At 70.6% G+C, this 56,638-nt stretch carries 52 protein-coding genes, 5 tRNA genes and 3 pseudogenes (2 of these 60 cut by a window edge); 13 read left to right on the forward strand and 47 right to left on the reverse strand.

Features of this window, described 5'->3' with window-relative positions; translation table 11 throughout:
* The 10 genes and pseudogenes from lepB (ACIRJP_RS23165) to proS all read right to left on the reverse strand — a co-directional run.
* Positions 1–280 carry the 5' end (the start) of a signal peptidase I gene (lepB, locus tag ACIRJP_RS23165; RefSeq protein WP_404177476.1) on the reverse strand. The gene continues 602 nt to the left of window position 1, outside the view, so the window shows 280 of its 882 coding nt (coding positions 1–280); it begins with the start codon at positions 278–280; its stop codon lies beyond the left edge, outside the window.
* Positions 180–1,237: pseudogene (gene lepB / locus ACIRJP_RS23170) on the reverse strand (signal peptidase I). Before lepB (ACIRJP_RS23170) ends, lepB (ACIRJP_RS23165) begins: the two are co-directional and overlap by 101 nt.
* Complete coding sequence (lepB, locus tag ACIRJP_RS23175) at positions 1,230–1,994, reverse strand: signal peptidase I (RefSeq protein ID WP_404177230.1); 765 nt, start codon at positions 1,992–1,994, stop codon at positions 1,230–1,232. The pseudogene lepB (ACIRJP_RS23170) and the gene lepB (ACIRJP_RS23175) overlap by 8 nt, the downstream one beginning before the upstream one ends.
* A gap of 45 nt (positions 1,995–2,039) precedes the next feature.
* Positions 2,040–2,390 carry a 50S ribosomal protein L19 gene (gene rplS, locus ACIRJP_RS23180; RefSeq protein WP_124716129.1) on the reverse strand — a complete coding sequence of 117 codons (351 nt, stop codon included), beginning with the start codon at positions 2,388–2,390 and terminating at the stop codon, positions 2,040–2,042.
* Between the two features lie 127 nt (positions 2,391–2,517).
* Positions 2,518–3,339 carry a tRNA (guanosine(37)-N1)-methyltransferase TrmD gene (trmD, locus tag ACIRJP_RS23185; RefSeq protein ID WP_404177233.1) on the reverse strand — a complete coding sequence of 274 codons (822 nt, stop codon included), beginning with the start codon at positions 3,337–3,339 and terminating at the stop codon, positions 2,518–2,520.
* Positions 3,339–3,956, reverse strand: coding sequence for a ribosome maturation factor RimM (rimM, locus tag ACIRJP_RS23190; RefSeq protein ID WP_404177236.1), 618 nt, complete (start codon positions 3,954–3,956; stop codon positions 3,339–3,341). Before rimM ends, trmD begins: the two co-directional genes overlap by 1 nt.
* 79 nt (positions 3,957–4,035) lie before the next feature.
* Positions 4,036–4,275 (reverse strand): RNA-binding protein, encoded by a 240-nt coding sequence (locus tag ACIRJP_RS23195; protein ID WP_005311361.1) that lies wholly within the window; start codon positions 4,273–4,275, stop codon positions 4,036–4,038.
* 2 nt (positions 4,276–4,277) lie between these two features.
* Entirely contained in the window at positions 4,278–4,721 is a 444-nt protein-coding gene (rpsP, locus tag ACIRJP_RS23200) for a 30S ribosomal protein S16 (RefSeq protein ID WP_072487234.1), read from the reverse strand.
* A gap of 157 nt (positions 4,722–4,878) precedes the next feature.
* Positions 4,879–5,472, reverse strand: a complete 594-nt coding sequence (locus tag ACIRJP_RS23205; RefSeq protein WP_072487235.1) for a hypothetical protein — start codon at positions 5,470–5,472, stop codon at positions 4,879–4,881.
* Positions 5,473–5,703: 231 nt separating this feature from the next.
* Positions 5,704–7,119: a proline--tRNA ligase gene (gene proS, locus ACIRJP_RS23210; RefSeq protein WP_404177241.1), complete on the reverse strand. Its 1,416-nt coding sequence runs from the start codon at positions 7,117–7,119 to the stop codon at positions 5,704–5,706.
* Positions 7,120–7,376: 257 nt separating this feature from the next.
* Between proS and ACIRJP_RS23215 the strand changes: the two genes are divergently transcribed.
* Positions 7,377–8,237 (forward strand): class I SAM-dependent methyltransferase, encoded by an 861-nt coding sequence (locus ACIRJP_RS23215; protein ID WP_404177244.1) that lies wholly within the window; start codon positions 7,377–7,379, stop codon positions 8,235–8,237.
* A gap of 69 nt (positions 8,238–8,306) precedes the next feature.
* Here the strand turns inward: ACIRJP_RS23215 and ftsH are convergent, their stop codons facing one another.
* The 6 genes from ftsH to ACIRJP_RS23245 all read right to left on the reverse strand — a co-directional run bounded on the left by ftsH (position 8,307) and on the right by ACIRJP_RS23245 (position 18,145).
* Positions 8,307–10,220, reverse strand: coding sequence for an ATP-dependent zinc metalloprotease FtsH (ftsH, locus tag ACIRJP_RS23220; protein ID WP_404177247.1), 1,914 nt, complete (start codon positions 10,218–10,220; stop codon positions 8,307–8,309).
* Positions 10,221–10,371: 151 nt separating this feature from the next.
* Positions 10,372–11,919 carry a signal recognition particle protein gene (ffh, locus tag ACIRJP_RS23225; protein ID WP_404177250.1) on the reverse strand — a complete coding sequence of 516 codons (1,548 nt, stop codon included), beginning with the start codon at positions 11,917–11,919 and terminating at the stop codon, positions 10,372–10,374.
* Positions 11,920–12,044: 125 nt separating this feature from the next.
* On the reverse strand, positions 12,045–14,501 hold the full coding sequence (locus ACIRJP_RS23230; protein ID WP_404177253.1) for a [protein-PII] uridylyltransferase: 2,457 nt from the start codon (positions 14,499–14,501) through the stop codon (positions 12,045–12,047).
* 117 nt (positions 14,502–14,618) lie between these two features.
* Positions 14,619–14,957, reverse strand: a complete 339-nt coding sequence (locus tag ACIRJP_RS23235) for a P-II family nitrogen regulator (protein WP_266729436.1) — start codon at positions 14,955–14,957, stop codon at positions 14,619–14,621.
* On the reverse strand, positions 14,954–16,303 hold the full coding sequence (locus ACIRJP_RS23240; RefSeq protein WP_404177256.1) for an ammonium transporter: 1,350 nt from the start codon (positions 16,301–16,303) through the stop codon (positions 14,954–14,956). Before ACIRJP_RS23240 ends, ACIRJP_RS23235 begins: the two co-directional genes overlap by 4 nt.
* A 369-nt stretch (positions 16,304–16,672) precedes the next feature.
* Entirely contained in the window at positions 16,673–18,145 is a 1,473-nt protein-coding gene (locus tag ACIRJP_RS23245; RefSeq protein WP_404177259.1) for a hypothetical protein, read from the reverse strand.
* Positions 18,146–18,558: 413 nt separating this feature from the next.
* Between ACIRJP_RS23245 and ACIRJP_RS23250 the strand changes: the two genes are divergently transcribed.
* Positions 18,559–19,218 (forward strand): bifunctional DNA primase/polymerase, encoded by a 660-nt coding sequence (locus ACIRJP_RS23250; RefSeq protein WP_404177262.1) that lies wholly within the window; start codon positions 18,559–18,561, stop codon positions 19,216–19,218.
* A gap of 143 nt (positions 19,219–19,361) precedes the next feature.
* Here the strand turns inward: ACIRJP_RS23250 and ftsY are convergent, their stop codons facing one another.
* Positions 19,362–20,573 carry a signal recognition particle-docking protein FtsY gene (gene ftsY / locus ACIRJP_RS23255; protein WP_404177265.1) on the reverse strand — a complete coding sequence of 404 codons (1,212 nt, stop codon included), beginning with the start codon at positions 20,571–20,573 and terminating at the stop codon, positions 19,362–19,364.
* Between the two features lie 109 nt (positions 20,574–20,682).
* On the opposite strand from ftsY, the gene ACIRJP_RS23260 reads away from it, so the two are divergent.
* Both ACIRJP_RS23260 and ACIRJP_RS23265 read left to right on the forward strand, forming a co-directional pair.
* Positions 20,683–22,098: a purine-cytosine permease family protein gene (locus ACIRJP_RS23260; protein ID WP_404177268.1), complete on the forward strand. Its 1,416-nt coding sequence runs from the start codon at positions 20,683–20,685 to the stop codon at positions 22,096–22,098.
* Between the two features lie 58 nt (positions 22,099–22,156).
* Complete coding sequence (locus tag ACIRJP_RS23265; protein WP_404177271.1) at positions 22,157–23,137, forward strand: LLM class flavin-dependent oxidoreductase; 981 nt, start codon at positions 22,157–22,159, stop codon at positions 23,135–23,137.
* A 20-nt stretch (positions 23,138–23,157) separates the two neighbouring features.
* Here ACIRJP_RS23265 and ACIRJP_RS23270 read toward each other — a convergent pair whose 3' ends face one another.
* From ACIRJP_RS23270 to ACIRJP_RS23285, 4 genes are all read right to left on the reverse strand, one after another.
* Positions 23,158–24,576 carry a sugar porter family MFS transporter gene (locus ACIRJP_RS23270; RefSeq protein WP_404177274.1) on the reverse strand — a complete coding sequence of 473 codons (1,419 nt, stop codon included), beginning with the start codon at positions 24,574–24,576 and terminating at the stop codon, positions 23,158–23,160.
* Between the two features lie 122 nt (positions 24,577–24,698).
* Positions 24,699–28,283, reverse strand: coding sequence for a chromosome segregation protein SMC (gene smc / locus ACIRJP_RS23275; protein WP_404177277.1), 3,585 nt, complete (start codon positions 28,281–28,283; stop codon positions 24,699–24,701).
* 336 nt (positions 28,284–28,619) lie between these two features.
* Positions 28,620–28,832 (reverse strand): hypothetical protein, encoded by a 213-nt coding sequence (locus ACIRJP_RS23280; protein WP_018551753.1) that lies wholly within the window; start codon positions 28,830–28,832, stop codon positions 28,620–28,622.
* 439 nt (positions 28,833–29,271) lie between these two features.
* A complete protein-coding gene (locus ACIRJP_RS23285; RefSeq protein WP_030928628.1) occupies positions 29,272–29,553 on the reverse strand; it encodes an acylphosphatase in 282 nt (93 codons plus the stop codon).
* Between the two features lie 120 nt (positions 29,554–29,673).
* On the opposite strand from ACIRJP_RS23285, the gene ACIRJP_RS23290 reads away from it, so the two are divergent.
* Complete coding sequence (locus tag ACIRJP_RS23290; protein ID WP_404177281.1) at positions 29,674–30,591, forward strand: CAP domain-containing protein; 918 nt, start codon at positions 29,674–29,676, stop codon at positions 30,589–30,591.
* A gap of 238 nt (positions 30,592–30,829) precedes the next feature.
* Entirely contained in the window at positions 30,830–31,234 is a 405-nt protein-coding gene (locus ACIRJP_RS23295) for a winged helix-turn-helix transcriptional regulator (protein WP_404177479.1), read from the forward strand.
* Here the strand turns inward: ACIRJP_RS23295 and mutM are convergent.
* From mutM to recG, 8 genes are all read right to left on the reverse strand, one after another.
* Positions 31,207–32,067: a bifunctional DNA-formamidopyrimidine glycosylase/DNA-(apurinic or apyrimidinic site) lyase gene (gene mutM, locus ACIRJP_RS23300; protein ID WP_404177284.1), complete on the reverse strand. Its 861-nt coding sequence runs from the start codon at positions 32,065–32,067 to the stop codon at positions 31,207–31,209. The genes ACIRJP_RS23295 and mutM overlap by 28 nt on opposite strands.
* A 124-nt stretch (positions 32,068–32,191) precedes the next feature.
* Positions 32,192–33,016, reverse strand: coding sequence for a ribonuclease III (rnc, locus tag ACIRJP_RS23305; protein WP_404177287.1), 825 nt, complete (start codon positions 33,014–33,016; stop codon positions 32,192–32,194).
* 19 nt (positions 33,017–33,035) lie between these two features.
* Entirely contained in the window at positions 33,036–33,209 is a 174-nt protein-coding gene (gene rpmF / locus ACIRJP_RS23310; RefSeq protein WP_003965982.1) for a 50S ribosomal protein L32, read from the reverse strand.
* Between the two features lie 2 nt (positions 33,210–33,211).
* Positions 33,212–33,829 carry a YceD family protein gene (locus ACIRJP_RS23315; RefSeq protein ID WP_404177290.1) on the reverse strand — a complete coding sequence of 206 codons (618 nt, stop codon included), beginning with the start codon at positions 33,827–33,829 and terminating at the stop codon, positions 33,212–33,214.
* A gap of 231 nt (positions 33,830–34,060) precedes the next feature.
* Positions 34,061–35,140, reverse strand: coding sequence for a cell division initiation protein (locus ACIRJP_RS23320; protein ID WP_404177293.1), 1,080 nt, complete (start codon positions 35,138–35,140; stop codon positions 34,061–34,063).
* Positions 35,141–35,238: 98 nt separating this feature from the next.
* On the reverse strand, positions 35,239–35,718 hold the full coding sequence (gene coaD / locus ACIRJP_RS23325) for a pantetheine-phosphate adenylyltransferase (protein ID WP_404177482.1): 480 nt from the start codon (positions 35,716–35,718) through the stop codon (positions 35,239–35,241).
* A gap of 26 nt (positions 35,719–35,744) precedes the next feature.
* Positions 35,745–36,329 carry a 16S rRNA (guanine(966)-N(2))-methyltransferase RsmD gene (gene rsmD / locus ACIRJP_RS23330; protein WP_404177296.1) on the reverse strand — a complete coding sequence of 195 codons (585 nt, stop codon included), beginning with the start codon at positions 36,327–36,329 and terminating at the stop codon, positions 35,745–35,747.
* 116 nt (positions 36,330–36,445) lie between these two features.
* Positions 36,446–38,659 carry an ATP-dependent DNA helicase RecG gene (recG, locus tag ACIRJP_RS23335; RefSeq protein WP_404177299.1) on the reverse strand — a complete coding sequence of 738 codons (2,214 nt, stop codon included), beginning with the start codon at positions 38,657–38,659 and terminating at the stop codon, positions 36,446–36,448.
* Positions 38,660–38,854: 195 nt separating this feature from the next.
* Here recG and ACIRJP_RS23340 point away from each other — a divergent pair.
* Positions 38,855–39,412: pseudogene (locus ACIRJP_RS23340) on the forward strand (HSP90 family protein); the annotation flags it as partial.
* Positions 39,413–39,610: 198 nt separating this feature from the next.
* Here the strand turns inward: ACIRJP_RS23340 and ACIRJP_RS23345 are convergent.
* Positions 39,611–41,230, reverse strand: a complete 1,620-nt coding sequence (locus ACIRJP_RS23345; RefSeq protein WP_404177301.1) for a DAK2 domain-containing protein — start codon at positions 41,228–41,230, stop codon at positions 39,611–39,613.
* A gap of 259 nt (positions 41,231–41,489) precedes the next feature.
* On the opposite strand from ACIRJP_RS23345, the gene rpmB reads away from it, so the two are divergent.
* Positions 41,490–41,675 carry a 50S ribosomal protein L28 gene (gene rpmB / locus ACIRJP_RS23350; RefSeq protein ID WP_030928661.1) on the forward strand — a complete coding sequence of 62 codons (186 nt, stop codon included), beginning with the start codon at positions 41,490–41,492 and terminating at the stop codon, positions 41,673–41,675.
* 105 nt (positions 41,676–41,780) lie between these two features.
* Here the strand turns inward: rpmB and thiD are convergent, their stop codons facing one another.
* Entirely contained in the window at positions 41,781–42,587 is an 807-nt protein-coding gene (thiD, locus tag ACIRJP_RS23355) for a bifunctional hydroxymethylpyrimidine kinase/phosphomethylpyrimidine kinase (RefSeq protein ID WP_404177304.1), read from the reverse strand.
* 124 nt (positions 42,588–42,711) lie between these two features.
* Entirely contained in the window at positions 42,712–43,680 is a 969-nt protein-coding gene (locus ACIRJP_RS23360) for a thiamine-phosphate kinase (RefSeq protein ID WP_358949535.1), read from the reverse strand.
* A 324-nt stretch (positions 43,681–44,004) separates the two neighbouring features.
* Here ACIRJP_RS23360 and ACIRJP_RS23365 point away from each other — a divergent pair, with 324 nt between their 5' ends.
* Positions 44,005–44,238, forward strand: a complete 234-nt coding sequence (locus ACIRJP_RS23365; protein ID WP_072487263.1) for an Lrp/AsnC family transcriptional regulator — start codon at positions 44,005–44,007, stop codon at positions 44,236–44,238.
* Between the two features lie 20 nt (positions 44,239–44,258).
* Positions 44,259–44,741, forward strand: a complete 483-nt coding sequence (locus ACIRJP_RS23370) for a DUF3515 domain-containing protein (protein ID WP_404177308.1) — start codon at positions 44,259–44,261, stop codon at positions 44,739–44,741.
* Positions 44,742–44,790: 49 nt separating this feature from the next.
* On the opposite strand, the gene ACIRJP_RS23375 is transcribed toward ACIRJP_RS23370, so the two are convergent.
* The 3 genes from ACIRJP_RS23375 to ACIRJP_RS23385 form a co-directional block, all read right to left on the reverse strand.
* Positions 44,791–45,948 (reverse strand): D-alanine--D-alanine ligase family protein, encoded by a 1,158-nt coding sequence (locus ACIRJP_RS23375; protein WP_356086599.1) that lies wholly within the window; start codon positions 45,946–45,948, stop codon positions 44,791–44,793.
* Between the two features lie 100 nt (positions 45,949–46,048).
* Complete coding sequence (locus ACIRJP_RS23380) at positions 46,049–47,059, reverse strand: NAD(P)H-dependent glycerol-3-phosphate dehydrogenase (RefSeq protein WP_404177311.1); 1,011 nt, start codon at positions 47,057–47,059, stop codon at positions 46,049–46,051.
* A complete protein-coding gene (locus ACIRJP_RS23385) occupies positions 47,056–47,808 on the reverse strand; it encodes a lysophospholipid acyltransferase family protein (protein ID WP_404177314.1) in 753 nt (250 codons plus the stop codon). The genes ACIRJP_RS23380 and ACIRJP_RS23385 overlap by 4 nt, the downstream gene beginning before the upstream one ends.
* Before the next feature lie 149 nt (positions 47,809–47,957).
* Between ACIRJP_RS23385 and cofC the strand changes: the two are divergent.
* Positions 47,958–48,623: pseudogene (gene cofC, locus ACIRJP_RS23390) on the forward strand (2-phospho-L-lactate guanylyltransferase); the annotation flags it as partial.
* Positions 48,624–49,003: 380 nt separating this feature from the next.
* On the opposite strand, the gene ACIRJP_RS23395 reads toward cofC, so the two are convergent.
* From ACIRJP_RS23395 to leuC, 4 genes are all read right to left on the reverse strand, one after another.
* Entirely contained in the window at positions 49,004–49,666 is a 663-nt protein-coding gene (locus ACIRJP_RS23395; protein ID WP_404177317.1) for an HU family DNA-binding protein, read from the reverse strand.
* A 143-nt stretch (positions 49,667–49,809) separates the two neighbouring features.
* Positions 49,810–50,037 (reverse strand): hypothetical protein, encoded by a 228-nt coding sequence (locus tag ACIRJP_RS23400; RefSeq protein WP_072487271.1) that lies wholly within the window; start codon positions 50,035–50,037, stop codon positions 49,810–49,812.
* Between the two features lie 104 nt (positions 50,038–50,141).
* Complete coding sequence (gene leuD, locus ACIRJP_RS23405; RefSeq protein ID WP_404177320.1) at positions 50,142–50,735, reverse strand: 3-isopropylmalate dehydratase small subunit; 594 nt, start codon at positions 50,733–50,735, stop codon at positions 50,142–50,144.
* Between the two features lie 5 nt (positions 50,736–50,740).
* Positions 50,741–52,165, reverse strand: a complete 1,425-nt coding sequence (gene leuC, locus ACIRJP_RS23410) for a 3-isopropylmalate dehydratase large subunit (protein ID WP_358949521.1) — start codon at positions 52,163–52,165, stop codon at positions 50,741–50,743.
* A gap of 174 nt (positions 52,166–52,339) precedes the next feature.
* On the opposite strand from leuC, the gene ndgR reads away from it, so the two are divergent.
* On the forward strand, positions 52,340–53,056 hold the full coding sequence (gene ndgR / locus ACIRJP_RS23415) for an IclR family transcriptional regulator NdgR (protein ID WP_266729464.1): 717 nt from the start codon (positions 52,340–52,342) through the stop codon (positions 53,054–53,056).
* 57 nt (positions 53,057–53,113) lie between these two features.
* Here ndgR and ACIRJP_RS23420 read toward each other — a convergent pair whose 3' ends face one another.
* A complete protein-coding gene (locus ACIRJP_RS23420; protein ID WP_404177325.1) occupies positions 53,114–53,611 on the reverse strand; it encodes a DUF4188 domain-containing protein in 498 nt (165 codons plus the stop codon).
* 89 nt (positions 53,612–53,700) lie between these two features.
* Here ACIRJP_RS23420 and ACIRJP_RS23425 point away from each other — a divergent pair, with 89 nt between their 5' ends.
* Positions 53,701–54,342 (forward strand): MerR family transcriptional regulator, encoded by a 642-nt coding sequence (locus ACIRJP_RS23425; protein ID WP_404177328.1) that lies wholly within the window; start codon positions 53,701–53,703, stop codon positions 54,340–54,342.
* 84 nt (positions 54,343–54,426) lie between these two features.
* Here ACIRJP_RS23425 and ACIRJP_RS23430 read toward each other — a convergent pair.
* From ACIRJP_RS23430 to gltX, 7 genes are all read right to left on the reverse strand, one after another.
* Positions 54,427–54,499 (reverse strand) — tRNA-Glu (locus ACIRJP_RS23430).
* 26 nt (positions 54,500–54,525) lie between these two features.
* A tRNA-Gln gene (locus ACIRJP_RS23435) sits at positions 54,526–54,597 on the reverse strand.
* Positions 54,598–54,609: 12 nt separating this feature from the next.
* Positions 54,610–54,682: transfer RNA gene (locus tag ACIRJP_RS23440), tRNA-Glu, on the reverse strand.
* Positions 54,683–54,742: 60 nt separating this feature from the next.
* A tRNA-Glu gene (locus ACIRJP_RS23445) sits at positions 54,743–54,815 on the reverse strand.
* Positions 54,816–54,840: 25 nt separating this feature from the next.
* Positions 54,841–54,912, reverse strand: a tRNA-Gln gene (locus ACIRJP_RS23450).
* Between the two features lie 87 nt (positions 54,913–54,999).
* Entirely contained in the window at positions 55,000–55,719 is a 720-nt protein-coding gene (locus ACIRJP_RS23455) for an HAD family hydrolase (protein WP_404177331.1), read from the reverse strand.
* A 118-nt stretch (positions 55,720–55,837) separates the two neighbouring features.
* Positions 55,838–56,638, reverse strand: partial view of a glutamate--tRNA ligase gene (gene gltX / locus ACIRJP_RS23460; protein ID WP_404177334.1) — the 3' portion only. 672 nt of this gene lie beyond the right edge of the window; only the last 801 of its 1,473 coding nucleotides appear in the window; the start codon falls outside the window, past its right edge; it ends in the stop codon at positions 55,838–55,840.

Genomic DNA, 56,638 nt, shown 5'->3' on the forward strand with positions numbered 1-56,638 from the left:
CCCGGTCGCCCCGCTGGAGCGTGTTCTGCATCGAGTCCGACGGGATCGAGAACGCCTGCACCAGGAAAGTCTTGATCAGCAGCGCGAGAACCAGGGCGATGACGATCAGCAGGGGCAGCTCCTTCCAGAAGGAGCGCGGCTTCTTCATGGCCTTGCCGCCGCCGTCCGGAGTGTCGCCGTCACTCCCGGCGTGGCTCGCGTTCCCGGCGGACTCGGCACGGCCCGAACGGTCCGGCCGGTCCTCGGGTTCCTCGTGTCCGGATCGTGCGCCGACGGCCAAATCCCCCACATCCACTCCTTATTCCGTGCCACGCCTGCACCCCAGCCGGTGCAGGCCCACCACTCCCATAACGAGCGGGAGTTCTGCAGGGGTCGGGAGAGGGATCATTCCGTTGAGATCCTCGGACGCCACACTATTCGACGGACCCGACGCACCGGCCGCCCCGGCGCGCGCGTCAGGGACCGAGCCGAAAGTCGCCGGCTCCTCCAGCTTCCGCCAGTGGCCGACGGGCCAGGCGATCACCACGGCCCGGCCCACGACCTCCTCCTCGGACACCGTGCCGTGTCCCGGCTCGTCCAGGTGATAGCGCGAGTCGGCCGAATCCGACCGGTGGTCGCCCATGACGAAGATCCGGCCCTGCGGAACCTCTACCTCGAATTTGATGAGGGAGGGAGGGTTCCCGGGATACAGGTACGGCTCGTCGAGCGGTACGCCGTTGACGGTGACCCGGCCGTCCTTGCCGCAGCACTTCACCGTGTCCCCGCCGACCGCGATCACCCGTTTGATCAGGTCCTGCTCGTCGTCGGAGGGCAGCAGTCCGATGAAGGTCAGCACCTCCTTCACCTGCTTGACGACGACGGGCGATTCCTTCTTGCCGGCCTTCTCCTGCTGGAGCCAGCCCCCCGGATCCTTGAAGACGACGACGTCGCCGCGCTGCGGCCGGGATCCGAACCAGGGCGTCAGCTTGTCCACGAGCACCCGGTCACCGATCCGGATGGTCTGCTCCATCGACCCCGAGGGGATCACGAAGGCCTGCACCAGGAACGTCTTCAGCACGAGCGCGATCACCAGCGCCACGACGATGAGCAGCGGGATCTCGCCCACCGCGGCGCCGCGCCTCCGCCGCTTGACCTTGCGGGCCAGTCTCCGCCGCTCCACCCTGGTGGGCGGCTGGTTCCCGGCCGTCGGCGCCGTCCCGGGTTCGGCCCGGCGCCGCCCGCGGCCGCGGTTACCCATGGCCCCCGCCCTGCGACCGTACGGTGGCGAACGCGGCGCTGTCCGGCAGCGAGCCCAGCCGGCTCGGCGGCCAGCCGATCCAGTCCACCCTGCCGATCACCATGTCGACCGGGACCATGCCACCACCCGGCTCTCCCAGGTGGTCACGCGAGTCGCGGGAGTTGCTGCGGTGGTCGCCCATCATCCACAGCGTGCCGTCGGGCACGACGATGTCGAAGCGGACCTGGGAGGGCGCGTCGCCTGGATGCAGATAGCCCTCGACGACCGGCCGGCCGTTCACCTCGATCCGCCCCTCCTTGTCGCAGCAGACCACCCGGTCGCCGCCCACGCCGACCACCCGCTTCACGTAGTCGGTCGCGGCCGGCTCGGCCAGGCCCAGGGACGCGGCCACCGAGTGCATCAGACCGGTGACGGGGTTCTGTTCCGGGGGCTCCTGCACAAAGGATCCGGTGCCGTCGAAGACCACCACGTCGCCCCGCTGCGGGGAGCCGGAGCTGTAGGCCAGCTTGTTCACCAGTACCCGGTCCCCCACCCGCAGCGTGGGCTCCATCGAGCCGCTGGGGATCAGGAAGGGCTGGACCACGTAGCTGCTCAGGAGCAGTACGAAGACCGTGCAGACGGCTCCGAGCGCGACGGTCCGCCGCCAGGAGATCGCGGCCGGCAGGTCCTGGATACGCGAGGAGCGCGACCCCTCCTCCGGCGCCTTTGCGGGTGCGGAGGAGCGGTCGCGCTCCGAGGGCTTTGCTTCCGTGTCCATCGGGGCCAGAGCCTATCCGGCCGACCTGTGGACCTGGGAGTCAGCTCAGTTGTCGCGCTTCTCCTTGATCTTCGCGGCCTTGCCGCGGAGCTCACGGAGGTAGTACAGCTTGGCGCGACGGACGTCACCGCGGGTGACGAGCTCGATCTTCTCGAAGATCGGGCTGTGCACCGGGAAGGTGCGCTCGACGCCGACGCTGAAGGAGACCTTGCGGACCGTGAAGGTCTCGCTGACGCCCGCGCCCTGGCGACGGATGACTACGCCCTTGAACTGCTGGATGCGGGAGCGGTTGCCCTCGATCACTCGGACGTGGACGTTGACGGTGTCACCGGGGCGGAACGACGGGACGTCGGTACGCAGCGATGCGGCGTTGACGCCATCGAGCAGGGAAGCCATGTTGTCTGCTTTCTTCGCCGATGCCACAGGTCATCGACGGGAGATAGGGAGAAATGGGGTGCTGATCGCGTCGGGCGGACGTCGTTCCCCCTGTGGCAGGGGCGTACGCCGGACGTACAGCAGCGGCCTATTCTTCCACGGCCTCGGGCCTGCACCAAAATCGGCCACCGGGCTCGGGTGCCCAGCCGAGGATGGAGAGCATCTCGCGGTCCTTCTTGTCGAACCCCGCGGCTTCGCAGCGCTCGATCAGATCGGGCCGGTTGAGGGCGGTACGGCGGAACGCCTCGTCCCGGCGCCAGCGGGCGATCCGCCCGTGGTGACCGCTGAGCAGCACCTCCGGGATGCCCCGGCCACGCCACTCGGGCGGCTTGGTGTAGACGGGTCCCTCCAGCAGATTGGCCATCGCGCCGGGGGCGAAGGAGTCGTCCCGGTGCGATTCGGCGTTGCCCAGCACTCCGGGCAGCAGCCGGGCGACCGCCTCGGTGATCACCAGTACCGCGGCTTCCCCGCCGGCCAGCACGTAGTCCCCGATGGACACCTCGACGACCGGCATCCGGGTCGCGTACTCGTCCATCACCCGCCGGTCGATGCCCTCGTAGCGGGCCGGCGTGAAGATCAGCCAGGGCCGCTCGGAGAGTTCGACGGCGAGCTCCTGGGTGAACGGACGCCCGCTGGGCGTGGGTACCACGAGCACCGGGGAGTGCGCCCCGGCCTCGTACCCGCCCGCCAGGGCGTCGTCCAGCGCCTCGCCCCACGGCTCGGTCTTCATGACCATGCCGGGGCCGCCGCCGTACGGGGTGTCGTCGACCGTGTTGTGCCGGTCGTACGTCCAGTCGCGCAGGTCGTGCACGTGGACGTCGAGGCGGCCCCGGGCTCGGGCCTTGCCGACGAGGGAGACGTTCAGCGGTTCCAGATACTCCGGGAAGATCGTGACTACGTCGAGGCGCATCAGGCGTCCTTCCCGTCTGCGGAAGCCCCGTCGGCGGAGGCCGCGTCGCCGCCCGCTCCGTCGCCTTCTTCGTCCTCTTCGTCCCGGGCAGAAGCGATCACGGCCTGGTCGGCGTCGATCAGGCCGGGCGGAGGGGTGATCACCGCGCGCTGCTCCGCCAGGTCGATCTCGGTGACGATCTCCTCGACGAACGGGATCATCACCTCGCTGCCGTCCGGCCGCTCGACGATGAAGAGGTCCTGGGACGGCAGGTGCGTGATCTCGGTGATCCGGCCGATCTCGGTGCCGTCGGCGAGGACCACGTCGAGGTCCATCAGCTGATGGTCGTAGAACTCCTCGGGATCCTCGGGGAGTTCCGTCGGGTCGACGTCGGCGATCAGGAGCGTGTTGCGCAGCGCCTCGGCAGCCGTACGGTCGCGCACGCCCTCGAAGCGCAGCAGCAGCCGTCCGCTGTGCACCCGGCCGGTCTCGATCGTCAGCGGTCCGGCACCGGCCGGTTCGGTGGCGAGCACGGCCCCGGGCCCGAGCCGCAGCTCCGGCTCGTCCGTACGGACCTCGACGGTGACCTCGCCCTTGATGCCATGGGCCCGGCCGATCCGCGCGACTACCAACTGCACCTTGTGTCTCTCCTGTCATACGACGACGGGCCGGGGCGGGCTCATGGCCCTCCCCGGCCCGTGCCGGTGTTCAACTCTGTCAGCGAACCTGATCCACATCGACGAGGTCGACACGGATACCGCGGCCGCCGATGGCGCCCACGACGGTACGCAGCGCGCGGGCGGTACGGCCATTGCGGCCGATCACCTTGCCGAGGTCGTCGGGGTGGACCCGGACCTCCAGCACGCGACCACGGCGCAGGTTGCGCGAGGCGACCTGCACATCGTCAGGGTTGTCGACGATGCCCTTCACGAGGTGCTCGAGAGCCTCCTCGAGCATGCTCAGGCCTCGGTCGACTCGGCGGGCGCAGCCGCGTCAGCAGCCTCGTCCGCCTTCTTGTCGGACTTCTTCGCCTTCTGCGTGATGGCCTCGCCCTTGGACTCGTCGCCGCCGTCCTTGGTCAGAGCCTCGAACAGGGCGCGCTTGTCAGCCTTGGGCTCCGGCTGCAGCAGCGGCGCGGGGGCCGGGAGACCCTTGTGGGCCTGCCAGTCACCGGTGAGCTTCAGGATCGCGAGAACCGGCTCGGTCGGCTGGGCGCCGACGGACAGCCAGTACTGCGCACGCTCCGAGTTGACCTCGATGCGCGAGGGGTTCTGCACCGGGTGGTACAGACCGATCTCCTCGATGGCCCGGCCGTCACGGCGGGTACGGGAGTCGGCGACGACGATGCGGTAGTGAGGCGAACGGATCTTGCCCAGACGCTTCAGCTTGATCTTGACTGCCACGGAAGTGGTGTCTCCTGGTCTATGACGTGGGTGGGCACAACGAAGATGCCACGTGGGGTTGCGGTACTCGGGTGCCCGATGGACGCGTCAGCCGGAGGAGAGAGGGGTCCTGTGCGACTGTCGAGTACAGCTAGCCATTGTGCCACACCGCGCCGCGTCACCCCACCGCGACTGCGGCTTCCGGGATGCGGAAGGGCTTCCCGCATCCTCCGCAGACGATCGGCGCCTGCGCCAGGACCGACGGGACGACGCGCACATTGCGTCCGCAGTCGCAGACTGCCTTGACGCGGACGCCCCCGCCGGAGGAGCCGTGCCGGGCGGCCGGCCCGCGGAAGGAACGCTTGGTGTCTGCGGCGGTGGCAACCGTGTGCGCCTTGAGGGCGCGCTGCAGCCGCTCGATCGTCGGGCGGTAGCGGCGCTTGGCCTCGGGGTTGAGGGCGACCAGCGAGAAGCCACTGCTGGGGTGGGGCTCCTCGGCGTGGTCGAGGCCCAACTCCTCGGCGATCGCGAGGAATCTGCGGTTGTGGTAGCGGCCGGCGCGCGAAGTGTCGCGGACGCCTCGCGCGGCGGCGATGCCGTGGACTGCCTCGTGGAGCAGTCGCTCGAAGGAGAGTTCGGCGCCACAGGCGGACGAGGACTCTCCGATCAGGGACTCGGGCGCGGCTAGATCCGGCAGCTCGGGGTGGTACCGCTGAATGTCGGCCCACGCCTGTGCCAGCTCTGCGGCAAGTACAGGTGGTGTCGTGCTCACGTCGTGACAACGAGCGCGAGTGCCCCGGTGTTCCGATTCCGGGCCATCCCAAATAATTTGCACGTACCAGTCAGTTGCCCTTGCATGCGTCCCGACGAGGGCGGGTGCGCAGATCTGCGGAGAAGCCTCACAGCTCGCACCAAGGTGGTACGTAGCGACGTGTACGCCCGGACGCGCGGGCAAGCACCGTACGCCGAGGCCCCCGGCGGCCGGGGCGGCGGCGGGGGGCCGTCAGTAAGCGCGTGCCACCACGGCGACAGTACCGGGTTCGTCGTCCGCGTCGGGCACCGACCCGTCCCCGGCGACCAGACACCGTACGGACACCCCGTGCTCCGCGAGCCGGGCCTCCCCCGACGGGCCGAGCGCCGACCATGCGATGCGGGCCCAGCCGCCCGCGACCGCCGCCTCCACGGCCTCCGCCGCGGTCGTGACGTCACTGGTGGCCGACTCGCGCCGGCTCCGGGACTCCCGCAGCAGCGCCGCCTGGTCCTCCTCCAGGACCGCCGGGAGCAGCGCGGGCAGGGCATCGACGGCGACCGGCTCCTTCCCGCCGACGATGCGCCGGACCAGCATCGCGGTGCCGTCCGCCAGATCGCGCGGGCCGATCTCGATCCGCACCGGCACCCCCTTCAGCTCCCAGTCGACCGCGCGGCGGCCGAACGGGGTGTCGGTGCGGTCGTCGGTCTCGGTCCTGATCCCCGCCGCGCGCAGCCGCTGTGCGACGGAGCGGACCGCGCCCAGCACGGCCTCGTCCTCCTTGACCGCGAGGACGACCGCCTGGACGGGCGCGAGCCGCGGCGGCACCCGGAGCCCGTGGTCGTCGCCGTGCGCCATGATCAGGCCGCCGACCATCCGGGTCGAGGAGCCCCACGAGGTCTGCCGGACGAGCTCCTGCCGGCCCTCCTTCGACAGGTAGCGGGTGTGGAAGGCCTTGGCGAAATTGGTGCCGAGCTCGTGGCTCGTACCCATCTGAAGGGCCTTGCCGTCCCGCATCATCGCTTCGAGCGTGAGCGTGTTGACGGCCCCGGCGAACCGCTCGGCCGGGGTCTTGCGGCCGAGGACCACATCGATGGCCAGCACATTGACCATGAAGTCCGCGTACACCTCGCGGTGGATGTACGCGGCGAAGTCCCGGGCCTCCTCGTCGGTGGCATGGGCGGTGTGGCCCTCCTGCCAGAGGAATTCCGTCGTACGGAGGAAGACCCGCGGGCGCATCTCCCAGCGCACCACGTTGGCCCACTGGTTGATCAGCAGCGGCAGATCGCGGTAGCTCTGCACCCACTTCGAGAAGTACTCGTTGATGATCGTCTCGGAGGTCGGCCGCACCACCACGGGCTCTTCGAGCTCCTTCCCGCCGCCTCGGGTGACCACCGCGAGCTCCGGCGCGAAGCCCTCGACGTGCTCGGCCTCGCGTGTCAGGTAAGACTGGGGGATGAAGAGCGGGAAGTAGGCATTGCGGGCGCCCGCCTGTTTGATGCGGGCATCCATCTCCTGCTGCATCCGCTCCCAAAGGCTGTATCCGTACGGCCGGATGACCATGGTGCCGCGCACCGGGCCGTTGTCCGCGAGTTCGGCCTTGTTGATCAGATCCTGGTACCAGCGGGGAAAGTCCTCGGCCTGGGGCGTGAGAACGGGTGCCTTTGCCATGGCGCGCATCGTACGGCGACACGGCCCACCGCACGGGGCGACGGGCCCCGGGGCCACGGGTCTTCCTCACGGACGCGTCACCGCTCCACGCGCCCATTGCCATCCGGCCCCTGGACGCGGGCGCGGATGGGCAGTTCTCTGAGATACGAGGGAAGCGGGGGCGCACAGAAGCGGGGGGCGTACATACGGGGGGGGAGCATCCACTCGGGGACTACCGATCGGACACAACCGACCTCTCGGCGGATTGGGGCGCTTTCATGACACGCACGCTCGTCCGGCACCACAGCCACGCGGAATCGTCCACCCCGGTGGACCCCGGCAACCGTGCCCGGGACTGGGCCGAGATCCAGGAGCGGATGCTGGCACCGCTGTACGAAGCGGTGTACGAGCGGCTCGAAGTGGGATCCGGTACCCGGCTGCTCTCCCTGGGCTGCGGCTCCGGTCTCGCGCTGCTGATCGCGGCCGCCCGGGGCGCGCGCGTCACCGGCGTGGACACCGACCTCGAACGTCTGGCGCTCGCCCGGACCCGGCTGCTGCCCGATCCGGGAAGCGACGCCGGTCCCCGGGGCGGCCGACCCCGGCTCCTGGAGGGCGACCCGTCCGGGGCACGGCCCCGCGACGGGATGCCGTACGACCTGATCACCGCGTTCACGCCGATCGGCTGCTCGTCCGACGACGGAGAGGGGCTGGTGGCCGCGCTGCGGTCCGCGGTGCCGCTGGCCGCGCGGGGCAGCACCGTGGTGCTCACCGGCTGGGGTCCGCCGGAGCGCTGCGCGACGGCACCCGTGCTGCGGGTGGCCGGTCGGCTGTCCGACCGGGACCGGGCACCCCGCGAGGGCGGCTGGCGGCCGTCGGGCCGGGACGACCTGGAGGAGCTGGCGTTCCGAGCGGGTCTGAATCCCGACGGCTCGGGCCGGGTGGCGTGCCCGTTCGGGTACGCGGACCTGGACAGCGCGGTGCGGGGGCTGCTCTCCACCCGGCTCTTCGACGCGGCAGTACGGGCGACGGATCGTGCCCAGGTGGAGAAGGAGGTCGCACAGGCCCTCCATCCGCACCGCCGCCGGGACGGCACGGTCTGGATGCCGAACGTCTTCCGCTATCTCGTGTGCACCACCTGAACGGCCATCCCGTGTGCACGACCTGAACGGGCCGTCTCCCGTGCACCACCCGAACGGCCGCGGCGGCCGTCACTTCGCCAGTCTGGTGATGCCGGCCGCCCGGTACGCCTCTGCCTCGTCCAGCGTCTCGTTCGCCAGGAGCGCGGCGGAGAGCGAGTCCAGCCGCTCCCGGTTCTCGCGCAGCAGCCGGCAGGCCACCTCGTAGCACTCGTCCACGATCCGCCGCATCTCGCCGTCCACCGCGTCGAGCGTGGCGGGGGCCGCCGACAGTCCGTACGCCTGCTGGGCGTCGCTCGGGATCGCCGTCAGCCTGCCCACCTTGTGGCTCATGCCCCAGCGGCCGACCATGCCGCGGGCCAGGTTGGTGACCTGTTCCAGGTCGCTCTCCGCGCCGGTGGTGATCACCCCGAAGACCACCTGTTCGGCGGCCATGCCGCCGAGCGCCCCGACGATGCGGCCGCGCAGGTACTCCTCGGTGTACGCGTACTTGTCGGCGTCCGGCGTCGAGAGCGTGACGCCCAGCGCCCTGCCGCGCGGCACGATGGTGACCTTGCGGACCGGGTCGGCGCCCGGCTGGACCATGCCGAGCAGGGCGTGGCCGCTCTCGTGGTACGCGGTCCTGCGGCGTTCCTCGTCGGACATGACCAGTGAGCGCTCCGCGCCGAGCTGGACCTTCTCCAGGGCGTCCGAGAAGTCGGGCTGGGTGACCTCGGACTGGCGGCGCTTGACCGCCAGGAGCGCGGCCTCGTTGGCCAGGTTGGCCAGATCCGCGCCAGTCATGCCGGGTGTCGTGCCGGCCACCTGGGCCAGGTTCACATCGTCGGCGAGCGGGATCTGCCGGGTGTGGATCTCCAGGATGGCCTCCCGGCCGCTCCGGTCCGGCGGGCTGACCTGGACGATCCGGTCGAAGCGGCCGGGCCGGGTGAGCGCGGGGTCGAGCACGTCGGCGCGGTTGGTGGCGGCGAGCACGACGACGCCCTCCGAACCGGAGAAGCCGTCCATCTCGGTGAGGATCTGGTTGAGCGTCTGTTCGCGCTCGTCGTGGCCGCCCATGCCGGAGCCGCCGCCGCGGGCCCGGCCGATGGTGTCGATCTCGTCGATGAAGACGATGGCGGGGGCGACCTTGCGCGCCTCCGCGAAGAGCTCCCTCACCCGGCTCGCGCCGACACCGACGATCATCTCGATGAACTCGGAGGCCGACGCCGAGAAGAACGGCACCCCGGCCTCACCGGCGACGGCACGGGCCAGCAGGGTCTTGCCGGTGCCCGGCGGTCCCGCGAGGAGTACACTGCCGGGCATCCGGGCGCCCATCTTCCGGTACGCCTGCGGATTCTTCAGGAAGTCCACGACATCGTTGAGTTCGCCCTCGACCTCGTCGATCCCGGCCACGTCCTTGAAGGTGGTGCGCCTGCCGTCCTCCAGCTCGACGGGCTTGGGCGGGGCCTTGCGTCCGAAGCCGCCCATGCCGCCGCCCATGCCCCTGGACATCCGCCGCGCGATGAACACCCAGAGCAGGACGAGCAGCAGCATCGGTGCGAGCGAGATCAGCAGGTTGGCGAGGAAGCTGCGCTGCTGGACGACCGGCTCGGCGGTGACCGTGACGTCGTCCTTGACCAGTTCGGCCCAGAGGTTGTCGTCCGCGAAGGCCGGCCGTTGGGTTTCGAACTTCGTGTACTTCTTGTCGCTCCCCGGGACCTTCGCCTCCTTCTTGAGCTGCCCCTGGATGGAGTCGCCCTTGGAGTAGATCTTGGAGACATTGCCCGAGGTGACCTGCTTGCTGAACTCCGTGTACGCGATCGTCCGCTGCTCCTCCCCGTTGAAGAAGGACAGCACCAGATTGGCGATCAGATAGACGGCGAGCGCGGTCAGCAGCAGTCCGCCCCAGCCCCCCGGCATCTTGCGGCCGGGGGGCTGGGGCGGTGGGGCGCCCTCGGAGCGCCACGGCTGATCGGTCCGGTCGCGGGGAGGTACGGGGTTGGTCACGCGTGCTCCTCTGCCGACTGCCGTTGAGGCGACAGTAAGGGAGGAACGCGGACAAAGCCCTCCCAGGGCCTGCCCGATGGGCCCTTGGAGGGACGGCGTACGACAGCCGTGGCGAACCCGGGCCGGCCCGGCCCGGTTCATTCGGTCCGGGTCAGCCCATGAACTTCTTGAACTCGTCCGGCAGCTCGAAGTTCTTGTCCTCCTGCGCCGGCAGGCCGAACGCGCCGCCCTGCGCCGCCTGCTCGCGACGGGCCGCCGCTGCCTGCTCCTCGGCCTTGCGCTTCATCGGGTTGCCGCTCTTGCGCTTGCCCTTGGCCTGCTTGACCTGCTTCTTCTGCCGACCGGGGCCGCCGCCCATGCCCGGCATCCCGGGCATCCCCGGCATGCCGCCGCCCTGAGCCATCTTCGACATCATCTTGCGGGCGTCGAAGAACCGCTCCACCAGGTTCTTCACCGCGCTGACCTCGACACCGGAACCCTTGGCGATACGGGCCCGGCGCGAGCCGTTGATGATCGTCGGTTCGGCGCGCTCCTTCGGGGTCATCGACTTGATGATCGCGGCGGCGCGGTCCACGTCCCGCTCGTCGATGTTGTTGATCTGGTCCTTGATCTGCCCCATGCCGGGCAGCATGCCGAGCAGCTTGGAGATGGAGCCCATCTTCCGGACCTGCTCCATCTGGGACAGGAAGTCGTCGAGTGTGAAGTCCTTGCCCTTGCTGGACGCCAGCTTGGAGGCCATTTTGGCGGCCTCTTCCTGGCTGAAGGTCTTCTCCGCCTGCTCGATCAGGGTGAGCAGGTCACCCATGTCGAGAATGCGGGACGCCATGCGGTCGGGGTGGAAGGCGTCGAAGTCCGCGAGCTTCTCACCGTTCGACGCGAACATGATCTGCTTGCCCGTGACATGGGCGATCGACAGGGCCGCACCACCGCGGGCGTCACCGTCGAGCTTGGAGAGCACCACGCCGTCGAAGCCGACGCCGTCGCGAAAGGCCTCGGCGGTGTTGACCGCGTCCTGGCCGATCATCGCGTCGACGACGAAGAGGATCTCGTCGGGGCCGACGGCGTCGCGGATGTCCGCGGCCTGCTGCATCAGCTCCTGGTCGATACCGAGGCGGCCCGCGGTGTCGACGACGACGACGTCGTACTGCTTGGACCGCGCGTACTCGATCGAGTCCTTGGCGACCTGGACCGGGTCACCGACGCCGTTGCCCGGCTCGGGCGCGTACACCGCGACACCGGCGCGGTCGGCGACGACGCTGAGCTGGTTGACGGCGTTGGGGCGCTGGAGGTCACAGGCGACGAGGAGCGGGGAGTGGCCCTGGCCCTTGAGCCAGAGGCCGAGCTTTCCGGCGAGGGTGGTCTTACCGGCACCCTGGAGACCGGCGAGCATGATCACGGTGGGCGCGGTCTTGGCGAACCGCAGCCGCCGCGTCTCGCCACCGAGGATGCCGACGAGCTCCTCGTTGACGATCTTGACGACCTGCTGGGCCGGGTTCAGCGCCTGGGAGACCTCGACGCCGCGCGCCCGCTCCTTGACGTTGGCGATGAAGGCGCGGACCACCGGCAGCGCGACGTCCGCTTCGAGCAGGGCGATACGGATCTCGCGAGCCGTGGCGTCGATGTCCGCCTCGGACAAGCGGCCCTTGCCCCTGAGGTTCTTGAAAGTCGCGGCAAGGCGGTCGGAGAGAGTATCGAACACGGCGCTCGTCGGTCCTCAGGGTCGGGGGCAAAGTGGATTCGGTACCCCAGGGTATCCGGCTCGGAAGAAACGATGACCCCCTGCCCGGGAAATCCGGGGGCGAGCCACGCCGCGTGGTTCCCGCGTCACGCCCCAAGCGCCGCCTCCACCGCGTCCGCCACCGCGAGTGCCCGCTCCCCCGGCAGCGGCTTCCCCTCGGTGTCCGTGACGTAGAAGGCGTCCACCGCGTTCGCCCCCAGGGTCGACACATGGGCACTGCGCACCCGTACCCCGCTCTGTTCCAGCGCCCGGCCGATCCGGTGCAGCAGCCCCGGGGCGTCCTGGGCCCGCACCTCGAACACCGTCGCCAGCCGGGAGCCGGCCGCCGCGACGGTCACTCTCGGCGGCGGCGCCTTCACCCCGCGGCGGCGTGGATAGGCGGCCTCGCGTTCGGCGAGCCGGGCCCGGATGTCCAGGGAGCCGTCCAGGGCGCGTACGAGGTCGGCGCGGAGCCGGACGGCCTGGGGCAGCGATCCGTACTCGGCCGCGACCCGCCAGCTGAGCAGCAGCACGTCCGCCGAGCCGCCCAGTTCGGTGGGGAGTTCCACGGCGCGCAGCTCGGCGGCGCGCACGGTGAGGCGGTGCAGGGCCAGGACGCCCGCCGCCGCGGGCAGCACGCCGGGCCGGTCGGGGAGGGCGATGTGGAGCTCCACACCGACGGGTTCCGGTTCGCCGTCCTCGTCCGGGGTCCCGGCCTGGGCGCGCAGCGCGAGGACGGGTCCGCCGGTGCGCAGGGCCTCGATGGCGAGGCGTTCCTGTTCGGCGCCGGGCGCAGCCGGTTCCGGCTCCGGTGGGGGCTGGCCGGCGAGCACGGCGGCGACGCGTCCCACCAGGTCGGCGACCAGGGAGGCCCGCCAGGAGGACCAGGCGGCAGGCCCGGTGGCGAGCGCGTCGGCCTCGGTGAGCGCGTGCAGGAGCTCCAGAGTGGTGGCGGTGCCGACGGCGGTGGCGACGGAGCGGACGGTCGCCGGGTCGTCGAGGTCACGCCGGGTGGCGGTCTCGACGAGCAGCAGGTGGTGGCGCACGAGGGTGGCGATGACGCCCACGTCGTGCTGGTCGAAGCCGATCCGGGCGGCCGTGTCCCGGGCGATCACCTCACCGGCGACGGAGTGGTCACCGGGCCAGCCCTTGCCGATGTCGTGCAGCAGCGCGGCGACCAGGAGCAGGTCTGGGCGGTGGACGCGGCGGGTCAGGTCGGAGGCCCGGACGGCGGTCTCAACGAGGTGGCGGTCGACGGTCCAGGTGTGGACGGGGTTGCGCTGGGGTCGGCAGTGGACGCGTTCCCAGTCCGGGAGCAGCCGGGTGATGAGCCCTTCGGCTTCGAGCGCCTCCCAGACGGGGACGGTGGCCTCGCCGGCGCCGAGGAGGGTGACGAGTTCCTCGCGGGCCTCGGCGGGCCAGGGCACCGGCAGCGGGGGTGCGGCGGTGGCGAGCCGGCGTACGACGTAGCGGGAGAGCGGGAGTTCGGACTGGGCGGCCGCGGCGGCGGCGCGCAGCACGAGGACGGGGTCGCGTTCGGGGCGGGCGGCGCGGGCGAGGACCACTTCGCCCTCGGCCTCGACGACGCCTTCGGCGAGCGGGGTGCGTTCCGGGGCGGCCCCCCTGCCGCCGCCGAGGATCGCGCGCAGCCGGGGGCGCACGGACCGGGCGCGCAGGACCCGGTCGACCTCGCGCCAGGTGACGTCGGTGGCGTACGCGACGGTGCGGGCGGCCTGGTAGACCTGGCGGAGCAGGGTGTCCGCGTCGAGGAGTCCGAGGGCTTGCGCGACCTGGTCCTGTTCCTGGAGGGCGAGGCGGTCGGTGGCGCGGCCGGTGGTGAGGTGGAGGGCGTCACGGGCGTCGAGCAGGACGCGGCGGGCTTCGGCGAGACCCTCGCGGGGGGCGTCGGCGACCCAGGACGCGGCGACGGCGCGCAGCGCGGTGGCGTCCCGCAGTCCGCCGCGTGCCTCCTTGAGGTCGGGTTCCAGGAGGAATTGCAGCTCGCCCTGGCGTTCGGCGCGTTCGCGGCAGAGTTCGTGGAGTGCGGGCAGGCGCTTGGGGGCCTGGTTACGCCAGTCGGCGAGGACCGCGGTGCGCATCGCGGCGGCGAGCCCGAGGTCCCCGGCGACGGGCCGGGCGTCGAGCAGTCCGAGCTGGACCTTGAGGTCCTCGGCCGCGGCCCCGCGCGCCTCGGCGGGGGTGCGTACGGAGTGGTCGAGGGCGAGACCGAGGTCCCAGACCGGGTACCAGACACGGTCGGCGAGGGCGGCGACGGCCGCAGGGGCGGCGTTCCCGTCGTGCAGGAGCAGCAGGTCGAGGTCGCTGCGCGGGGAGAGTTCACCGCGTCCGTAGCCGCCGACGGCGACGAGGACGGCGCCCTGGACGCCGGTCTGCCGGGCCGCGGCGGTGAACAGCTCGGTGAGCCAGTCGTCGGTGAGCGAGGCGAGGGCCGCACGGCGCGGCGGCCCGGACCGCGCCTCCTCATGGAGAAGGCGCAGCCGGGCCGCCGCGTAGCCGCCGGGTTCCGAGTCGGCGGATTCGGTGGTGGTCTCGGTGCTCGTCACCCGGCTGCCTTTCGTTCGGGACCGTCGGCGTTTCGTTTCGCGGCCGTCGGCCTTCGGATCCGTCGGCCTTCGGGACCGTCGGCGCTTTTCGCGGCCGTCGGACTGCAAGACCATCCGTCAGAGTGCGTCGGGGCCGCGTTCGCCCGTCCGTACCCGGACCGCGGTCTCGACCGGCACGCTCCAGACCTTGCCGTCACCGATCTTGCCGGTGCGGGCGGCCTTCACCACGACGTCGATGAGCTGTTCGGATTCCTCGTCCTCGACCAGGACCTCGATCCGGATCTTGGGTACGAGGTCGACGGTGTACTCGGCGCCCCGGTAGACCTCGGTGTGGCCGCGCTGGCGTCCGTACCCGCTGGCCTCGGTGACCGTGAGGCCTTGGACGCCGAAGGCCTGGAGGGCCTCCTTGATCTCGTCCAGCCGGTGTGGCTTCACGACCGCGGTGATGAGCTTCATGCGTCCACCTTCTTCGTCTTCGCTGCTGCCGTGCCGCCCGGGGCGGAGTTCGTGGTGCGCTGGGCCGCGCCGCCGCCCGCTCCGCTGAAGTCGTACGCGGTCTCGGCGTGTTCGACCTGGTCGATGCCGGAGATCTCGTCGTCCTCGGGAACCCGCATCCCGATCGTCCGGTCCAGCAGGAAGGCCAGGATCGCGGAGACGACGAGAGAGTACGCGAGGACGGCGAAGACGCCGACGGCCTGCTTGCCGAGCTGTTCGAGGCCGCCGCCGTAGAAGAGGCCCTTGGCGTCGGACTGGACGCCGCCGGTGGCGAAGAGGCCGACGAGGAGGGAACCGGCGATGCCGCCGACGAGGTGGACGCCGACCACGTCCAGGGAGTCGTCGTAGCCGAACCGGTACTTCAGGCCGACGGCCATGGCGCAGAGCACCCCGGCGATCGCGCCGACCGCGATGGCGCCCAGCGGGCTGACCGCGCCGCCGGACGGGGTGATGGCGACGAGCCCGGCGACCGCGCCGGAGGCGGCGCCCAGGGTGGTGAAGGAGCCGTGGCGGAGCTTCTCGTAGCCGAGCCAGGCGAGCATCGCGGCGGCGGTGGCGACCTGGGTGTTGACGAACATCACCGCGCCGACGCCGTCGTCGTTGCCGAGCCACGAGCCGGCGTTGAAGCCGAACCAGCCGAACCAGAGCAGACCGGCGCCGAGCATGACGAGCGGCAGGCTGTGCGGCCGCATCGGGTCCTTCTTGAAGCCGACGCGTTTGCCGATGACGAGGATCACGCCGAGCGCCGCCGCACCGGCGTTGATGTGGACGGCCGTACCGCCCGCGAAGTCGATGACGCCCATCTCGTACAGCCAGCCGCCCGCGCCCCATACCCAGTGGGCGACGGGGAAGTAGACGACGGTGACCCAGAGCGTGATGAACAGGGCCCACGAGGTGAACTTGACCCGGTCGGCGAGGGCTCCGCTGATCAGGGCCGGGGTGAGCACGGCGAACATCAGCTGGAAGACGGCGAAGACGTAGACCGGGATCGTGTAGCCGTCCCAGAGCTGGGTGACGCCGATCCCGCTGAGTCCGAGGTAGTCCGAGCTCCAGCCGACGACGGAGCCGATGTCGGTGCCGAAGGCGAGGCTGAACCCGAAGAGCACCCACAGGATCGTGACGATCCCGAGGCTGATGAAGCTCATCATCAGCATGTTGAGGGTGCTCTTGACGCGGACCATGCCTCCGTAGAAGAAGGCCAGGGCCGGGGTCATCAGCATCACCAGGGCGGAGCAGATCAGCATGAACCCGGTGTTGGCGGCAGACAGCGTCGGGGTGTCTGCGGCAAGCGTGATGCCTGGGGGCATCGGCGTCTCCTCGTCGTCGGTGCGGCCGCGTGCGGGCGATGGGAGCGGCACCACGTGCGGGACCACTGGGGAAAAGGTGCGGGCCGGTTATGGCTCGACATTCGCCCAGTGCGGTTTCCGCCGATGCCGCACGGTGTTTCACCGTGGTGACGAAGGGGTCCGGTGTGTTACGTCGCCATGAACCGGCGGTGGCGCGACCGGAGCCGGGCCTGTCCCGCGGCCGGGGCCGCATACGGTGCGGTTACGACTCTGGCGTACGGGCACGGCAACGCGAACCGGCCACGCCGACCACCCTCTGACCTGGCAATCGGGGGAGCCGAAGTCGGTCTGTGCGGGGTAGTCGCCGTGGCCGGGGCCCGGGGGTGCTGCTCAGACCGCTTCGGCGGTCTCCGGCAGCTGCTCGGTGAGGAGGTCGGTGAGCCTGGCGACATCGGGGATGTCCCCGAAGTCCCTGGCAGCGGTGTCGACGGTCTTGCGGAGCCGGGTGTTGACCCGCTCGGAGCGGATCTTCCTGGCGACGCGCAGGGCCTTCTCGGCCAGCACCGTCGACTGTTCGGGTTCGCGCTTGAGGAGGTGGACGGTGGCGAGACCGATCAGGTTGAGCGCGTAGGACCGCTGGTGCTCGTCGTCGTCACCGAAGAGCTGGACAGCCTTCTCCATCAGGGGCTCGGCGAGCGAGGCGTACGCGGGGCTGCGGCCCGCCACATAGGCGAGGTCGCGGTAGGAGTGAGAGTTCTCGCCGTTGAGCTCGGCCTCCGAGAAGAAGCGGATCCAGTCGGGCTCGGGGTCGCCGTCGATGCCCACGTCGAGGAAGGTGTCCTCGGCCATCCGGACGGCCCGCTTGCACTTGCTGGGCTGGCCCATGTTGGCGTACGCGCGGGCCTCCATCGCATACAGCATGGCCTGGGTGCGCGGGGTGGCGCAGTCCCGGCTGCCGTACTGCGCGAGGTGGATCAGTTCGAGGGCGTCGTCGGGCCGTCCCAGGTGGATCATCTGGCGGCTCATGCTGGACAGGATGTACGAGCCCAGAGGCTTGTCACCGGCCTCCTTGGAGGCATGCAGCGCGAGTACGAAGTACTTCTGGGCGGTGGGCTGGAGGCCGACGTCGTAGCTCATCCAGCCCGCCAGCTCGGCCAGCTCGGCGGCGCACCGGAAGAGCCGTTTGGCGGTGGCCTCGGGCTGCGGTTCCTGGAGCAGGTCGGTGACCTCGTGGAGCTGTCCGACGACGGCCTTGCGGCGCAGTCCGCCGCCGCACTGCGCGTCCCACTGGCGGAACATCGCGGTGGTTGACTCCAGCAGATCGAGCTCGGGGCCGGAGAGCCTGGAGGGGCGGCGGGCCGCCTCCGGGTCCGGTTCGGCGAGGCCGGCGGCGGAGACGGGGACCAGCCAGCGCTGCATCGGCTCGACGAGCGCGGGTCCGGCGGCCAGGGAGAGCGAGGAGCCGAGGAATCCCCGGCGGGCGAGCATCAGGTCGCTGCGGGAGAACTCGCTGAGCAGGGCGACGGTCTGCGGTCCCGCCCAGGGCAGGTCGACGCCGGACACGGACGGCGACTGGTGCGCGGAGCGCAGTCCGAGGTCCTCGATGGCGACGACGGCGCCGAAGCGCTCCGAGAAGAGCTCCGAGAGGATGCGCGGGATCGGCTCGCGCGGCTGCTCGCCGTCGAGCCAGCGGCGCACCCGGGACGTGTCGGTGCTGATGTGGTGGGCACCCATCTGGCGCGCCCGGCGGTTCACCTGGCGCGCGAGCTCGCCCTTCGACCAGCCGCTTCGCACGAACCATGAGCTCAATTGCCCATTGGGGCGCTTGCCGGCATTCGAATCGCCTGCGCCGCTGCCACTCACTGGAACGCCCCCATCCGCCGAATACCTGTCGTGCGAACCATTACCGGAAAGCCCTGAGCCGATGCCGCCCATACGGAGGTCGCGCACTATCGAACATGAAATCGGGTTGCCTCTGGCATACCCACGGGCGCACATACTTCCATGGTTCGTGTACCGACGGTAATCCTACGATCACCGTCGGGGCGAGGGCCCTTGCGGAAACGCCACCATTCGCCACCCCTTCGAATGAACGCCACCCCCGTCGGGCGCGATTCACTTGACACACGGCGATCAGCAGGGGGCGCAACGGGGCGTGCGAAGGATCTCGCACGACCCGAATATCACCGGCGTACCCATAATCGTCGGCGACGACGGAGCGTCACGACTCCGGTCCGAGTCGTAACCACCGGCGAGCCGGACCCGTTGGAGGGGGCATGGGCTTCACGATCGGCGGCATCCGCGAGATGCGCACCGGCTCACGGCGCCGCGGCCGTGCGGCCGAGTACACGGCGGTGGCCGAATGCACGGGGCTGTGGGGCTGGGCCGTCGTGCCGGGTGCGCGGGCCACGGCCGGCCGCTGCTCCTGCGGGCAGGCGGGCTGCCCCTCCCCCGGCGCCCATCCGCTGGACTTCGCCCCCGAGGTCCCCGCGGGCGCCGGGCTCGACGCGGCGGCCGACGCCTGGGCCCGGACGCCTGGCGCCTCGATGCTGCTGCCGGTGGGCCGCTCCTTCGACGTGCTCGATGTCGCCGAGGCGGCGGGGCGCCGGGCCCTGGTGCGGATGGAGCGGATGGGGCTGCCGCTCGGCCCGGTCGCGGTGACCCCGGCCGGGCGGGCGCAGTTCTTCGTGGCCCCGGGCGCCGCCGCCGAGCTCCCGCAGCTGCTGTACCGGATGGGCTGGGACGACGCGGGGCTGGACCTGCGGGCGCTGGGGCCCGGCTGCCACATCACCGCCCCGCCGTCCGACGAGGGCGGCCTGGGCCCGGTCCGCTGGCTGCGCCCGCCGGAGCTGGACACGGCGGCCTCGCCGCCGCAGGCCCGGCTGCTGCTGGGCACGCTGGCGTACAGCTGCCATCGCGCGCCGCTCTGCGGCTGAGCGCGCGGCAGCCGGTCCCGTAACAACGCCGATGCCGAGGTCGACCCCGTTTCGGCGCCGGAGCCGGGGGCGTCCCCGTGACAGCGAAGAGCCCGGCCGCTGCTTGCGCCATGCGGTCGGGCTCTTCGGGTGCGGTACGGGTCTCAGTCGCCGATGAGGGCGTCGACGAACGCCTCCGGTTCGAACGGGGCCAGGTCGTCCGGTCCCTCGCCGAGACCGATGAGCTTCACCGGTACGCCCAGTTCGCGCTGGACGGCGATGACGATGCCGCCCTTGGCGGTGCCGTCCAGCTTGGTGAGCACGATGCCGGTGATGTCCACGACCTCGGCGAACACGCGGGCCTGCACCAGGCCGTTCTGCCCGGTCGTGGCGTCGAGGACGAGCAGGACCTCGTCGAGCGGCCCGTGCTTCTCGACGACGCGCTTGACCTTGCCGAGCTCGTCCATCAGCCCGGTCTTCGTGTGCAGCCGTCCGGCGGTGTCGATGAGGACCACATCGGCGCCCTCGGCGATACCTTCCTTCACTGCGTCGAAGGCGATCGACGCGGGGTCGCCGCCCTCGGGGCCGCGCACGGTGCGGGCGCCGACGCGCTCGCCCCAGGTCTGGAGCTGGTCGGCGGCGGCGGCCCGGAAGGTGTCGGCCGCGCCGAGCACGACGCTGCGGCCGTCGGCGACGAGCACCCGGGCCAGCTTGCCGGTGGTGGTGGTCTTGCCGGTTCCGTTGACGCCGACGACCATCACGACGCCGGGGGTGTCGAGGCCGCTCTCCGTCTTGACCGCGCGGTCGAAGTCGGTGCCGAGCAGGTTGAGGAGCTCCTCGCGCAGCAGCGCGCGCAGCCCCTCGGGGGTACGGGTGCCGAGCACGCGGACGCGCTCGCGGAGCCGCTCCACCAGTTCCTGCGTGGGCGCGACGCCGACGTCGGCGGTGAGGAGGGTGTCCTCGATCTCCTCCCAGGTGTCCTCGTCGAGGTTGTCGCGGGACAGGAGCGTGAGCAGCCCCTTGCCGAGGGAGTTCTGCGAGCGGGCGAGCCGGGCGCGCAGCCGTACCAGACGGCCGGCGGTGGGCTCGGGCACCTCGATGGCGGGGGCGGCGGGCGCCTCCGGCTCGACGGCCTCGGGGGCCTCCTCGGCGGGAGCCTCGGCCTCGGGCGGGCCGACCTCCTCGATGGTGCGGCGCGGTTCCTCGCGCGGCGTCTCGGCTTCCTCGCCGACATGGGGCTCGGCGGGAGGAGTGATGGTCGGCGTGCTCGACGGTGCCGGGGGCAGCTGCTTCTTCTTGCGGCTGCTGACCACGAGCCCGCTGATCACGCCGACCGCGACCAGGGCGATGACTACAGCAAGGATGACGAATTCCATAACCCACCCAGTATCAGTCACGTCCGCCCGCGGGGGCCGCCCCGAAGGATCGCCCGAACACCCCATCGGCAGTTATGCACCTTTTGGCGGTAAAGGTACGATCTTGCCCGTGGAGACCCGGGGCCTGGAGCCCGTCCCCGACAACGAACGCACCGGCCGGGTCCGGACCCTCTTCCCCACCTGGGCCGGCGCGAACCTGACCGTGCTGCTGCTCACCGTCGGCGCCGGGCTCGTCGTCTTCAACGGGCTGAATCTCTGGCAGGTGCTCACGGTCGCCCTCACGGCCTCGGCCATCGGCTTCGGGCTGGTCGGCCTGGTCTCGATCGCGGGCAGACGGGGCGGGGCCCCCGGCATGGCGCTCTCCCGGGCCGTCTTCGGGCAGCGCGGCAATCTGCTGCCCGGAGCGCTGACCTGGGTCGCCCGCTGGGGCTGGGAGACGGTCAACGCGCTCACCGGCACCTACGCGGTGCTCGCCGTACTGGAACTGCTCTTCGGTGTCACGAGCAGCCACCGGCTGACCCTGGTGACGCTGGTCGCCTTCGTGGGGTGCAGCTGCCTGGTGTCGGGGCTGGGCCTGGGAGCGCTGCGGGTGTGCTGCACCTGGTCGACCTACCTCTTCGGCGGCGTCAGCGTGCTCGTGCTGATTCACCTGGTCGGCTCGACGGACTGGCGGGACGCGCTGGGCAGGCCCGCCGGACCGGTGACGATGATGGCCGCCGGGGTCGGCACACTGGTGGCCGGCGGACTCAGCTGGGCCCCGTCGGGCCCGGACTTCGCCCGCTATCTGCCGCACTCGGCGTCGGGCCGGGCGATGATCGGGGCGACCGTGGGCGGCGCCGGGATCGTGTACGTACCGATGGTGCTGATGGGTGCCGTGATGGGGGTCGCCGAACCGGGGCTGGCCGTCACGCGCGATCCGGTCGCGTTCATCGGCCCGCTGCTGCCCGGCTGGCTCGCGGTGCCGTATCTGCTGTTCGCCGTGGTCGGCATGGTGCTGATCAACGCGATGTCGCTCTACTCGGCCGGATTCACCGCGCAGACCCTGGGATTCGTGATCCCCCGCACCTGGGCGGTCGGCATGAACGCGGCCATCAGCCTGCTCCTGGGCGCGACGCTGATGGTCACGGCCGCCGGTTTCCTGGATTCCTTCATCTCCTTCCTGACGCTGCTCGCCGTGACGTTCTCCGCGTGGACCGGGGTCTTCGCCGTGGATGTGCTGCGGGGCCGTACCTACGACCCGGCGGCTCTCCTGGACACCACCCCGGCCAGCGCCTACTGGTACACCGGAGGCTTCGCCGTACCGGCCGTGGCCGCGTGGGCCGCGGGACTGGTTGCGGGGCTGCTCTTCACCGGCGTGCGGTGGTTCACCGGGCCGCTCGCCACCACCTGGATCGGGCGCCAGGGGCTGGGCTGGGCCGCCACGATCACCGTCTCCGCCGGCCTGTACGCGCTCCTGCCGCGTTCCGCCGGACGGGCCCGGGGCGACGACGCCGGACCCGTCGGCAACACACCCCTACACTTCTGACGCTACGTCAGCTACTGTCCCGCCTCGCCGAGCCCGCCCGACGATGGGGACAAGTCTCATGGCCTTCACAGTGGTCCGGTTCAATCTCGTCGATCCCGATGCCACCCCCGAGTCGCTCTCGGCCCGATACCGCGCCGCGCTGGAGATGGCCGCGTACGCCGACGAGCACGCCGTCGACACCGTGCAGACCGAGGAGCACCACGGCGTCGCCAACTCCTGGCTGCCCTCCCCCTTCGTCTTCGCGGGATCGGTCTTCGGCGCCACCCGCCGGATCGCGGTCACCGTCTCGGCGATCATCGGCCCGCTGCACGACCCGCTGCGGCTGGCCGAGGACATCGCGGTCCTGGACCTGCTGAGCGCCGGCCGGCTGGTCACCGTGGCGGGGATCGGCTACCGGCCCGAGGAATACGAACAGGCGGGAGTCGAATGGGGCAGGCGCGGCAGGCTCCAGGACGAACTGCTGGAGACGCTGCTCCAGGCGTGGACCGGTGAGCCGTTCCCTTACCGGGGACGGACGGTCAGGGTCACGCCGCGCCCGTACACCCGGCCGCACCCGCTGCTGCTGGTGGGCGGCAGTTCGCGGGCGGCGGCGCGACGGGCGGCCCAGCTCGGGCTGCCGTTCTTCCCGAGCGCGCATCTGCCGGAGCTGGAGGCGTATTACCAGGAACGGCGGGCCGAGTTCGGGACGGACGGCTTCTGCATGATGCCCGCCGCCGAGACACCGCTGCTGCACGTGTCCGAGGACCCGGACCGGACCTGGGCCGAGTACGGCAAGTATTTCCTGCACGAGGCACGCACGTACGCCTCCTGGCAGTCCAAGGACATCCGCTCCGCCGTGCGTTCGGCGGCGACGTCGGTGCCGGAGCTGCGTGCCGAGGGGGTCTACCGGGTCCTCACGCCCGATGAGTGCGCCGCGGCGGCCACGGAGCTGGACAGTCTGGTGCTGCATCCGCTGTGCGGCGGGATGCCGGTCGAGGAGGGGTGGCGCAGCCTGCGGCTGTTCTGCGAGGCGATCGCGCCGGAGAGTCAGAGCTCCTGACCGGCTCCTGGCCGGCGGGGTCAGCCCATCTCCTCCAGCGCCTTGCCCTTGGTCTCCTTCACGAACTTGAGCACGAAGGGGATCGAGAGCGTGGCGAAGCAGGCGTAGATGATGTACGTGCCCGAAAGGTTCCAGTCGGACAGGCTCGGGAAGCTTGCGGTGATCACCCAGTTGGCGATCCACTGCGCGGACGCGGCGACGCCGAGCGCGGCGGCGCGGATCCTGTTGGGGAACATCTCGCCGAGGAAGACCCAGACGACGACACCCCACGACAGGGCGAAGAAGAGCACGAACACATGGGCCGCGACGAGCGCCACGACGCCCTGGGTGGTGGGCAGTTTGCCGTCGACCAGGTTGGCGGAGAAGGCCCAGGCCTCGAAGGCGAGAGCGATGGCCATCCCGGTGGAGCCCGCCAGCGCGAGCGGTTTGCGGCCCACTCGGTCCACCAGGACCATCGCGATGACGGTACCGATGATGTTGATGATGGAGGTGGTGAAGGACCAGAAGAACGAGGCGGTCGGGTCGATGCCGACGGACTGCCAGAGCGTCGCCGAGTAGTAGAACGCCACGTTGATGCCGACGAGTTGCTGGAAGACCGACAGCCCGATGCCGACCCAGACGATCGGCAGGAAGCCGAAGCGGCTGCCCAGCAGGTCCGTGAACCTGGACTTGTGCTCGCGGTGCATCGCGGTCTCGATCTCGGTCACCCGGGCGTCCAGGTCGACGTTCTTCCCTTCGACCTCCTCCAGGATCTTCCGGGCCCGGTCTCTCTTGCCGACCGAAATCAGGAACCGCGGAGACTCGGGGATCGCGAAGGACAGCAGCCCGTACAGGAGCGCCGGGACGACCATCACGCCGAGCATCCACTGCCAGGCTTCGAGGCCGCCGATCTTTCCGCGCTGGTCACCGTCGGCCAGCTGCAGGATGCCGTAGTTGACCAGCTGGGAGATGGCGATGCCGACGACGATCGCCGCCTGCTGGAAGGAGCCGAGCCGGCCCCGGTAGGCGGGCGGCGAGACCTCCGCGATGTACGCCGGGCCGATCACCGAGGCCATACCGATGGCGAAGCCGCCGATGATCCGCCACATCGCCAGGTCCCAGAGGGCGAAAGGGAGCGCGGAGCCGACGGCGCTGATGGTGAAGAGCACGGAGGCGATCTGCATGCAGCGGATGCGGCCGATGCGGTCGGCGATGCGCCCCGCGGTGGCCGCGCCGATCGCGCAGCCGATCAGGGCGATGGCGATGACCTGGGCGAGCGTTCCCGAGCCGATGTCGTAGCGGCTGCGGATCGCCTCGACGGCGCCATTGATGACGGAGCTGTCGTAGCCGAACAGGAAGCCGCCCATCGCGGCGGCCGCGGTGATGAAGATGACATGGCCGAGGTGGTCCGGGTGGGCCGCTCGGGCTCCGGACGCCGGTCCCTGCGCAGTGCTGGTCACATGAGCTCCTGATGCCTGGCCACGTCGTCAGGTGTGGGGGTGAACCCTTCCAAGTGGCACACAACTTCCCGGCCGCCACCACTTGAGTGGACCCGGCCCGGGGTGCACTCGGTGAGCAGGGCTCAGCGCAGCCGCTGGCTGATGACCTTCGAGACCCCGTCGCCCTGCATCGAGACGCCGTACAGCGCGTCGGCGACCTCCATCGTCCGCTTCTGGTGCGTGATCACGATGAGCTGCGAGCTCTCCTGGAGCTCCTCCATGATCCGGATCAGCCGCTGGAGATTGGTGTCGTCGAGCGCCGCCTCGACCTCGTCCATCACATAGAACGGGCTCGGCCGTGCCTTGAAGATGGAGACCAGCAACGCCACCGCCGTGAGCGAGCGTTCGCCGCCGGACAGCAGCGAGAGCCGCTTGACCTTCTTGCCGGGCGGCCGCGCCTCGACATCGACACCGGTCGCGAGCATGTTGTCCGGGTCGGTCAGGATCAGCCGGCCCTCGCCGCCCGGGAAGAGCCGCGAGAAGACGCCCTCGAACTCGCGGGCCGTGTCCCGGTACGCCTCCGTGAACACCTGCTCGACCCGTTCGTCGACCTCCTTGATGACCTGTATCAGGTCGGCCCGGGTCTTCTTCAGGTCCTCGAGCTGCTCGGAGAGGAACTTGTGCCGGTCCTCCAGCGCCGAGAACTCCTCCAGGGCGAGCGGATTCACCTTCCCGAGTTGCTGGTACGCCCGTTCGGCCGACTTCAGCCGCTTCTCCTGCTCAGCCCTCACGAACGGCTTCGGCCGGTTGCGCGGATGGTCCGGGTCCTGCGGCAGCTCCTCGCCCTCCGCGGCTGGTGACGGCGGTACGAGCTGGTCGGGGCCGTACTCCGCGGCCAGCCCGGCCGGCTCGACGCCCAGCTCCTCCAGCGCCTTCGCCTCCAGCTGCTCTATCCGCAGCCGCTTCTCGGCGCCGAGCACCTCGCCGCGGTGGACGGAGTCGGTGAGCTTGTCCAGCTCGCCCTTGAGCTCGCGGCCCCGGCCGCGCTCGGCCGCCAGATCCCTCTCACGCTCCGCCTTGGCGGCCTCGGCCACCGCCCGCTCCCGTTCGGCCCGTACGACGGACACCTCGACGTGCCCGAGCAGCTGACGGGCACCGGACGCGACGGCGGAGGCCACCTCCGCCTCGTGCCGCAGCCGGGCCCGGCGCCGCTCCGCGCGGGCGCGGGCCTCCCGTTCGGCGCGGGCACCCCGGTCGAGGGAGTCGGCGCGGCCGGCCAGCGCCTTGACCCGCTCCTCATGGGTGCGTGCCTGGAGCCGGGCCTCCATCTCGGTCTGGCGGGCGTTGGCACCGTCGGCGGCGAGCCGGTCCCGTACGGAGGTGTCCGGCTCGTCCGCGACCGGCGTCTCCTCGGCGACGAGCAGCCGCTCGGCCAGCTCCTCGGCCTCCTCGGTCGCCCGCTCCAGGGCCTCCTGGGCGCGGGTCGCCGACGCGGTCATCCGCTCGGCCTCGCCCGCCGCGCCACGGGCCTGCCCGGCCAGCCGTCCCAGCTGCTGGGACACCCCGGACTTCTCCCGCTCGGCGGCCCTGCGCCGCTCCCCGAGCTCCTCGACCAGCGCGGCACCGGCCCGGCGTCGCTCCCCCGCGACCCGCTGCTCCTCGGTCAACCCGGCGCAATTCACGGCCAGTTCCTCCAGCTGGGCCGCGGCCTCGTCGACCGATGCCTGCACTTCGAGGAGGCTCGGCGCCCCGGCGGAACCGCCGTGCGCGAAGTGCGCCGAGAGGATGTCCCCCTCGGCCGTCACGGCCGTGAGCTCCGGGTGTACGGCGACGAGGTCCTCGGCGTCCTCCAGGGTGCCGACCACCACCATGTCCCGCACCAGCCTGCGTACGGCGTCCATCAGTTCGACGGGCCCGCGGACGAGCTCGGCCACGGCAGGCGGCCGTCCGCCACCGGCGCCACCACCGGCATCATCGGCACCCCCCTCACCAGGGACCTCGGCGCGCCGCACCGCGCCCAGCAGCAGCGCGGCCCGCCCCGCGTCCTGCTTGCGCAGCAGCCGGATCGCCTCCGCCGCCGTGGCCGGGTCCGTCACCGCGACCGCGTCCGCCGCCGCGCCCAGTGCCGCCGCCACCGCCACCTCGTGCCCCGGCGCCACCGTCAGGAGTTCCGCGGCCGGACCGACCAGGCCCGACAGCCGGTCCCGCGCGCCCAGCAGCGCGCCCGTGCCGTCCTTGCGGCGCAGACCGAGGGCCAGCGCCTCGTGGCGGGCCGCCACCGCCGCCCGCTTCCGTTCCGCGGCGGTGGCCGCCTCCCGGGCCGCGGAGTGCGCCGCCTCCGCCTCGGCGAGCTCCCGCTTGGCGGCGTCGTGCTGCTCGCCGAGCTCCTGATCACCGGCGTCCAGGCCCTCGACCTCGGCCCGGAGCTGTTCGTACTCCTCCTGGGCGGCGACCGCCCGCTCCTGCGCCTCGTCCCGGGAGGCGGCCAGCCGGTCGATCTCGGCCTGGGCCGAAGCGGCACGGCTTCGGGCGGCGTTGACCTGACCGTTCAGCCGGGCGAGTCCCTCGCGGCGGTCCGCGATGGCGCGGGCGGCGTCCTTGAGCCTGCGCTCCTCGGCCACCAACTCCCGTTCCAGCTCGGCACGGTGGGCCGAGGTGTCCTCCAGCGCGTGTTCCGCGGCCTCCAGCGCGGCCGCCAGCTCCGCCTCCTGTTCGCGGATCCGGGCCGCCTCCCGCTCCATCTCCTCAGGATCGCGGCCGCGCCGCTCCTCCTCCGGAGCGGCCGAGGCGCTCTTCACCCGGGCATCGGCCAGCGAGATCGTGCCGCGCACCCGCTCGGCCAGCTGGGACAGCTCGTACCAGGTCTGCTGGGCGCGCTGGAGCCGCGGCGCCAGCCGCCGTACCTCGTCCTCCAGCTCCGCCTCGCGCGCCAGGGCCGCCTTGAGTTCCGCCTCCGCGGCCTCCCGGCGCTGCTTGAGCGCCGCCTCGTCGGCGATCTCGCTGCTCAGCGCCGTGCGCAGCCGCACCAGATCGTCGGCGAGCAGCCGCAGCTTGGCGTCGCGCAGATCGGCCTGGATCACAGCGGCCCGGCGCGCCACGGCGGCCTGCCGGCCGAGCGGTTTCAGCTGCCGCCGCAGTTCGTCGGTGAGGTCCTGGACGCGGGCGAGATTGGCCCCCATCGCGTCCAGTTTCCGCAGCGCCTTCTCCTTCCGCTTGCGGTGCTTGAGCACGCCGGCGGCTTCCTCGATGAACGCGCGACGGCCCATCGGATCGGCGTGGAGCACGGAGTCCAGCTGGCCCTGACCGACGATGACATGCATCTCCCGGCCGATGCCGGAGTCCGAGAGGAGTTCCTGGAGGTCCAGCAGCCGGCAGGTGTCGCCATTGATCTGGTACTCGCTGCCGCCATTGCGGAACATGATCCGAGTGATCGTCACTTCGGCGTACTCGATGGGCAGCGCACCATCGGAATTGTCGATGGTCAGCGACACTTCGGCCCTGCCGAGCGGCGGCCGCCCGGTGGTGCCGGCGAAGATCACGTCTTCCATCTTGCCGCCGCGCAGGGATTTGGCGCCCTGTTCCCCCATGACCCAGGAGAGCGCGTCCACCACATTGGACTTGCCGGACCCATTGGGGCCGACGACGCATGTGATGCCGGGTTCGAACCGCAGCGTCGTGGCGGAGGCGAACGATTTGAAACCACGCAGGGTCAGGGCCTTGAGGTGCACGCCGCCGGACTCTACCTTTCGCTCTCGGTTTCGCTGATGAAGGTGCAGGGCACATCAGACGGTAAGGGAAGGGGTGTATCGGGGGCGGGTACCGCGCAGTTTCCGAGCGGAAAAGGATCCGAGCGGAAAAAGAAAGAAGGGACGCCTGGGCGTCCCTTGTAAAACTTGTGCGGTGTTACGTGCGGTGTTGATGGTGCAGCTGCGCATGACGGATCAAGGACATGTCACAACGGTGACAGATCAAGAGCAGTGATCTTCAATGATCCGGCGGCAATCCGGGTGATGATCTCAAACGGCTGACGCGCACGCGGCCCGACCGGCCCCTGGGGCCATCGGTCAGGTCAGCGCCGGCTCCGCCTGAGGTACGTCGATGTCGATGCTGTCGAGCAGCGACTCTTGGTGCTGGGCGGCGGCGTTCAGCGCGTCGTTCTCGTCCTGAATCCGTACGAGCTCGGATTCGAGGTCCTGGACACGCTGCTGGAGCCGTCGCATCTCGGCGAGGAGTCGCGGGTCGGAACCGCCGACGTAACCGAGAAGCGCCTTTGCCATGATGGATGGTCCTCCACACTGAGTGACCGACCGATGCGGTGTGGGTCGTGAGGGAATCGCACCCGCGGTGCTCGGCAGTGCTCTGTAGTCACTGCTGTTCTGCTGCCAAACAGCTCTGCCAAACAGCTAAGGTGCGCGGGGATTTCAGCGTCTCACCAAAAAGTTTGACGGTCAACACGATCACACCCTGCAGAGGCGGGCAGCCCGGGGGCGCGCGGCTGGGCGATCATGCGGCGCGACTCTCCTGCGGGTCCCTGCGGGGCGTGGAGATCATCCCTACTGCCGCAGCCTGGCACGCCAACCGAATCTTGGCAACCACCCGGACATTCCGCAGGTCATTTCATGTGTACGCAGATGAGCACCCCGTCCGGTAACCCCTCGCCGCGTTTCGAACACGGTCCGAACATTGCCTGTTCCGCACCCCCGGGCCGGACCCGGATCAGCGGATCGCGAAGCCCTCGTAACCGCCGCGCGGGGTGTCCCATATCTCAGTGACTCCGTCGACGCGTCCGGGTGTGTCGTCCGAGCGCAGCCACTCCAGCAGACGGTGGCAATTCTCACGCCGCCCCTCGGCGACGACCTGCACCCTGCCGTCGTCAAGATTGAGGGCGAAGCCGGTGAGGCCACCGATCTCAAGCGCGTTCGCCCTGGTGAACCAGCGGAATCCCACCTGCTGCACTCGGCCGCGTACCCATGCGGTGAGTCGTACATCTTCGTTCATGCCCGAACGCTAACCGGCCGATTGCTCGCGGAGCACTTTCTGCCGTCGGGCCATGGCGTACAGTCCCGACGCAATGACCTCACTCGAACGGGTGAGTCATATTGACGAAGGGCTCAGCAGATGGGACGCCATCGACGCTCCGCGACAGCCGCCACCGCCGAGGACCACGCGGCGGAAAGCGCGGGAGGAGGCCGGGGCGGGCACGGCAGGAAGCGGTCCGCGGCCCCGGTCCGGACCGGACTGGTCGGCGTCTCCGCGGCCCTCGCCGTGGGAGCCGTGGCGGTGGCCTCCGGCCTGGTACCCGGCGGCGACACCTACTCGCTGGGCGGCGGCTCCGACCGGGTACGCACCGAGGGCTCCCCGGATCCGCTGACCCGGGGCGGCTCCTCCACCGCACCAGCCGACCGGTCCACCGCGTCCGGACCGGCCAGCCGCGGCACCGGGCGGGCCGAGGGCCCGACCAGCGCTCAGTCCCCCACCGGATCCCCGTCATCCGCCTCGAAGACCTCCGGGCCGGCCGAGCGGACGGAGCCCTCCCGGCCCGCCCCGTCGAAGACCCCTTCGGCCGGGACCGGGAGGAGCACCGCTCCCGCCGCCGTGAAGTCGTCTGCCGCGCCGAAGACCTCCGCCCCCACGACCCGCAGCGCCTCGGCCCCGGCCGGCTCCTCGGTCCCGTCCGCCGTGCTCGCCCTGGTCAACCAGGAACGCGCGAAGGTCGGCTGCAGCCCGCTGACCGCCAGCTCCTCACTTGCCTCGCTCGCCCAGGACTTCAGCGAGGACATGGCCGCCCGCGGCTTCTTCGACCACACCGACCCGGACGGACGGACCCCGTGGGACCGCGCCTCGAAGGCCGGTGTGCAGGGCCTCGCGGCCGAGAACATAGCCCGGGGCCAGGCGACCGCGCAGGCCGTGATGGACTCCTGGATGAACAGCCCCGGCCACCGGGCGAACATTCTCAACTGCGACTACCGGACGCTCGGCGTCGGTGTGCACTACGGCTCCGGTGGCCCCTGGTGGACCCAGGACTTCGGCTTCTGAGATTTCCGCAGGTCAGCGACCTATGCCCCTTCTCGGGCCGTCTCCGAGCCGTCTTTGGTGGCCGGGGCGGCCCGGACGGCATCAACGGCGGCCCGCGTGCGGGTCCCGCTCGACGGCATCAGGTGCCCGAAGGCTCATGCTTCGCGTGCACGCCGGCCCCGCCCCGCGCTCACCCGCAGAGAGCGCACTCCGGTGGTGAGCGCTGTGCGCGCGTACGCTGCTCGGCATGGACGAGAGTATGGGCGACAGCAAGGACGAGAACATCCGTCCGGACGCGCTCGCCTTCGACGTGTTCTCCCGGCAGTGCCCCTCACGCTCCACTCTGGAGCATGTCACCGGGCGCTGGGGCAGCCTGACGCTGGGAGCGCTGTACGAAGGCGGCTTCCGCTTCAACGAACTCCGTCGCCGGGTCGACGGGGTCAGCGAGAAGATGCTGTCCCAGACCCTCCACGCCCTGGAGCGGGACGGCCTGGTCCACCGCGAGGCCCAACCGACCAATCCCCCGCGCGTCGACTACGAGCTGACGCCCCTGGGCCGGCAGGTGGCCGAACGGCTGCTCGCGCTGATCGAGCTCGTCGAGGGCCGGATGCCCGAGGTGCTCCGCGCCCGTGCCGGCTACGACGAGGCGCGCGGCGGGCGCTGACAGCGCGGGCAGAAGTAGCTGGAGCGGTTCATCCAGGGGCGGCGGCGCATTGGAGTGCCGCAGCGGTGGCACGGCTCGTCCTCGCGTCCGTAGGCGTCGAGCGAGCGGTCGAAGTAGCCGGATTCGCCGTTCACGTTGACGTAGAGGCTGTCGAAGCTGGTGCCGCCCTGGTCGAGCGCCGCGGTCATCACGTCGCGGACATGGCCAAGCAGTTCGGCGGCCTTGGGGCGGGTGAGGCTCGCGGTCGGCCGGTCGTAGTGCAGTCTGCTGCGCCAGAGCGCCTCGTCCGCGTAGATGTTGCCGACGCCGCTGATCAGCGACTGGTCGAGCAGGGCCCGCTTGACGGTCGTACGGCGCAGGCGCAGCGCCGCGTGGAAGGCGGCGTCGTCGAACGCCGGGTCCAGCGGGTCGCGGGCGATGTGCGCGATGGTGTCGGGCAGCCCTTCGGGCGTGTTCTCGTGGAGCGAGAGCCCGCCGAAGGTCCGCTGGTCGACGAAGCGGAGCTCGGTGCCGAGGGAGTCGTCGAAGCGGATCCGGATGCGCAGGTGCTTCTCGTCCGGGGCGTCCTGCGGCTGCACCAGCAGCTGGCCGCTCATCCCGAGGTGGCCCAGCAGCGAGCTGGCCGCGTCGTCCAGCGGCACCCAGAGGTACTTGCCGCGGCGCATCGCCCTTCCGAAGCGGGCGCCGCCCAGCCGGGCCGCGAAGTCCAAGCCACCGGCGAGATGGCGGCGGACCGCACGAGGATGCAGCACCTCGACGTCACCGACGGTGCGGCCGGCGACCCAGCGTTCGAGACCACGCCGTACGACTTCGACCTCGGGCAGCTCGGGCACGGTGTCGCTCCTGAAGAAATGCGGCATGCGGCATGCGGCATGCTCTGAATGGAACAGTATTGAACAATACGGTTCCGGGCAGGAAGAACCCCCCGGTGCACAGGGCACCGAGGGGTTCTCGGGGTCAGGCCGGAGCGGCGTCCGTGGACGGCGACGGGCAGGGCGGGGTGTCGGTGGCCCCTCCCTCGGCAGCGGCCTTCGCCGCAGCCGCCCGTTCCTCCGCGGCGGCGCTGATCTCGCGCCAGGCGGACTCCGCCGCCTGCTGCTCCGCTTCCTTCTTGCTACGGCCGGTGCCGGTGCCGTACGAGACACCACCGACGCGAGCAGCAGCAGTAAAGGTCTTCTCGTGGTCCGGGCCGGTCTCCGTGACGATGTACTCGGGGACTCCGAGGCTCTCGCCGGCGGTGAGTTCCTGGAGGCTGGTCTTCCAGTCCAGGCCGGCACCGAGGTTCGAGGACCTGTCGATCAGCGGGTCGAAGAGCCGGTGGACCAGCTCCGAGGCCGCGCTGAGGCCCTGGTCGAGATAGACCGCGCCGATCACCGCTTCAAGGGTGTCGGCGAGGATGGACGCCTTGTCCCTGCCACCCGTGCCCTCTTCACCGCGGCCGAGCCGGATGAAGGAGCCGAGTTCCAGGCCGCGTCCCACTTCCGCAAGCGCACGCGAGTTGACCACCGCGGCCCGCAACTTGGCCAGCTGGCCTTCGGGCAGGTCGGGGTGGGTTCGGTACAGCGTGTCCGTGACCACCAGGCCGAGCACCGAGTCCCCGAGGAATTCGAGCCGCTCATTGGTGGGCAGACCGCCGTTCTCGTACGCGTACGAACGGTGGGTCAGCGCACGCACCAGAAGGGCGGTCTCGAGTTGATACCCGAGCCGCCCTTCCAGAAGCGTGTGGGACGAGGCTGTGTTGACGTTGTCTGCCTTCTTCTTGGCATTGGACAACTCAGACATCGGGCCTCTCACCAGCCGCTCAGACCTCGAGGACCTGGCGCTTGTTGTACGTGCCGCAGCTGGGGCACGCGATGTGCTGCAGCTTCGGCTCCTGGCAACGCTCACACGAAACCAGGGTGGGGACCGCAGCCTTCCACTGCGACCGGCGGTGGCGCGTGTTGCTGCGCGACATCTTCCGCTTCGGAACAGCCACGGCTACTTCTCCTGCTTCTCGTCGACGCCCGCTTCGGCGCCGCCCATGTTGTCCTTCTCGCCGTCCTGAACGGTGTCGGCGAGTCCCTGCAATGCCGCCCAACGGATGTCGACGGCATCATGGTGGTGGTCGGGGTTCTCGTCCAGCCTGATTCCGCATTCGGAACACAGACCGGCACAGGACTCCCGGCACACCGGCTGCATCGGCAGTGCGAGCACCACCGCATCGCGCAGCACTGGTTCGAGGTCGAACAGGCCGTCCTCGATGAAGAGCCTGTCCTCGTCGTCCTCGGCGTCGTCGGCCGGCTCCGCCTTGCTGCTGCGGCCCCGGTCATCGGCGTCAGGGTACGAGAACATCTCCTGGAAGTCCGCAGCGACCTCTTGGCGCAGCGGCTCCAGACACCTTACGCACTCCCCCTCGGCCGACGCACGGGCGGTGCCTGTGACAAGCACCCCTTCCATGACCGACTCAAGGCGGAGGTCCAGCTCCACGGGTGCGCCTTCCGGCACACCGATGACCCCTTCGATGCCGAGGACAGCCGGCGGACCGGGTGCGTCCACGGTGCGGGAGAGCCGCTGGAGGGCACCGGGACGCCGACCCAGCTCGTGCGTATCGAACACGAGGGGGTTTCGGTGGTCGAGGTGGCCGTTCAGGGCTTTTCCTGCTTTCGAAATCTTGTGCAACGCACATCGCGGGGAGGGCCGACCGGATTCGGAGTCGAAACGGGCAGCCGGGATCGCGGACATACGCGCGACCGAACAGCCAGGATACTGGAAGCGCCGCCCAGCTCCCAATCCGGGCCGTCGGGACCGTCCGGGCCACGGGCTGCCGGGCCGGGCGGTCCCGTCCGGTCAGCGCTCCTGTTCGTACCGGCGGAGCTGGTCCAGGTCGATCATGCTGGTGTCGAACAGGCTGGTCTCGTCGAGGGCGCTCTCGCCCTGCTGCTGGGCCTGGGCGGGCTGCTGCTGCTGCCAGCCGTCGTATCCCTGGACGGGGACGTGGTGCTGCTGCTGGGTCTGGTCGTAGCCCTGCTGCTGATAGGCCGCGGCGTACGGATCCGGCTGCTGCTGGTACCCGTAGACGTCCTGCTGCGGCTGCCCCTGGTACGCGTAGGTCTCCGCGTAGCCCGAGCCCGGCTGGCCCTGGGCGGGGAAGTGTGGCTGGGCCTGCTGGTGGACCGGCTGGGGCTCCGGGGCGGCGAGCCCGGCGAGGCCGGCCCAGTGGTCCTCGTCACTCATGTGCGTCTGGTTGCCCGCCGCGTCCTGGGCGGCCACGTGCGCGCCGAGTTCGTCGGTGGCGACCCGGCCGTGCAGCTTCTGCCGGCCACGGCCGACCGCGTCCAGGGTCTTGGCGAGCACGGCCTCGAAGGCGCCCAGCTTGGTGTCCACGTACTCGTCCGCCCGGCGCTGGAGCGTGGCCGGGTCGGCGCTGCGCTCGGGTGCCTCGGCGAAGTCCGGGTCCTCGTAGCCCTGCTCGTCGAAGGGCTGGCCGCGGCCGAGGAGCTTCTCGCGGCCTCGGTCGACGGAGCCGATCGTCTTGGTGAGGACGACCTCGAAGTTGGCGAGCTTGCTGTCGACGTACTCGTCGGCCTCGGCGCGGACCTCGGCGGCCTCCCGGCGGGCCTCGTCGAGGATGCGGTCGGCCTCGCTGCGGGACTGTCTGGCGATCTCGGTGTCGGAGATCAGCGAGGTACGTTCGGCGCGGGCGGCGCCGATGATCCGCTCGGCCTCCTGGCGGGCCTGTTCGGCCAGCTGCTCCTGGCCGCCGATGAGCTCCTGGGCATGGGCGAGCGAACCGGGCAGGGCCTCGCGCACCTCTTCGAGCATCGCAAGCAGTTCGGCGCGGTTGACCACGCACGAAGCCGACATGGGCATCGACCGGGCGTTCCCGACCGCTTCGACGATCTCGTCGAGCTTCTTCTGCACGTCCACCGTGTGCTCGCCACTCTCTACAGCCGATTGGAGACGGACGGGACGACTGTAAGGCCAGTCGGCGCCCGTCCGACACCTGGTGACGGACCGTCAGCGGTTCACTGCTGAGCGAGACGTTCGGTGAGGGCCTCGTGGACCAGCGGGGGAAGCAGGTGGGAGACGTCACCACCCCAGGTCGCAACCTCCTTGACCAGGGAGGACGACAGGAAGCTGTAGGTGGGATTGGTCGGCACGAAGAGCGTCTCGACGCCGGAGAGGCCGTTGTTCATCTGGGCCATCTGGAGCTCGTAGTCGAAGTCGCTGACGGCCCGCAGGCCCTTCACGATCGCCGGGATGTCGCGCTGCTTGCAGAAGTCGACCAGGAGGCCGTGGAAGGACTCCACCCGGACGTTGCCGAACTCCGTGGTGACCTGACGGATCAGGTCGATCCGCTCGTCGACCGTGAACAGGCCCTTCTTGGACTGGTTGATCATCACCGCGACGTGTACGACGTCGTACAGCTTCGAGGCGCGGCCAATGATGTCGAGGTGTCCATTGGTGATGGGGTCGAATGACCCCGGACAGACGGCGCGGCGCAACTTGATTCCCTCGCTCTCCGGTCCGGTCATCGTGCGTCTTCGCACGTAGAGGCGGCGCGACCGTACCAAAGCGTTCCTTCGCCGTAGCGACGGGCCCGCAATGGTTCGAATCCCTTGGGCCAGCCGAATTCTCCGCCTCTGGTGCTGCGTTCCACGGTGACGAGGGCATCGGCCGTGAGCCACCCCTGAGCACGGAGTGTGAGCAGTATCTCGCCAAGATCGTCGTCGGTGACGGCGTACGGCGGGTCCAGGAACACCACGTCGTAGGGGTCCCCCGGAGCCGGTCCTGTCACGATCTGTTCGGCTTTGCCGGTGCGGACCTCGGCGCCGGGCAGGCCGAGGGTGCGGACGTTGTCCCGGACGGTGCGGACGGCCTTGGGGTCGGCCTCGACGAGCAGGGCGTGCACCGCGCCCCGGGAGAGCGCCTCCAGGCCGACGGCCCCTGACCCCGCGTACAGATCGGCGATGCGGATGCCCTCCAGGGTGCCGAGGAGCGCTTCCCAGGTGGAGAAGAGGCCCTCGCGCGCACGGTCGGAGGTGGGGCGGGTGCCGGTGCCGGGCGGAACGGCCAGGCGGCGTCCGCCGGCCGAGCCGGCGATCACGCGGGTCATGGGTGTCAGGTCCTCGGTTCGTGGGCGGCCCGCGGGGTGCCGCGGCGACGTGCCACCCACGATATGGCGTCGTCGCCGATCGAGCCCGCGCACCCGGCGTCCCCCGCCGGTCCGGCTCAGCCCTTGTCGAGGTACTGCTCGCGCTCCTTGTCGAGCAGCGCGTCCAGCGCGGTGCGCAGCTCCGGCAGGTGTTCGAGCTCCGGGTCGGCGGCGACGATGGCGACGGCCTCCTCGCGTGCTGCGGCGATGACCTCCTCGTCGTCGATGACGGTGAGCATCCGCAGCGAGGAGCGGACCCCGGACTGGGCCTGGCCGAGGACATCGCCCTCGCGGCGCTGCTCCAGGTCGATCCGGGAGAGCTCGAAGCCGTCCAGGGTGGCGGCGACCGCGGAGAGGCGGGCGCGGGCGGGACTGGCTTCGTGGGCCTCGCTGACCAGCAGGCAGAGCCCGGGGGCGGAGCCCCGGCCGACCCGGCCGCGCAGCTGGTGCAGCTGGGAGACGCCGAAGCGGTCGGCGTCCATGATCACCATGGCGGTGGCGTTGGGGACGTTGACGCCGACCTCGATGACGGTGGTGGCGACCAGGACGTCGACCTCGCCCGCGGCGAAGCGGCGCATCACGTCGTCCTTGTCGTCGGGGTTCATCCTGCCGTGCAGCACCTCGATACGCAGACCGGCCAGCGGGCCCTTGGTGAGCTGCTCGGCGATCTCCAGCACGGCGAGCGGCGGGCGCTTGTCGCCCTCGGCCTCAGGGTCCTTCTTCTTCGCCTTCTTCCCGGCCGCCTCGTCGTCGGCGTCGTCGTCGCCGATGCGGGGGCAGACCACGTACGCCTGGTGTCCGTTCTCCACTTCTTCCCGCACTCTTTCCCAGGCGCGGCTGAGGAAGTGCGGCTTGTCCTTGGCGGGCACCACATGGCTGGCGATGGGCGAGCGGCCGGCCGGGAGCTGGTCCAGTACGGAGGTCTCCAGGTCGCCGAAGACGGTCATGGCGACCGTACGGGGGATGGGGGTGGCCGTCATGACCAGCAGGTGCGGCGGTTGCTTCCCCTTGGAGCGCAGGGCGTCGCGCTGCTCCACCCCGAAGCGGTGCTGTTCGTCGACGACGACCAGGCCCAGGTCGTGGAACTGGACCTTGTCCTCGATCAGGGCGTGGGTGCCGATCACGATCCCGGCCTCGCCGGTGACGAGGTCGAGTAGCGCCTGCCGGCGGGCCGCGACGCCCATGGAGCCGGTGAGCAGCACCACCTTCGTCCCCTGCTCGGAGCCGCCCAGCATGCCGCCCTCGGCCAGCTCCCCCATCATTTCCGTGATCGAGCGGTGGTGCTGCTGGGCGAGCACCTCGGTGGGCGCGAGCATCGCGGCCTGCCCGCCCGCGTCGACGACGCCGAGCATGGCCCGCAGCGCGACCATGGTCTTCCCCGATCCGACCTCGCCCTGGAGGAGCCGGTGCATCGGGTGCTCGGTCGCGAGGTCGTCGAAGATCTCCTTGGAGACCTTCTGCTGCCCGTCGGTGAGGGTGAAGGGCAGCTTGGCGTCGAAGGCGTCGAGCAGCCCACCGGGCACGGGTCTGCGGGCCACGGCCGGGAGCTGGGTGTCGGCGTACCTGCGGCGGGCCAGGGCGACCTGGAGGACGAAGGCCTCGTCCCACTTCAGCCGGTCCCTGGCCTCGGCGATGTCCGCCTTGGTCTGCGGGCGGTGGACCTTGAGCAGCGCATCGGGGAGCGCCGTGAAGCCGCGGCCCTCACGCAGGCCCGGCGGCAGCGGGTCGACGGCCTCCTGCGCGCTGGGCAGCACTGTGTCGACGGCCTTGGCGATCCGCCACGAGTCCAGCTGCTTGCAGGCCGGGTAGATCGGCAGCAGTCGCCCGGCGAAGGCGTCCACCGCCTCCGTGGCCTCGTCGGTATCCGCAGTGTCCAGCAGCTGGTACGTGGGGTGGGCCAGCTGCATCTTGCGGTTGAAGACGGAGACCTTGCCCGCGAACATCGCCCGGCGGCCAGGCAGCAACTCCTTGTGCGGCTTGTGGACGCCGTGGCCGAAGAAGACCAGCTGGAGCCGGCCGTGGCCGTCGGTGAGGGTCACTTCCAGGCGCTTGCCGCGGCCGTTGTTGAACATCAGGACGCGGGCGTCGGCGACCTGGGCGACCACCGTCACATGCTCGTCCAGCGGAAGGTCGGCCAGCGCCGTGAGCCGGCCGCGCTCCTCGTACCGCCGCGGGTAGTGGTGGAGCAGATCACCGACCGTGTGCAGGTCGAGATGTTCGGCCATCACCTTCGCGGTGGCTCCGCCGAGCAGCTTCTTGAGGGGTTCATCGAACGCAGACACGCGATCCATTGCACACCACAGCACTGACAGATGTCCGGCGGGCACCACCCGGAACCTATGAATCTTCTGGTCGCAACCGTCGCCGCGCCGCTGGGGTCGGCTCCCACGCTTCCGGCTCGCGATCACCTCTCCAGGGATCGCCCGACCCGCGCTGTCGCGAGTGCCTCACCGGACGAGGCACAGGCCCCCACCGGCGCTGCGACGATGACATCCGGTCCCTCAGCGAATTCCGCGTCCCCCGAACACACCGACTCCTCCGGCCGGTCCCCGCACACCTTCCAGGTGGATCTGCGCGGACTGGTCGACCTTCTCTCCCACCACCTCTACTCCTCCCCGCGGGTCTACCTCCGCGAGCTGCTGCAGAACGCCGTGGACGCCGTCACGGCCCGCCGCGCCGAGCAGCCGGGTGCGCCCGCCCTGGTGCGGCTGCAGGCGGACGGCGGGCGGCTCCGGAGCGAGGACAGCGGATTCGGTCTGACCGAGACCGATGTGCACAGCCTGCTCGCGACGATCGGCCGCAGTTCCAAGCGCGACGGGGACGGGCTCGCCTCGGCGCGAGCCGGGTTCCCCGGCCGGTTCGGCATCGGGCTGCCGGCCTGCTTCGTCGTCGCGGCCGAGATCCGGGTGGTGAGCCGTTCGGCGCGTACACCGGGAGCGCCGCCCGTGGAGTGGTGCGCCCGCGACGACGGTTCGTACACCGTCCGTACGCTGCCCGACGGCGCGCGGACCGAGCCGGGCCGACGAACTGCTGCCCGACCGGGCGTCCTTCGTGCGCTGGACGGGCAGCTGTACCTGGAGGAGTTCGCCCGGCGCCGTCCGGACGGGGCCCGGGAGCGGGCCCGGAAGGTCCTGAAGATCCACGGGGCCGGGGAGCCGGACGAGACGGGTGAGGAGCGCCGCGCGGAGGCCGAGGCGCTGCTGGGGCTGTCAGTCGGCCGGCAACCCTTCGGGCCGACCCCGCTATTCCACCCCGATGAGCAGCGGAGCGCTCTGGCGGCCGCCCCGGTACACCACCGTGTCCACCGCCAGATAGCCCTCGCGCACGTGCTCCTCCAGCGCGTCCGCGAGGCTGTCGGGGACGTCCTCGCCGAGGACCAGGGTGACCAGTTCGCCGCCCGCCGCCAGCATCCGGTCCAGCACGTCGCGGGCGGTCCGCGGTACGTCCCCGCCGATGACCGCGACATCGCCGTCGATCAGGCCCAGCACGTCGCCCGCCTGGCAGATGCCCGCCATGGTCCAGGACTGCCGTTCGGCGACGGCGAGTTCGGCGTAGCGCGTGGCGCCGGCGGCGGCGGTCATCGCCACCACGTCCTCGTCGAAGCTGCGGTCGGGTTCGTGGACGGCGAGAGCCGCGATGCCCTGGACGGCGGCCCTGGTCGGGACCAGGGCGACCCGGACGCCCTGGGCGCGGGCCTGTTCGGCGGCGGCCGCGGCGGTGTGGCGCAGCTCCGCGTCGTTGGGCAGCAGGACCACCTCGCGGGCGTGCGCCCGGAGGATCGCGTCGACCAGTTCGCCGCTGGCGGGCGGCTCGCCGGGGCGGGCCAGCACCGTGGTGGCGCCGGCCTCCTTGCACAGGTCGCGGAGCCCGTCGCCGGGGACCAGTACGACGACCGCTCGCTGCACGGGCTCGGCGTGGGGGTGCACCCGGTCCGCACCGAAGTGGGCGATCCGGATCCGGTACGGCCGCCCGGCCTCGACGCCGGCCTCCACGGCGGCGCCCGCGTCGTCGACGTGCACGTGGACGTTCCACAGTCCGTCGCCGCCCACCACCACGAGCGAGTCGCCGAGCCGGTCGAGCCGGGTCCGCAGCCGGTCCACCGCGTCGTCCGTGGCCTCCAGCAGGTAGATGACCTCGAAGGCCGGTCCGCCCTCCGCGTCGGCCTCCGCGCAGTCGTCCGGCACGGGAAGGAGGGACACCGCCGTCCGACGGGGCTCGGGCGCCTGCCCGCAGACCGCTTCGACGAGTGCCCCGAGCACCGTCACCAGGCCCCGTCCGCCGGCGTCCACGACGCCTGCCCGGCCGAGGACGGCGAGCTGTCCGGGGGTCGCCTCCAGGGCCGTGCGCGCCCCTTCGTACGCCGCCCGTGCGACCTCCGTGGTCCCGGCGCCGTCCTCGGTGCGGGCGGCGGCCTCGGCGGCCGCGGTGGCCACGGTGAGCACGGTGCCCTCGACGGGGTGGGCCACGGCCTGCCGGGCCGCCGCGGCGGCGACCGCGAGCGCCCGGCGCAGCCTGTCCGCGTCATGGCCGTCGGCCAGTACCCCCGCCATCCCGCGCAGCAACTGGGCCAGGATCGTGCCGGAGTTCCCTCGGGCGCCGATCAGGGCGCCGTGTGCCATGGCCCGTACCGCGTCGGCCGTGGCGGGCACGGCCCCGCCGGTCTCGTGGGCGGCGAAGACCGCTTCGACGGCCTGGGTCGCGGATTCCACGGTGAGATAGAGGTTCGTCCCGGTGTCCCCGTCGGCGACGGGGTACACGTTGATGGCGTCGATCGCCTCGCGCTCCCGGCCCAGCGCTTCCAGCGCCAGTGAGCACCAGGTGCGCACCGCGACGGCGTCCATGTCGTCGGCGGTCTGCGGCACCTGTCGGTCCTCCTCGGATTCGGCCGTGGGCGGCCGGCTGCATCGCAGAGTAGTACCCCGCGCACCGGGTCCGGCGGGGACAGGGGCGGGAGGGGGGCGGTGAAACCCATGGTAGTTTCGTTCTACCGACGCAGCCGTTGTATGCTGCTTCGGTTGCCCGATGAGAGTCGGGCCATCCCTCCGGTACCGCCACTTCAGTCAAATGATTCCGGCGCGCCGGATTTCACTGTAAGTGCATCTGAAGTCTTTGGAGTGACCCGTGGCTGCCAACTGCGACGTCTGCGGCAAGGGGCCGGGCTTCGGCAACAACATTTCGCACTCGCACCGCCGTACGTCCCGTCGCTGGAATCCCAACATCCAGCGCGTGCGTGCCGTGGTCGGTCGGACGCCGAAGCGGCTCAACGTCTGCACCTCGTGCATCAAGGCCGGCAAGGTCGCGCGCTGACGTTCCCGTCGTAGCGCAGCCTTCCGGTTGCCCAAAAAGCCGGTCCACCTCGGTGGACCGGCTTTTTGCTGTGCTCCCGGCCTTTCGCGCCGTGCGGGGGCGCCCTCAGCCGGTGCGCGTCCGCCAGCCGTGGTCGACCGGGCCGATCCCGGAGCCCAGCGGGAAGCCCGCCATGATCGCCCCGGTGACGTACGCCTTCGCGTGCCGTACCGCCGTGGGCACGTCCTGTCCCAGGGCCAGCCCGCAGGCGATGGCCGAGGCAAGGGTGCAGCCGGTGCCGTGGGTGTGGCGGTTGTCGTACCTGGGGGCGCGCAACCAGTGCTCCTCGGCGCCGTCCGTCAGCAGGTCGACGGGCTTCCCCGGCAGATGACCGCCCTTGACGACGACCCAGCGCGGTCCGAACTCCAGCAGCGCGGCGGCGGCCCGCGGCATCCCGGCCTCGTCCTCGACGTGGATGCCGGTGAGCTGTGCCACCTCGTCCAGGTTCGGGGTGGCGACCGTGGCGACCGGCAGCAGCTTCGTCCGCACGGAATCGAGCGCCTCGGCAGCCAGCAGCGGATCGCCGTGCTTGGAGACGCCGACCGGGTCTACGACGGCCGGGGCGCCGGTGGCGGCGAGGAGTTCGGCCACGGTCTCCACGAGGACGGCCGACGACAGCATTCCGGTCTTGACCGCCTGCACCCCGATGTCATCGACGACGCTGCGGTACTGGGCGCGCACCGCCTCGGCGGGCAGTTCCCAGGCGCCCTGCACCCCCAGCGAGTTCTGGGCGGTGACGGCGGTCAGCACGCTCATCCCGTGCACACCGTGCGCCAGCATCGTCTTCAGGTCGGCCTGGATGCCCGCACCGCCGCCGGAGTCGGATCCGGCGACGGTGAGGACACGAGCGGGTACGGCGGCAGATATGGGCATACGCCGAAATCTACTGGGGTCTGTCCGGCCCTGATCCGCCGGACAGGCCCCAGGGCCTCTCGTTTGGATCATGCCGGGCTCGCTTGTCCCGGTGCCTGATCCGGCCTGATCCAAACCAAAGACCCTAGGCGTCCTCGATGTCCCCGAAGTGGTCCCAGCCGCTCTTGCTGGTCCACGGCGCGCCGTCGACCGTCACCTGCGGCAGCGCGGAGGGGTTGAGGACCTCGCCGATCACCTTCCAGCGGGCGGGCAGCTTCACGTCCGGCGGGAAGGTGGCGACGATCGCGTGGTCCTCGCCACCGGTCAGCACCCACTGGAGCGGGTCGACTCCGACGGCCTGCCCGATGTCGGACATCTGCGAGGGGATGTCGATGAGCCCCGAGCGCAGATCGATCCGGACCTTGCTGGCCTCGGCGATGTGCCCGAGGTCGGCGACGAGCCCGTCGCTCACGTCCGTCATCGCGGTGGCCCCGAGCCCGGCGGCCGCGGGGCCCGCGTGGTACGGCGGTTCGGGGCGCCGGTGGGCCTCCACGAAGGCGCGCGGCGAACGGAAGCCGCGGGAGAGCACGGCGTACCCGGCGGCGGACCAGCCGAGCCAGCCGGTGACGGCGACGACGTCGCCGGGCTGGGCGCCGGAGCGGGTGACCGGCTCGTGGTTGCGCAGATCGCCCAGCGCGGTGATCGAGACGGTGATCGTCTCGCCGCGCACCACGTCGCCGCCGACCACGGCCGCGCCCGCGACCTGGCACTCGTCACGGATGCCGTCCATCAGCTCGCCGGCCCAGGTGACCGGGAGTTCGGCGGGGACGACCAGGCCGAGCAGCAGCGCGGTGGGCACCGCGCCCATGGCGGCGATGTCGGCGAGGTTCTGGGCGGCGGCCTTGCGGCCGACGTCGTACGCCGTCGACCAGTCACGGCGGAAGTGCCGTCCTTCCAACAGGATGTCCGTACTGGCCACGACCCTGCGGTCGGGAGCGGTCACGACCGCGGCGTCGTCGCCGGGGCCGAGCCGTACCGCCGGAGTGGTGGTGAGCCGGGAAGTGAGCTCCCTGATGAGCCCGAACTCCCCCAACTCGCCCACGGTTCCCTTCACCGAGTCTCACCTCTCATCTGTCGCGCCGGACGGTCGTCCGGGCTGCTTCGGCGGCCGGGGGTCCGCGCCGTGGACCCGCCGCCGTCCCGGGGAGCGGTCCGCACCGCTGGTCAACGCCACGCCCGTCCCCCTTCCGGACCGCTGCGCTTGCGGTCGCGGGCCGTCACTGCTGTCAGTACTGTCAAGAGATACGTCAACTTGTGTCTTGTGTACGCCACGCTGTGGGCGTCAACGGCACGCAGGTCTCCCCGCGGCACGCGGCAACGCGATACCGTGGCGTCCCTTTCTCCCCCACATGATCCTCGTGGCCGCCCTGGAGGTTCCGTGGTACAGGCGTACATCCTTATTCAGACCGAGGTGGGCAAGGCGTCGACCGTCGCCGAGACCATCGCCAGAGTTCCCGGAGTGATCCAGGCAGAGGACGTCACCGGCCCCTACGACGTGATCGTGCGCGCCCAGGCCGACACGGTCGATGAACTCGGCCGCATGGTGGTCGCCAAGGTCCAGCAAGTGGAAGGCATCACCCGAACCCTGACCTGCCCGGTCGTCCATCTGTAGCCCCCGTCTACGCTGGGCCGGTGACCTCATCGCGCCGGCTTTGCCACCCCGTCTTCCTCGGCCCGTCCGTCGCCGCGCTGCTGCTGGCCGCGGCGGGCTGCTCCACAACGGACGCCGCGGTGCGGATCACGGTTCCCACCCCGTCCCCACAAGCCGCGGCCTACTGCCGTGCGCTGCACGAGGAGCTGCCGAGGACCGTTGCCGGACTCGACCGCGGGGACGCCGGGCCGAAGTCCGAACTGACCGCCGAGTGGGGGGACGGGGAGATCGTACTGCGCTGCGGTGTCCCCCGGCCCGCGAAGATGGACGACCCGCTGGCGAAGGGGACCGAGGCGAACGGCGTCAACTGGCTGCTGGAGCAGTCAGAGGACGCCGGTCCGCGTTTCACGACGACCTATCGCAAGGCGTACGTCGAGGTGACCCTGTCGGCGGCGTACGCCCATGACGCGACTCCGCTGGCCGCGTTCGGCCCGGCCGTCCGCAAGACGGTTCCCGGGCTGTAGGGCGTGCGCTCCCGGGCAGGAGCGCACGCCCTGCGGCACGGGAACCGGCTCAGCGCAGGCCGGTCGGGCGGCTCAACGCCGCCTGGATCAGCCGGTCCACCAGTTCCTGGTAGCTGACGCCGCTCTCCTGCCACATCCGCGGGTACATGGAGATCGGGGTGAAGCCCGGCAGGGTGTTGATCTCGTTGATCACGAAGGTGCCGTCCTCGGTGAGGAAGAAGTCGGCACGGACCAGCCCCTCGCAGGACGTGGCCTCGAAGGCCTCGACCGCGAGCCGCTGCACCTCGGCCGTCTGCTCCTCGGTGAGCGGGGCGGGCACGATCCCGGAGGCCGAGTCGATGTACTTGGCCTCGAAGTCGTAGAAGTCGTGCGAGGTCACCGGTGGGATCTCGGCGGGCACGCTGGCGCGCGGACCGTCCTCGAACTCCAGCACCCCGCACTCGATCTCGCGGCCCCGCAGCAGCGACTCGACCAGGAACTTGGGGTCGTGGCGGCGGGCCTCCTCGATCGCCTCGTCGAGGCCGGAGAGGTCGTCGACCTTGGTGATGCCGATGGACGAACCGGCCCTTGCGGGCTTGATGAAGAGCGGCCAGCCGTGGTCGCCGGCGAATTCCACGATGCGCTTGCGGGCGCCGGAGGGGTCGTTGTCCCACTCGCGGGGACGGACCACGAGGTACGGGCCGACCGGCAGCCCGAAGGAGATGAAGACCCGCTTCATGTACTCCTTGTCCTGGCCGACCGCCGAGGCGAGCACGCCCGCGCCGACGTAGGGCACACCGGAGAGCTCCAGGAGCCCCTGGAGAGTGCCGTCCTCGCCGTACGGGCCGTGCAGCACCGGGAAGACGACGTCGACCTCGCCGAGCGCCTTGGGGACCGAGCCGGGCTCGCTGTAGACCACTTCACGGCTGCCGGGGTCGACGGAGAGCACCACGGCGCCCTCGGTGGACTCGGCCAGCTGGGCCACTTCCGGCATCTTCCGGTCCGTGATGGCCATGCGTTCGGGTTCGTCGGCGGTGAGCGCCCAGCGGCCGTCCGTCGTGATGCCGATCGGCAGGACGTCGTACTTGGTCCGGTCGATGGCGTTCAGGACGGCGCCGGCCGTGACGACCGAGATGCCGTGTTCGGAGCTGCGGCCGCCGAACACGACGGCCACGCGCGGCTTGCGGAGCTGCTGCTCCGGGCTCTGGGGGAGGTTCTCGCTGCTCATATCGCGTTGAGCGTACCTGCTGGTACCACTGGCGTCAGCGCGGCCGGGGCCGCCGGAGCGGTGACCGGGAGGTTCACCTGTCCGCCCGCCCCGGCCGGTCTCAGCGCCGCTCGGGCTTCGCGCTGCGCGACATCAGCTCGCCCAGCGCGACCATCGGCGGCTTGCCCTCGTGGACGATCCCGACGACCGTCTCGGTGATGGGCATGTCGACGTTGTGCCGGCGGGCCAGATCGAGCACCGATTCACAGGACTTGACGCCCTCGGCGGTCTGCTTGGTGACGGCGATGGTCTCCTGGAGCGTCATGCCGCGGCCGAGGTTGGTGCCGAAGGTGTGGTTGCGCGAGAGCGGCGAGGAGCAGGTCGCCACCAGGTCGCCCAGGCCCGCGAGTCCGGAGAAGGTCAGCGGGTCGGCGCCCATGGCCAGGCCGAGGCGGGTCGTCTCGGCGAGGCCCCGGGTGATCAGCGAACCCTTGGCGTTGTCGCCGAGGCCCATGCCGTCGGCGATGCCGACCGCCAGGCCGATGACGTTCTTCACCGCGCCGCCGAGCTCGCAGCCGACCACATCGGTGTTGGTGTACGGGCGGAAGTACGGGGTGTGGCAGGCGGTCTGCAGGCGCTGGGCCACGGACTCGTCCTGGCAGGCGACGACGGCCGCCGCGGGGCGGCGTTCGGCGATCTCCTTGGCCAGGTTGGGGCCGGTGATGACGGCGACCCGGTCCGCGGAGACCTTGGTGACGTCCTCGATGACCTCGCTCATCCGCTTCGCGGTGCCGAGTTCGACGCCCTTCATCATCGAGACGAGGACGGTGTCGGAACCGAGGTGGGGGGACCATTCGGCGAGGTTGGCGCGGAGCGTCTGCGAGGGCACCACGAGCACGGCGAAGTCGGCGCCGTCCAGCGCCTCGACGGCGTCGGTGGTGGCCCGGACCGATTCGGGGAGCTCAATTCCCGGCAGGTAGTCCGGGTTGGTACGGGTCGTGTTGACGGCCTCGGCGATCTCGGCGCGACGGCCCCAGAGGGTGACCTCGCAGCCGGCGTCGGCGAGGACCATGCCGAAGGCCGTACCCCATGAACCGGTTCCGAAGACGGCCGCCTTTGCGGGGTGCGTCACTTGGCTCCCTCTCCTTCGGCCTTGCGCCGCTGCTCAGCACGGGCCTTGCGGTGGTCGTAGGGCTGTGCGGGGGCCTGCTCGCCCCGCACGATCTCCAGCTGCGCGGTCACCGCGGCCATGATGACCTCGGTCGCCTCGCGCAGGACGTCGGGCGTCGGCTCCAGGCCGTAGAACCTGGCGAGGTCCACGGGCGGTCCGGCCTGCACCTGAAGGGTCTTGCGGGGGAACAGCCGGAGCTTGTTCTCCTTGGCGTACGGCGGCATCGCGAAGTTGGCGCCCCACTGGGCGACGGGGATGACCGGGGCCTTGGTCATCAACGCGACCCGGGCGGCGCCGGTTTTGCCGGCCATCGGCCACATGTCGGGGTCGCGGGTGAGCGTGCCCTCGGGGTAGAACGCGACGCATTCGCCGCGCTCGATGGCTTCGACGGCCGCCCGGAAGGCGTCCAGCGCATTGGTCGTCTCGCGGTAGACCGGAATCTGGCCGGTGCCGCGCAGCATCATTCCGACAAAGGGGGTCTTGAACAGGCCCGCCTTGGCGAGAAGCCGCGGCACGCGTCCGGTGTTGTACTGGAAGTGACCGTAGGAAAGCGGGTCCAGATAGGAGTTGTGATTGACCGCGGTGATAAATCCACCGTCGGCCGGAATGTGTTCCATCCCCCGCCAGTCACGCTTGAACAGAACCACCAGCGGCGGTTTTGCGATCACCGCCGCAAGGCGGTACCAGAAGCCGATTCTGCGGCGGGACACTCGGACACCTTCCTCTAAGGACCTGAACTCTGCCTGGTCACCGACGGTCAAGTCTCGCCCCCGGCCCCTGCTCTGTCGAGAACACCGTACGCCCCGCTTTCGGGACCGACCCTCCAGGTTCTCGCACCGGCAGGCGAGAATAGGCGGCGATGCGCACCGAGGGGGAGATCGCCACGAACACCGACCCGGCCGGTCCTTGGTCCCTGGTCGTCCCGTTGAAGCCCCTGGCGCGGGCCAAGAGCAGGCTGACGCCCGAGACGGGGGCCGAGCTGCGCCCCCTGCTGGCCCTGGCCTTCGCCCGGGACACCGTGGCCGCCGTCCTGTCCTGCCCGGCGGTGCTGGATGTGGTGGTAGTCACGAACGACCCGGAGGCCTCGGCGGCTCTCACGGCGATCGGGGCGCGGATCGTCCCCGACGAGCCCGACCGCGGGCTCAACGCCGCGCTGGCACATGGCGAGCGGGCGGTACGGGCCGGGCGGCCCGGGGCCGCGGTCGCCGCGCTCAACGCGGATCTGCCCGCGCTGCGCCCGGGAGAATTGACCCGGGTACTCGATTATTCCGCCGAATTCCCTCGCGCATTTGTGACCGATGCGGCAGGAATCGGGACAACATTTCTTTCGGCCTCACCGGGGGTGGAATTGCGCCCGGCGTTCGGCGGCCCTTCCCGGGCCCGCCACCTGGAGTCCGGTGCGGTGGAAATCGATCTGCCCGGCATCGATTCAATGCGCCAGGACGTGGACACCGGCGACGATCTGCGGGCGGCGCTCGTCCTGGGCGTCGGCTCGCACACGGCGGGGCACTGGCGATCCGGAGCCCACGCGTCGAGCCTGCGACGGCCTCCTCGCCGGACCGATAGGCTGCCGTCCATGCAGGCGACCTCGTACACCTACGACCCCGAGACCCGCACCGGCAGCGTGCTGCTCGACGACGGCACCCCGGTGGAATTCGACGCCCGGGCCTTCGACGCGGGCGGTCTGCGGCTGCTGCGCCCGGGCCAGCGGGTACGGATCGAGGGCAGCGGCGAGGGTGCGGAGCTGCGGATCACCCTGGTGACCCTGCAGACCTTCTGAGCCGCCGGACGCCCAGCGCCGGCGCACCGCAAGCACCCGGCGCACCGCCCCCATGACAGCCCGCGGGCCGGGCTCCCCGAGGGGAGCCCGGCCCGGCGCGTGTGAGTAGCCTGCGCTGCTCGGTCTCACTTCTTCCGTGCAGTGGCCTTCTTCGCCGTGGTCTTGCGCGCCGTGGTCTTCTTCGCGGGCGCCTTCTTCGCCGTGGCCTTCTTCGCGGGCGCGGTCTTGCTGGTGGTGGCCTTCTTGGCCGCCGCCGTCGTCTTCTTCGCCGCCGTGGCGGTGGTCTTCTTCGCGGCCGCCGTGGTCTTCTTGGCCGCCGCCGTGGTCTTCTTCGCGGCCGCCGTGGTCTTCTTGGCCGCCGTGGTCTTCTTGACGGCGGTCTTCTTCGCCGTGGCCTTCTTGGCGGCGGCCTTCTTGGCTGCGGCCTTGGTCGTCGTCCGGGTGGAAGGACCGCCCGAGAGGCTGCCCTTGGGCGCCTTCTTCACGGACACTTCGCCGCCCTTGGGGAGCTTCTTCGAGCCGCTCACCAGGTCCTTGAAGCCCTGTCCCGCACGGAAGCGGGGAACCGAGGTCTTCTTGACCCGCACGCGCTCACCCGTCTGCGGGTTGCGGGCGTAGCGGGCCGGGCGGTCGACCTTCTCGAACGAGCCGAAGCCGGTGACCGAGACACGGTCTCCCGCGACAACCGCACGGACGATCGCGTCGAGTACCGCGTCGACGGCGTCGGCGGCCTGCTGGCGGCCTCCGACCTTGTCGGCAATCGCTTCTACGAGCTGCGCCTTGTTCACGTCTTCCCCTTCGGAGACATTGCCAGAACGAAAGTGTTCAAGCGTTTTCGCACGTTAGGCAGATATATACCGCAAATCAAACACGAAACGGGCTAATCACCCTAGTGCCGCAACGAAGTCGACCGCTGCGCAGTTCCGCAGAGTCAGTCACCTTCGGGGAATCGGCCCTCATCGAGGTCCTTCATCAACCGGTCCAGACGCCTTGCCGCATCCGGGAGATCGTGCTTAGCCGCGGCCGTGATGACCAACAGCTTCCGGGACAGCGCCATCCTTACGCCCTCCGGGACTTGCAGTGCGCGCACTCTTGTGTGCGCTTCCTTCAATCGGTCGGCGACTTGGCCGTAAAGCTTGAGTTGGCTGTCGCGTTCCATGCACCGATTGTGCCATCTGGGGCGAGTTGTCGCCCGACGGGGTCTCAACAAGCGACTGCGCCCCCTACCAGATGGTGGGGGGCGCAGTCCTGTAAACGCGCTGCTCAGGCGTTAATTGTACGCGGCTTGAAGGTCGGCCTTGCCGCCTCATAAGTCGCGATGTCCGCTTCGTTCTGAAGGGTGAGGCTGATGTCGTCCAGCCCGTTGAGCAGTCGCCAACGGGAGTTCTCGTCGAGCTCGAAGTCGGCGGTGATGCCTTCGGCGCGGACCTGGCGGGCCTCCAGGTCGACGGTGATCTCAGCCGTGGGGTCGGCCTCGGTCAGCTCCCAGAGCGCGTCGACCACCTTCTGGTCGAGCACGACGGTCAACAGCCCGTTCTTCAGCGAGTTACCGCGGAAGATGTCGGCGAACCGGGAGGAGACGACGGCCTTGAAGCCGTAGTTCTGCAGCGCCCACACGGCGTGCTCGCGGGACGATCCGGTGCCGAAGTCGGGGCCGGCCACCAGGACCGTGGCGCCCTTGCGCTCCGGGCGGTTGAGGACGAAGTTCTCGTCCTTGCGCCAGGCCTCGAAGAGCCCGTCCTCGAAACCGTCCCGTGTGACCTTCTTCAGCCAGTGGGCGGGAATGATCTGGTCGGTGTCGACGTTGCTGCGGCGCAGCGGAACGGCCCGGCCGGTGTGTGCGGTGAAAGCTTCCATGATTCTCAGACTCCGGCGGGCGTACGGACGTCGGACAGGTCGGCGGGCGAGGCCAGGTGGCCCAGCACGGCGGTGGCGGCGGCGACCTGCGGGGAGACCAGGTGCGTACGGCCGCCCTTGCCCTGCCGGCCCTCGAAGTTGCGGTTCGAGGTGGAGGCGGAGCGCTCGCCGGGGGCCAGCTGGTCGGGGTTCATGCCGAGGCACATCGAGCAGCCGGCGTGCCGCCATTCGGCGCCCGCGGCGGTGAAGACCTTGTCCAGGCCCTCCTCGACGGCCTGCAGGGCGACCCGGACGGAGCCCGGGACGACCAGCATCCGTACCCCGTCGGCGACTTTGCGGCCGTCCAGGATCGCGGCCGCGTTGCGCAGGTCCTCGATCCGGCCGTTGGTGCAGGAACCTACGAAGACGGTGTCCACGTTGATCTCGCGCAGCGGCTGCCCGGCGGTCAACCCCATGTATTCCAGGGCCTTTTCGGCGGCGTTGCGCTCCGAGGCGTCCTCGTACGAAGCAGGGTCGGGGACGTTGGCCGACAGGGGCGCGCCCTGGCCGGGATTGGTGCCCCAGGTGACGAACGGGGCCAGTTCGGCCGCCTCGATGACGACCTCGGCGTCGAAGACCGCGTCGTCGTCGGTGCGCAGCGTCTTCCAGTACGCGACGGCGGCGTCCCAGTCCTCGCCCTGCGGGGCGTGGTCGCGGCCCTTCAGGTACTCGAAGGTGGTCTCGTCCGGGGCGATCATGCCTGCCCGGGCGCCGGCCTCGATCGACATGTTGCAGATGGTCATCCGGGCTTCCATCGAGAGCTTCTCGATGGCGGAGCCGCGGTACTCCAGGATGTAGCCCTGGCCGCCGCCGGTGCCGATCCGGGCGATGATCGCGAGGATCAGGTCCTTGGCCGTGACACCGTCGGGCAGTTCGCCGTCGATGGTGATGGCCATGGTCTTCGGGCGGGCCAGCGGCAGCGTCTGGGTTGCCAGGACGTGCTCGACCTGGCTGGTGCCGATGCCGAACGCCAGCGCACCGAAGGCGCCGTGCGTGGAGGTGTGGGAGTCGCCGCAGACGACCGTGGTGCCGGGCTGGGTCAGGCCCAGCTGCGGGCCGACCACGTGCACAACGCCCTGCTCGACGTCGCCCAGGGGGTGCAGCCGTACGCCGAATTCCGCGCAGTTCTTGCGCAGGGTCTCCAACTGGGCGCGGGAGACCGGGTCGGCGATCGGCTTGTCGATGTCGAGGGTCGGGGTGTTGTGATCCTCGGTGGCGATGGTGAGATCGAGGCGCCGCACCCGGCGTCCGGCCTGCCGGAGGCCGTCGAAGGCCTGGGGGCTGGTCACCTCGTGCAGCAGGTGCAGATCGATGAAGAGGAGGTCGGGCTCACCTTCGGCGCGCCGGACGACGTGGTCGTCCCAGACCTTCTCCGCGAGTGTCCTACCCATCGCTTTCCCTCCGGCCGGCGTCTTCGCCGGCCCAACTAGAGATTCGGTGCGCCGCCGTCCGGACCCCCGTGCGGGGCGGTGGCTACGGGCCGTTGTGTGGCCGCCAGTACAGGTTCGCAACTTCCGCCGAATATTGAACTTGCGTTTCACAGAGTGAGACGGGAGTATCGTCGTATGGACAACTCTAGCGGCGTCGGCGTTCTCGACAAGGCGGCTCTGGTATTGAGCGCCCTGGAGTCCGGCCCGGCCACCCTCGCCGGGCTGGTCGCGGCGACCGGGCTCGCACGACCCACGGCCCATCGACTGGCCGTGGCACTGGAACACCACCGCCTGGTGGCGAGGGACATGCAGGGCCGTTTCATTCTCGGCCCCCGGCTGGCGGAGCTCGCCGCGGCGGCGGGCGAGGACCGCCTGCTGGCCACGGCCGGACCGGTGCTCACCCACCTCCGGGACATCACCGGCGAGAGCGCACAGCTCTATCGCCGGCAGGGCGACATGCGGATCTGCGTGGCGGCGGCGGAGCGGCTGTCCGGTCTGCGGGACACCGTGCCGGTCGGCTCCACGCTCACCATGAAGGCCGGCTCTTCGGCCCAGATCCTGATGGCCTGGGAGGAGCCGGAGCGCCTGCACCGCGGCCTCCAGGGCGCCCGCTTCACGGCGACGGCGCTCTCCGGCGTACGGCGCAGGGGCTGGGCCCAGTCGATCGGCGAGCGCGAGCCGGGGGTGGCCTCGGTCTCGGCCCCGGTGCGCGGCCCGTCGAACCGGGTGGTCGCCGCCGTCTCGGTCTCCGGTCCGATCGAGCGGCTGACCAGGCACCCCGGCCGGATGCACGCCCAGGCGGTCATCGACTCGGCAGCACGGCTCAGTGAGGCCCTGCGCCGCACCGGCTGACGCACCCGGCACATCCCCCCGGCCGCCCCAGCGTCGTGGCGGCCCCCTTCCAGCGCCTCACTTCGCGGTCGAACGGTGTGCCAGCCGGTCCGCCCCCCGACGACCGCGCGCCTCCAGCGGCAGCACCCCGGTCGCCCCGGCCAGTCCGTAGGCCGGCATGTCGGCGTAGATCGATTCGTAGCCGCCTTCGGGCACCATGTACGCCTCGTGCCACAGCCCCACGTGCTGCCGCGACTTCTTCTCCTTGCGGTTCATGATCGTCCAGGCCTTGCGGTGGAACATGTCGGGAGCGCTCGCGTACGCGTAGAGCTTCTCTCTCGACTCCCAGTACTGGACGACGCAGTACGTCCGCGGCGAGCCGCTCAACAGCGTGTACCCCAGCAGGCCGCGCCCCTTGTCCTTGCCCAACTCTCGCAGCATGCGAGGCATCGCCAGCAGCACGGGCAGCCAATGGTGCACGCCCCAGAAGTGGTTGATGCGCATCCCGATGAGCAGTACGACCACCTCCCCCTCGGCCCCGGCGGTGGTCCGTCCCGGTATCGGCTTCGCGAACAAGACTGCCCCTTCCCTCTTTGGAGAGTGGCACTATCCAATGGTTGGATAGTGCCACTGCCCAAGGGGTGGCGCAAGGGAAGGCACGGAACATGCGACTCTCGGAACTGAGCGAGCAGAGCGGTGTGAAGACCGCGACGATCAAGTACTACCTGCGCGAGGGGCTGCTGCACCCCGGCCACCGGGTCACCGCGACACAGGCCGAGTACGACGCGAGCCATCTGCGCCGACTGCGCCTGGTGAGGGCCCTGATCCAGGTGGGCCGCCTTCCCGTGGCCACGGCCCGCGAGGTCCTCTCCCACATCGACGACGAGTCCCTCGGCCGAACGATCCGGCTGGGCGCCGCACTGTGGTCGCTCCCGCACGGCCCGGATCCGGACGAGGAGGCGGCGGAGACAGCGGTCGCCCGCGAGGCCGTCGAGCTGCTGCTGGACCGGATCGGCTGGGCGACGTCGCAGGAGATAGGCCCCCTCTCCCCCGCACATCGCTCGCTGGTGTCGTCGGTGGCGACACTGATCCGCCTCGGCTACCCCTGTGACGTCGATTACCTCGCCGAGCAGGCCCGGCTGATGCACCAAGTCGCCGTCCAGGACCTGGACATGATGGAGACGCATCCCACGGAGTCGGAGCAGGTGGAGATGGCGGTCGCGTCGGCCGTACTCTACGAGCCGCTGCTGATGTCCCTGCGACGGATGGCCCAGGAGGAGGAGTCGGCCCGGCGCTACGGTCTCTGACGGTCCGAACGGCCCGAACGGGCCCTTCGAGCAAAGGCGAAGGCCCTCCACCGAAGTGAAGGGCCTTCGCCTTTCCTGCTGTTGTACCCCCGACCGGATTCGAACCGGCGCTACTGCCGTGAGAGGGCAGCGTGCTAGGCCGCTACACAACGGGGGCTTGATACTGCTTGTTGCATTTCTGCGCTGGGCTACCAGGACTCGAACCTAGAATGACGGTACCAGAAACCGTAGTGTTGCCAATTACACCATAGCCCATGGTGTTACAAGTACCCCCGACCGGATTCGAACCGGCGCTACTGCCGTGAGAGGGCAGCGTGCTAGGCCGCTACACAACGGGGGCCCTAGCGATCCTGCATCGAGAGCGTGGGTGCGACCCAGATGATCTCGCGGGAAGGATCTGTACCCCCGACCGGATTCGAACCGGCGCTACTGCCGTGAGAGGGCAGCGTGCTAGGCCGCTACACAACGGGGGCTTGTTACTACTTTTGCATTTCTGCGCTGGGCTACCAGGACTCGAACCTAGAATGACGGTACCAGAAACCGTAGTGTTGCCAATTACACCATAGCCCACTGGAACGCAACCCCTTGCGGGGTTTTTGCTCCGGTTGCGCTTCCCGTTCGGATCTTCCGTCCCGCTCGGGCGGCGCAGGAAGAACATTACCCGAAGGTGTCCGGCGCTCCAAAACGGGTATTGCCCGTCAGCAGATCAGGCAGCTGACCGAGCCCGCTGATACGGACCAGCTCGGGCCGTCCACCGCGTCCGCGCCGATCCAGCCAGATCCCCATCAGCCCGGCGGCGACCGCCCCGCCGGCGTCGATGTCGGGTTCGTCCCCCACATACGCGACCTCCCCCGGATCCAGCGCCAGCGCCTCGCAGCCGGCGTGGAAGGCCCCGGCCTCGGGCTTGGAGATGCCGAGCTCGACCGCACACACCACGGCCTCGAACCGGTCTCGCACACCGAGTCTGCGCAGCTTCCGGTCCTGGTTCTGGATGCTGGAGTTCGACAGCACCGCGTGCCGGAACCCCTCCGCGAGCAGCTCCAGGGCGGGCAGCACGTCCGGGAAGAGCGACCATGCGGCCTCGTAGTGAGTCACGTGGCGAGCGAACCATTCGTCGGCCTCGGCATCGTCGAGCGCCCGCGTGAGGAACGCCCTGACCCGGTCCCGGCGCTGCCCCTGGAAGTCCGTCTCCCCGGCGGCGAACCGCGCCCAGTGCACGTCGGTCAGCTCCCGCCACGCGACGAGGGCCTGCTCGACGTTCCCGTATCCGTCGGGCAGGCCCTCCTGTTCGAGGTGCTTGCGCATGCCGAAGCGGTCGGCGTGGGTGTAGTCGAAGATCGTGTCGTCGATGTCCCAGAGAACCGCGCGGATGACCATGCGGCCAGGCTAGCGGTCACGTACCGGGCACGGGAGGGCTTCGCGCGGGCCCCGGGAACACCCGAGGGGGCGGCCGCCGGATGAACCGGTGGCCGCCCCCTCGGGCGTCGTACGGGCGTTACGCGGCCAGCTTCGCCAGCGCCGCGTCGATGCGGGCGATCGTCTTCTCGCGGCCGAGGATCTCCAGGGACTCGAAGAGCGGCAGGCCGATGGTGCGGCCGGTGACCGCCACGCGGACCGGGGCCTGGGCCTTGCCGAGCTTCAGGCCGTGCTCCTCGCCCGCGGTGAGGATGGCGTTCTTCAGCGCGTCGGCGTTCCACTCGGCGTCGGCCAGCTTGGCGCGGGCCGTGGTCAGGAGGGCGTCGGAGCCCTCCTTCATCGCCTTGTTCCAGGACGCCTCGTCCGTCGCCGGCTCGTCGAGGAAGAGGAAGTCGACGTTGGCCGTGATGTCCGAGAGGACCGTGACGCGGGTCTGGGCGTGCGGAGCGATCTCCGCGAACTGCTCCGCGTCGAAGGACTCCGGGGCCCACGGGGCGAACGGGGCCTTCAGCCAGGGGCCGCATGCCTCGGTGAACGCCTTCACGTCCATCTTGCGGATGTGCTCGGCGTTGATGTGCTCGCACTTCTTCAGGTCGAAGCGCGCCGGGTTGGCGTTGACGTCCCCGATGTCGAACGCGGCCACCATCTCGTCGATGGAGAAGATGTCGCGGTCCTCGGCGATGGACCAGCCCAGCAGGGAGAGGTAGTTGAGCAGCCCCTCGGGCAGGAAGCCGCGCTCGCGGTAGAGGTTGAGCGAGGCCTGCGGGTCGCGCTTGGAGAGCTTCTTGTTGCCCTCGCCCATGACGTACGGCAGGTGGCCGAAGGCCGGGGTGTCCTTGGCGATGCCCAGCTCGATGAGCGCCTTGTAGAGGGCGAGCTG

The sequence above is a fragment of the Streptomyces sp. NPDC102437 genome, assembly GCF_044765565.1.
GTDB lineage: Bacteria > Actinomycetota > Actinomycetes > Streptomycetales > Streptomycetaceae > Streptomyces.

Coding starts and splice junctions, on each gene's coding strand:
- lepB (WP_404177230.1), bottom strand. CDS start 1,994: ATGGACACGGAAGCAAAGCCCTCGGAGCGCGACCGCTCCTCCGCACCC.
- rplS (WP_124716129.1), bottom strand. CDS start 2,390: ATGGCTTCCCTGCTCGATGGCGTCAACGCCGCATCGCTGCGTACCGAC.
- trmD (WP_404177233.1), bottom strand. CDS start 3,339: ATGCGCCTCGACGTAGTCACGATCTTCCCGGAGTATCTGGAACCGCTG.
- ACIRJP_RS23195 (WP_005311361.1), bottom strand. CDS start 4,275: ATGCTCGAGGAGGCTCTCGAGCACCTCGTGAAGGGCATCGTCGACAAC.
- proS (WP_404177241.1), bottom strand. CDS start 7,119: ATGGCAAAGGCACCCGTTCTCACGCCCCAGGCCGAGGACTTTCCCCGC.
- ACIRJP_RS23215 (WP_404177244.1), top strand. CDS start 7,377: ATGACACGCACGCTCGTCCGGCACCACAGCCACGCGGAATCGTCCACC.
- ACIRJP_RS23235 (WP_266729436.1), bottom strand. CDS start 14,957: ATGAAGCTCATCACCGCGGTCGTGAAGCCACACCGGCTGGACGAGATC.
- ACIRJP_RS23240 (WP_404177256.1), bottom strand. CDS start 16,303: ATGCCCCCAGGCATCACGCTTGCCGCAGACACCCCGACGCTGTCTGCC.
- ACIRJP_RS23250 (WP_404177262.1), top strand. CDS start 18,559: ATGGGCTTCACGATCGGCGGCATCCGCGAGATGCGCACCGGCTCACGG.
- ftsY (WP_404177265.1), bottom strand. CDS start 20,573: ATGGAATTCGTCATCCTTGCTGTAGTCATCGCCCTGGTCGCGGTCGGC.
- ACIRJP_RS23265 (WP_404177271.1), top strand. CDS start 22,157: ATGGCCTTCACAGTGGTCCGGTTCAATCTCGTCGATCCCGATGCCACC.
- ACIRJP_RS23280 (WP_018551753.1), bottom strand. CDS start 28,832: ATGGCAAAGGCGCTTCTCGGTTACGTCGGCGGTTCCGACCCGCGACTC.
- ACIRJP_RS23285 (WP_030928628.1), bottom strand. CDS start 29,553: ATGAACGAAGATGTACGACTCACCGCATGGGTACGCGGCCGAGTGCAG.
- ACIRJP_RS23290 (WP_404177281.1), top strand. CDS start 29,674: ATGGGACGCCATCGACGCTCCGCGACAGCCGCCACCGCCGAGGACCAC.
- ACIRJP_RS23295 (WP_404177479.1), top strand. CDS start 30,830: ATGGGCGACAGCAAGGACGAGAACATCCGTCCGGACGCGCTCGCCTTC.
- rnc (WP_404177287.1), bottom strand. CDS start 33,016: ATGTCTGAGTTGTCCAATGCCAAGAAGAAGGCAGACAACGTCAACACA.
- rsmD (WP_404177296.1), bottom strand. CDS start 36,329: ATGACCCGCGTGATCGCCGGCTCGGCCGGCGGACGCCGCCTGGCCGTT.
- recG (WP_404177299.1), bottom strand. CDS start 38,659: ATGGATCGCGTGTCTGCGTTCGATGAACCCCTCAAGAAGCTGCTCGGC.
- thiD (WP_404177304.1), bottom strand. CDS start 42,587: ATGCCCATATCTGCCGCCGTACCCGCTCGTGTCCTCACCGTCGCCGGA.
- ACIRJP_RS23375 (WP_356086599.1), bottom strand. CDS start 45,948: ATGAGCAGCGAGAACCTCCCCCAGAGCCCGGAGCAGCAGCTCCGCAAG.
- ACIRJP_RS23400 (WP_072487271.1), bottom strand. CDS start 50,037: ATGGAACGCGACAGCCAACTCAAGCTTTACGGCCAAGTCGCCGACCGA.
- leuD (WP_404177320.1), bottom strand. CDS start 50,735: ATGGAAGCTTTCACCGCACACACCGGCCGGGCCGTTCCGCTGCGCCGC.
- leuC (WP_358949521.1), bottom strand. CDS start 52,165: ATGGGTAGGACACTCGCGGAGAAGGTCTGGGACGACCACGTCGTCCGG.
- ndgR (WP_266729464.1), top strand. CDS start 52,340: ATGGACAACTCTAGCGGCGTCGGCGTTCTCGACAAGGCGGCTCTGGTA.
- ACIRJP_RS23425 (WP_404177328.1), top strand. CDS start 53,701: ATGCGACTCTCGGAACTGAGCGAGCAGAGCGGTGTGAAGACCGCGACG.
- ACIRJP_RS23455 (WP_404177331.1), bottom strand. CDS start 55,719: ATGGTCATCCGCGCGGTTCTCTGGGACATCGACGACACGATCTTCGAC.